The organism is Staphylococcus sp. LKG4-2 (assembly GCF_050955665.1).
GTDB lineage: Bacteria > Bacillota > Bacilli > Staphylococcales > Staphylococcaceae > Staphylococcus > Staphylococcus saprophyticus.
Genome location: NZ_CP194532.1, coordinates 2,422,199 through 2,479,869, shown reverse-complemented (window position 1 = coordinate 2,479,869; position 57,671 = coordinate 2,422,199). Strand labels below are relative to the sequence as shown.

The window sequence follows — 57,671 nt, the reverse complement described above, 5'->3', positions numbered from 1 at the left end:
AAAGAATTCTTTGGTAGTTCACAATTATCACAATTCATGGACCAAGCGAATCCGTTAGCTGAGTTAACGCATAAACGTCGTTTATCAGCTCTAGGACCTGGTGGTTTAACGCGTGAACGTGCTCAAATGGAAGTACGTGACGTTCACTATTCTCACTATGGCCGTATGTGTCCAATTGAAACGCCAGAGGGTCCAAACATCGGACTTATTAACTCGTTATCTAGTTATGCGCGTGTAAATGAATTCGGCTTTATTGAAACACCTTACCGTAAAGTGGATCTTGAAACGAATTCAATCACGGATCAAATTGACTATTTAACAGCTGATGAAGAAGATAGCTATGTTGTAGCACAAGCAAACTCAACATTAGACGAGAATGGCCGTTTCACAGCAGACGAAGTTGTTTGTCGTTTCCGTGGTAATAATACAGTTATGGCCAAAGAAAAAATGGATTATATGGATGTCTCACCTAAACAAGTTGTTTCTGCAGCGACAGCATGTATTCCTTTCTTAGAAAACGATGACTCTAACCGTGCATTGATGGGTGCGAACATGCAACGTCAAGCAGTGCCATTGATGAATCCAGAATCACCATTTGTAGGTACAGGTATGGAGCACGTGGCAGCACGTGACTCTGGTGCAGCAATTGTTGCAAAACGTAAAGGTCGCGTTGAGCACGTTGAATCTAATGAAATTCTTGTTCGTCAACTTATCGAAGAAGACGGTCAAGAATACGAAGGCGAATTAGATCGCTATCCATTAGCTAAATTCAAACGTTCAAATACGGGTACTTGTTATAACCAAAGACCTATCGTTGCTTCTGGTGACGTAGTAACTAAAGGTGAAATTTTAGCCGATGGTCCTTCAATGGAACTTGGTGAAATGGCATTAGGTAGAAACGTAGTTGTTGGTTTCATGACTTGGGACGGTTACAACTATGAGGATGCTGTTATTATGAGTGAACGCCTAGTTAAAGATGACGTATATACGTCTATTCATATTGAAGAGTATGAATCAGAAGCGCGTGATACGAAACTAGGACCTGAAGAAATCACTCGCGATATTCCTAACGTTTCTGACAGTGCACTTAAAAACTTAGATGACCGTGGTATTGTATACGTCGGCGCTGAAGTTAATGATGGTGACATTTTAGTAGGTAAAGTAACGCCTAAAGGTGTAACAGAATTAACTGCAGAAGAACGTTTACTACACGCTATCTTTGGTGAAAAAGCACGTGAAGTTCGCGATACATCATTACGCGTACCTCATGGTGCAGGTGGTATTGTTCTAGATGTTAAAGTCTTTAACCGTGAAGAAGGAGACGATACATTATCTCCAGGTGTTAACCAATTAGTGCGTGTTTATATCGTTCAAAAACGTAAAATTCACGTAGGAGATAAAATGTGTGGTCGTCATGGTAACAAAGGTGTTATTTCTAAACTTGTTCCTGAAGAAGATATGCCATATCTTCCAGACGGCACACCAATCGATATCATGTTGAACCCACTTGGTGTTCCTTCACGTATGAATATCGGACAAGTATTAGAGCTACACTTAGGTATGGCTGCTAAAAACTTAGGTATTCACGTTGCATCACCAGTATTTGATGGTGCAAGTGATGAAGACGTTTGGTCAACAATTGAAGAAGCTGGTATGGCTCGTGATGGTAAGACAGTATTATACGATGGACGTACGGGTGAACCATTCGATAACAGAATTTCAGTCGGCGTTATGTACATGCTGAAACTTGCACACATGGTTGATGACAAACTACACGCACGTTCAACTGGACCATATTCACTTGTAACGCAACAACCACTTGGTGGTAAAGCACAATTTGGTGGGCAACGTTTCGGTGAAATGGAGGTATGGGCACTTGAAGCTTACGGTGCTGCATATACACTTCAAGAAATTTTAACTTACAAATCCGATGATACAGTAGGTCGTGTGAAAACATATGAATCTATTGTTAAAGGTGAAAATATTACTAAACCAGGTGTTCCTGAATCATTCCGAGTATTGATGAAAGAATTACAAAGTTTAGGACTAGATGTTAAAATCATGGACGAGCATGACAATGAAATTGACATGCAAGATAATGAAGAAGAAGATGTCGTTGAACGTAAAGTGGATCTTCAACAAAAAGATGCTCCACAATCACAAAAAGAAGTTACAGACTAATTGCATTTAAGTTTATAAATGAATATGCCGTGAAGAGCTGTGTGCTTAATTAGTGCACACTCTAAGCGGGCATTTCATTATTGATATAGAGCAATCAATCAATTTGCACAGCTAATCTAAATTGAAGGAGGTAGGCTCCTTGATTGATGTAAATAATTTCCATTATATGAAAATAGGACTTGCTTCACCTGAAAAAATCCGTTCATGGTCTTTTGGTGAGGTTAAAAAGCCAGAAACAATAAACTATCGTACTTTAAAACCAGAAAAAGATGGTCTATTCTGTGAAAGAATATTTGGACCTACAAAAGACTGGGAATGTAGTTGTGGTAAATACAAACGCGTACGTTACAAAGGTATGGTTTGTGATAGATGTGGCGTAGAAGTAACTAAATCTAAAGTGCGCCGTGAAAGAATGGGGCACATTGAATTAGCTGCACCTGTATCACACATTTGGTATTTCAAAGGTATTCCAAGCCGTATGGGTCTATTATTAGACATGTCACCAAGAGCGTTAGAAGAAGTTATTTACTTTGCTTCATACGTTGTTGTTAATCCAGGACCAACTGGATTAGAGAAAAAGACATTATTATCTGAAGCTGAATTCAGAGAATACTATGATAAATTCCCTGGTAAATTCACAGCTAAAATGGGTGCTGAAGGTATCAAAGAATTACTTGAAGAAATTGATTTAGATGCTGAACTCAAGCACTTACGTGATGAGTTGGAATCAGCTACTGGTCAAAGACTTACTCGTGCAATTAAACGTTTAGAAGTTGTTGAATCATTCAGACATTCTGGTAACAACCCAGCATGGATGATCTTAGACGTACTTCCAATTATCCCACCAGAAATCAGACCAATGGTTCAATTAGATGGTGGACGTTTTGCGACAAGTGATTTAAATGATTTATACCGCCGTGTTATCAACCGTAACAACCGTTTGAAACGTTTATTAGACTTAGGTGCTCCTGGCATCATCGTACAAAATGAAAAACGTATGTTACAAGAGGCTGTTGACGCACTTATTGATAATGGTCGTCGTGGCCGTCCAGTAACTGGTCCAGGTAACCGTCCATTAAAATCACTTTCACACATGTTAAAAGGTAAACAAGGTCGTTTCCGTCAAAACTTATTAGGTAAACGTGTTGACTATTCAGGTCGTTCAGTTATTGCAGTTGGACCTAGCTTGAAAATGTATCAATGTGGACTACCTAAAGAAATGGCACTTGAATTGTTCAAACCTTTCATTATGAAAGAATTAGTTCAACGTGAAATTGCGACAAACATCAAAAACGCGAAAAGTAAAATTGAGCGCATGGATGATGAAGTATGGGACGTATTAGAAGATGTTATTAAAGAACACCCAGTTCTTTTAAACCGTGCACCTACACTTCACAGATTAGGTATCCAAGCATTTGAACCTACACTTGTTGAAGGTCGTGCGATCCGTCTACATCCACTTGCTACAACAGCTTATAATGCCGACTTTGATGGTGACCAAATGGCTGTTCACGTACCATTATCTAAAGAAGCTCAAGCTGAAGCGCGTATGTTAATGTTAGCAGCGCAAAACATCTTGAACCCTAAAGATGGTAAACCAGTTGTTACACCATCACAAGATATGGTATTAGGTAACTATTACCTTACATTAGAGCGTAAAGAAGCAGTGAATACAGGTACGATTTATAATGATACGAACGAAGTACTAAAAGCTTATGCAAATGGCTACGTTCACTTGCATACAAGAATTGGTGTACACGCAGCATCATTCAATAATCCTACTTTCACTGAAGAACAAAACAAAAAAATCTTACTAACGTCTGTTGGTAAAGTAATATTTAATGAAATCATTCCTGATTCATTTGCATATATCAATGAACCAACACAAACGAACTTGGAAAATAAAACACCTGAGAAATATTTCATTGCACCAACTGAAATTGGTGAAGAAGGCTTGAAAGCTTACTTTGATGAACAACCGTTAATCAAACCTTTCAATAAGAATTTCCTAGGAAATGTTATTGCAGAAGTGTTCAACCGTTTCAGTATCACTGATACGTCAATGATGTTAGATAGAATGAAAGACTTAGGATTCAAGTTCTCATCTAAAGCAGGTATCACTGTTGGTGTATCTGATATTGTGGTACTACCAGACAAACAAGATATCTTAGATGAACATGAAAAACTCGTTGAAAAAGTAACGAAACAATTTAATCGTGGTTTAATCACTGATTTTGAACGTTACAACGCAGTAATCGAAATTTGGACAGATGCCAAAGATCAAATTCAAAACGAATTGATGGGCTCACTAGAAGAAACAAACCCTATCTTTATGATGAGTGACTCTGGTGCCCGTGGTAACGCGTCTAACTTTACACAGTTAGCAGGTATGCGTGGACTTATGGCTGCGCCTTCTGGTGAAATTATCGAATTACCAATCACGTCTTCATTCCGTGAAGGTTTAACAGTGTTAGAATACTTCATCTCTACTCACGGTGCGCGTAAAGGTCTTGCCGATACAGCACTTAAAACAGCCGATTCTGGTTATCTTACTCGTCGACTTGTTGACGTTGCTCAAGATGTTATTGTACGTGAGGAAGATTGTGGTACTGACCGTGGTTTACTTGTTTCAGATATCAAAGAAGGTACTGAAATGATTGAACCATTCATCGAACGTATTGAAGGTCGTTATTCTAAAGAAACAATTCGTCATCCAGAAACAAATGAAGTAATTGTTAATCCTGACGAATTAGTAACTGCAGAAATCGCTAAGAAAATTACTGATGCTGGTATTGAGGAAATGTATATCCGTTCAGCATTTACATGTAACACACGTCATGGTGTATGTGAAAAATGTTACGGTAAAAACCTTGCAACTGGTGAAAAAGTTGAAGTTGGTGAAGCAGTTGGTACAATTGCTGCCCAATCAATTGGTGAACCAGGTACACAGCTTACAATGCGTACATTCCATACAGGTGGTGTAGCAGGTAGCGATATCACACAAGGTCTTCCTCGTATCCAAGAGATCTTCGAAGCACGTAATCCTAAAGGTCAAGCCGTGATTACTGAAATCGAAGGTGTTGTTGATGACATCAAATTAGCGAAAGATCGCCAACAAGAAATTGTAATTAAAGGCGCTAATGAAACGAAATCTTATCTAGCTTCTGGTACTTCAAGATTGAAAGTAGAAGTTGGACAAAGTGTTGAACGTGGTGAAGTTCTAACAGAAGGTTCAATTGAGCCTAAGAACTATTTATCTGTATCAGGTTTAAATGCAACAGAAAGTTATTTACTAAAAGAAGTTCAAAAAGTTTACCGTATGCAAGGTGTTGAAATCGATGATAAACACGTTGAGGTTATGGTAAGACAAATGTTACGTAAAGTACGTATCATTGAAGCTGGAGATACTAAGTTACTTCCAGGTTCATTAGTAGATATTCATAACTTTACTGATGCCAACCGTGAAGCATTTAAAGAACGTAAACGTCCTGCAACAGCTAAACCAGTATTACTAGGTATTACGAAAGCGTCTCTTGAAACTGAAAGCTTCTTATCAGCGGCTTCATTCCAAGAAACAACACGTGTACTTACTGATGCTGCAATTAAAGGTAAACGTGATAACTTACTCGGTCTTAAAGAGAATGTTATTATCGGTAAATTAATTCCAGCTGGTACAGGTATGAGACGTTATAGAGATGTTGAATACGATAAAGCTTCACCTGAAACTGAAATTGTAGAAGAAGTACAAACTACTGAAATATAATTTTGAGTTAAATGAACAAGGTGGTCGGAATGCGATTTTCGATCACTTTGTTTTTTAATTATTTTTGCAAAATTATTGGATTTAAAGTTGACTCAGCAGTAATGAAAATGTTATTATTATTAAGGTTGATGCAAGCAGAACTTTGGAGGATATTTATATGTCTAATGAAAAAGTTGCACGCTTTAACAAACAACATTTTGTTATTGGTCTTAAACAAACGCTAAAAGCTTTGAATAAAGATCAAGTTACATCATTGATTATCGCTGAAGACGTAGAAGTTCATCTTATGACTCGCGTGTTGAGCCAAATCAATCACAAACACATACCTGTTTCATTTTTCGAAAGCAAACAAGCTTTAGGGAAATATGTAGGTATAAACGTTAATGCAGCTATTGTTGCATTATTAAAATGAGATTAGTAAGAATGATTCTTACTAAATTTTATTTACCCTTAAAATGAACCACCTGGATGTGTGGGATTATAAATGAGGAAAGGAGGAACTAATCATGCCAACTATTAATCAATTGGTACGCAAACCAAGACAAAGTAAATCAAAAAAATCTGATTCACCAGCATTAAACAGAAATTTTAACAGTAAAAAGAAAAAATTTACTGATTTAAATTCACCACAAAAACGTGGGGTTTGTACTCGTGTCGGTACTATGACACCTAAAAAACCTAACTCAGCGTTACGTAAATATGCGCGTGTTCGTTTGTCTAACAACATTGAAATCAATGCGTATATCCCTGGTATCGGACATAACTTACAAGAACACAGTGTTGTACTTGTACGTGGTGGACGTGTAAAAGACTTACCTGGTGTACGTTACCATATCGTACGTGGTGCACTTGATACTTCAGGTGTTGATGGACGTAGACAAGGCCGTTCATTATACGGAACTAAAAAACCTAAAAAATAAGTTTAAGATTGCGTAAATTTTCGCTATAAAATTTAAAATTATACTATAGTAGGAAGGGAGGATTTACATTATGCCTCGTAAAGGATCAGTACCAAAAAGAGACGTATTACCAGATCCAATTCACAACTCTAAATTAGTTACAAAATTGATCAACAAAATTATGTTAGATGGTAAACGTGGAACAGCACAAAGAATTCTTTATTCTGCATTCGACTTAGTTAAAGAACGTAGTGGTCGTGAAGCAGTTGAAGTTTTCGAAGAAGCTATCGATAACATCATGCCAGTATTAGAAGTTAAAGCTCGCCGTGTAGGTGGTTCTAACTATCAAGTACCAGTAGAAGTTCGTCCAGAGCGTCGTACTACATTAGGTCTTCGTTGGTTAGTTAACTATTCGCGTCTTCGTGGTGAAAAAACTATGGAAGAACGTTTAGCTAACGAAATCTTAGATGCTGCTAACAACACTGGTGGAGCAGTTAAGAAACGTGAAGACACACATAAAATGGCTGAAGCTAACAAAGCATTCGCTCACTATCGTTGGTAGGATAGTAGCTTTTTCCCTGAGCATGTTCCACAAAGATAGTTTACTATCACCGGTGCGTGTTTAGGGCATCGCCATATTTAAAGTATTTATTCGCAGTTATACTGGAAGGAGAAAAATACATGGCTAGAGATTTTAGTTTAGATAGAACTCGTAATATCGGTATCATGGCTCACATCGATGCTGGTAAAACAACTACGACTGAACGTATTCTTTACTATACTGGACGTATCCATAAAATTGGTGAAACACACGAAGGTGCTTCACAAATGGACTGGATGGAACAGGAACAAGACCGCGGTATCACTATCACATCAGCTGCAACGACAGCAGAATGGGATAACCACCGTGTAAACATCATCGATACACCTGGACACGTAGACTTCACTGTTGAAGTTGAACGTTCATTACGTGTACTTGATGGCGCAGTAACAGTATTAGATGCACAATCAGGTGTTGAACCTCAAACTGAAACAGTTTGGCGTCAGGCAACAACTTATGGTGTACCTCGTATTGTTTTCGTTAACAAAATGGACAAATTAGGTGCTAACTTTGAATACTCAGTAAGCACAATTCATGACCGTTTACAAGCTAACGCGCAACCAATTCAGTTACCTATCGGTGCTGAAGATGAATTTGAAGCAATCATCGACTTAGTTGAAATGACATGTTTCAAATACACAAATGACTTAGGAACTGAAATTGAAGAAATTGAAATTCCTGAAGATCATAAAGAAAGAGCTGAAGAAGCTCGTGCGGCATTAGTTGAAGCAGTTGCTGAAACTGACGACGAATTAATGGAAAAATATCTTGGTGATGAAGAAATTTCAATCTCTGAATTGAAAGCTGCTATCCGTAAAGCAACTACTGATGTAGAATTCTACCCAGTTCTTGTTGGTACAGCATTCAAAAACAAAGGTGTTCAATTGATGCTTAATGCAGTAATTGATTATTTACCTTCACCATTAGATGTTAAACCAATTATTGGTCACCGTGCTGATAATCCAGATGAAGAAGTTATCGCAAAAGCTGATGACAATGCTGAGTTCGCTGCTTTAGCGTTCAAAGTAATGACTGACCCTTATGTTGGTAAATTAACATTCTTCCGTGTTTATTCAGGTACATTATCATCAGGTTCATATGTTAAAAACTCTACGAAGAACAAACGTGAACGTGTAGGGCGTTTACTACAAATGCACGCTAACTCTCGTCAAGAGTTAAACACAGTATATTCAGGAGATATCGCTGCTGCGGTAGGTCTTAAAGATACTGGTACTGGTGATACTTTATGTGGTGAGAAAAATGACATCATCTTGGAATCTATGGATTTCCCAGAGCCTGTTATTCACTTATCAGTTGAACCAAAATCTAAAGCGGACCAAGACAAAATGACTACTGCTTTAGTTAAGTTACAAGAAGAAGATCCTACATTCCATGCACACACAGACGATGAAACTGGACAAGTTATCATTGGTGGTATGGGTGAGCTTCACTTAGATATCTTAGTAGACCGTATGAAGAAAGAATTTAACGTTGAATGTAACGTTGGTGCGCCAATGGTTTCATACCGTGAAACATTTAAATCATCAGCTGAAGTTCAAGGTAAATTCGCTCGTCAATCAGGTGGTCGTGGTCAATATGGTGACGTTAAAATTGAATTCTCACCTAATGAAACAGGTGGCGGTTTCGAATTCGAAAACGCTATCGTTGGTGGTGTAATTCCACGTGAATACATTCCATCAGTTGAAGCAGGTCTTAAAGATTCAATGGAAAACGGTGTATTAGCTGGATATCCTTTAATTGATGTTAAAGCTAGATTATTTGATGGTTCATACCATGATGTCGATTCATCAGAAATGGCCTTCAAAGTCGCTGCATCATTAGCACTTAAAGAAGCTGCTAAAAAATGTGATCCAGTTATCTTAGAACCAATGATGAAAGTAACAATCGAAATGCCTGAAGAGTACATGGGTGACATCATGGGTGACGTAACATCTCGTCGTGGACGTGTTGATGGTATGGAACCTCGTGGTAATGCACAAGTTGTAAATGCTTATGTACCACTTTCAGAAATGTTCGGTTATGCAACATCATTACGTTCAAACACTCAAGGTCGTGGTACTTACACTATGTACTTTGATCACTATGCTGAAGTTCCAAAATCAATTGCTGAAGACATTATCAAGAAAAACAGTGGTAATAAAGCTGAATAATTAAACTTGTTTTGTGGGACAACTGTCTGTACAATACATGTAAAGCTTAATTATGTGGCTTGTAGTTTTATTAATTGATTTTTTGGGAAAAATGCATTATAAAGGTACTGTATGGTCCTTTATACCAAAAAATAAAACAATCTTCTCATGATGGTGAGAAACTGTCATGAGAGATAATTTTAAAAATTTATTTTCTAACGAATAGGAGAGATTTTATAATGGCTAAAGAAAAATTTGACCGCTCAAAAGAACATGCCAATATTGGTACTATTGGTCACGTTGACCATGGTAAAACTACTTTAACAGCTGCTATCGCAACTGTATTAGCAAAAAATGGTGACTCTGTAGCACAATCATATGACATGATTGACAACGCTCCAGAAGAAAAAGAACGTGGTATTACAATCAATACTTCACACATCGAGTATACTACTGACAAACGTCACTATGCTCACGTTGACTGCCCAGGTCACGCTGACTATGTTAAAAACATGATCACTGGTGCTGCACAAATGGACGGAGCTATCTTAGTAGTATCTGCTGCTGATGGCCCAATGCCACAAACTCGTGAACACATTCTTTTATCACGTAACGTTGGTGTTCCAGCATTAGTTGTATTCTTAAACAAAGTTGACATGGTTGACGATGAAGAATTATTAGAATTAGTAGAAATGGAAGTTCGTGACTTATTAAGCGAATATGACTTCCCAGGTGACGATGTACCTGTAATCTCTGGTTCTGCATTAAAAGCTTTAGAAGGCGACGCTGACTATGAGCAAAAAATCTTAGACTTAATGCAAGCTGTTGATGACTTCATTCCAACACCAGAACGTGATTCTGACAAACCATTCATGATGCCAGTTGAGGACGTATTCTCAATCACTGGTCGTGGTACTGTTGCTACAGGCCGTGTTGAACGTGGTCAAATCAAAGTCGGTGAAGAAATCGAAATCATCGGTATGCAAGAAGAATCAAGCAAAACAACTGTTACTGGTGTAGAAATGTTCCGTAAATTATTAGACTACGCTGAAGCTGGTGACAACATTGGTGCATTATTACGTGGTGTTTCACGTGATGACGTACAACGTGGTCAAGTTTTAGCTGCTCCTGGTACTATTACACCACATACAAAATTCAAAGCGGATGTTTACGTTTTATCTAAAGATGAAGGTGGTCGTCATACACCATTCTTCACTAACTACCGCCCACAATTCTATTTCCGTACTACTGACGTAACTGGTGTTGTTAACTTACCAGAAGGTACTGAAATGGTTATGCCTGGCGATAACGTTGAAATGGATGTTGAATTAATTTCTCCAATCGCTATTGAAGACGGTACTCGTTTCTCTATCCGTGAAGGTGGACGTACTGTTGGATCAGGCGTTGTTACAGTAATCAACGAATAATATAAATTTCTATCTATGATAGATTTTTAAGAGACTCTTTAGGGAGTCTCTTTTTTCATAGAACCCCTATTCACTATGTGAATTAGGGGTTCTTAGTGCATTAGCTGCTAGCTAATGTAAACCAAATCAATTCAGTTTCTGAATTAAGGGGCTTAATGCATTAGATAATAGCTAATGTTAAACAAGGAAAGGCGATGTCATTATTAAGTGACATCGCCTGTTTTGATTTGCTTTTATATAAAGGATTACATTCGCTTATGCGAATGCATAAGTCTTACTAATTCAGCTCAGCTGGAAAGTAAGACTATAAAGTCATGTAATGACTAAGGCTAGTAAGGTTTACTTGAGCTAAAGCTCATGCATAAAAGCACCTAAGTCATGCAATGACTAAGGCTAGTAAGGTTTACTTGAGCTAAAGCTCATGCATAAAAGCCACTAACGTAACTAAGTTACGAAGTGGCTTTAACAATTACGTTTTCGAGTTCAAGGATTTTTAGGAATTCGCATGCTGCATATTTCATTGCCTTTTCATCAATATTGAAGTTCGGGCTATGATGTGGGTGTGTAGTCTCTTTTTCTGGATTACCACAACCAGTTAAAAAGAATGCACCAGGGCGAACTTTTAAATAGTGTGAGAAATCTTCACCAATCATCATTAACTCAGATTCATAGAAACGTAAATTCATCTCATTTGCAGCTTGTTTAACAATTTCATAATTATTTGGATGATTGTGTACAGGTAGGTAGCCTTTAACATAATCTAATGTATAAGTAATGTCATTTGCTAGAGCAAGCCCCTGCAATAATTTGTCCATTTTAGTGATAATATGACTTTGGACTTCTGTATCAAAGGTACGAACGGTGCCTTTACAGAAAGCAGAGTCAGGAATAATATTGTCGGCTGAACCTGCTTGAACCATACCAAAGCTTATCACAGCTTGTTTAACTGGATCAATTGTTCGTGAGACAATCTTCTGAGCACTCATAATGAATTCTGCCATAATTACTACTGGATCAATCGTTTCATGGGGTTTAGCACCATGGCCGCCTTTACCTTGAATGGTGATATTAAATTCATCGGGAGATGCCATCATAGCACCAGGACGTGAATAAATCATACCTGTTGGATAACCTGTCCATAAATGATTACCATAAATTTTGTCTACGTTGCTGAGACAACCATCATCAATCATTTCTTGTGAGCCGCCTGGCATAATTTCTTCACCATATTGAAAGATTAATACAACATCGCCATTTAGTGAGGATAAATGATTCTCAATAATTTCTGCCACACCAAGTAAGATTGCTGTATGACCGTCATGGCCACATGCATGCATGGCACCTGGATTTTTAGATTTATATGATACGTCTGTTAATTCATCTATTGGTAAGGCATCGAAGTCGGCACGTAAGGCAACTGTAGGGCCATCACCCTGTCCTTTGAATGTTGCAACAATACCATTTCTACCAACTGGTGTACGTATCTCGCAAGATAATTGACTTAATTGATTCATGATAAAGTCATGTGTGTGATGTTCTTCAAATGATAATTCAGGATATTGGTGTAGATAACGACGTACTTGCACCATCCTACTTTCTTTTTGTTGTGCTAGTTGAAACCAATCAAACAACTTCAACCCTTCTTCCTTCAGCATTTTCATCCATTATATCATTTTACGTGTAGCAACTGTAGGTACAAATAATTAACAAAGCTATTAAATTGTAGAAAACGCTTTCTAATATATCATTATTCTACTTTCCACAATTTAAAAAATAGGTTATGATTAACTTGAAAACTAAGATAACTCAAAGGGGGACTTGCAGTGGTTCAATCACTACATGGCTTTTTAGATGAAAATATTCAATATTTAAAAGATAATGGTTTATATAATGAGATAGATACAATTGAAGGCGCCAATGGACCTGAAATTACTATCAATGGGAAAAATTATGTTAACTTATCTTCAAACAATTATTTAGGACTAGCAACAAACGAAGATTTGAAACAAGCAGCAAAAGATGCAATTGATACACATGGTGTAGGTGCCGGTGCTGTGCGTTCAATCAATGGGACATTAGATGTACATGATGAATTAGAGAAAACACTTGCTGAATTTAAAGGTACTGAAGCAGCAATTGCATATCAATCTGGATTCAACTGTAATATGGCTGCCATTTCAGCAGTTATGAATAAAAATGATGCAATTCTTTCTGATGAATTAAATCATGCATCTATTATTGATGGTTGTCGTTTATCTAAAGCGAAGATTATTCGTGTAAACCATTCAGATATGGAAGATTTACGCGCTAAAGCAAAAGAAGCCGTTGAATCAGGACAATACAATAAAGTAATGTACATTACTGATGGTGTTTTCAGTATGGATGGTGATGTTGCTAAACTACCAGAAATCGTAGAAATTGCTGAAGAATTTGGCTTAATCACATATGTTGATGATGCACATGGTTCTGGTGTTATGGGTAAAGGTGCTGGTACGGTTAAACATTTTGGCTTACAAGACAAGATTGATTTCCAAATTGGTACATTATCAAAAGCGATTGGTGTCGTTGGCGGTTATGTAGCAGGTACGCAATCATTAATCGACTGGTTAAAAGCACAATCAAGACCTTTCTTATTCTCAACTTCTTTAGCACCTGGAGATACGAAAGCCATCACAGAAGCAGTTAAAAAACTAATGGCTTCTACAGAATTACATGATAAACTTTGGGAAAATGGCAATTATCTTAAAGATGGTTTGAAAAAATTAGGCTTTGATATAGGTAATTCGGAATCTCCAATCACACCTGTTATTATTGGTGATGAAAAAGAAACACAAGCCTTTAGCCGTCGTTTGAAAGAAGAAGGCGTATATGTAAAATCCATCGTATTCCCAACTGTTCCTAAAGGTACAGGTCGAGTGCGTAATATGCCAACAGCTGCACATACAAAAGAAATGTTAGATCAAGCATTAGCAGCATTTGAAAAAGTTGGTAAAGAACTAGGTACAATTAAATAAATATAACCGTTCATGTATAGCAGCGTGAATATAGTACAAAATTAAGTTTAAAACGTTTGGAGATGGTATGTCTTCAAGCGTTTTTACTATATAATGGCAACACATTATTGTATGGAGTGTGATAAATATGACAAAGTTAATCATCATTAGAGGTAACTCTGGCAGTGGAAAGACAACGATCGCACAGAAATTACAACATACATTAGGCACAGGTGTGATGTTAGTAGGGCAAGATGACATACGTCGCAATATGTTGAATGTATCTGACCAACCTAATAATTTAGCCATTCAACTTATAGAAGACATTGTGAATTATGGCATCGCACATTGCGATTATGTTATTTTAGAAGGTATTTTAAATAGTGCTAAATACGGTTCAATGATTGAGCGCTTAATGAATCAAATTAACGTAGACGCATACGCTTATTATTTCAAACTACCATTTCATGAAACAGTAAGAAGACACCATTTGAAAGATGAAACAGATTTTGGTGAAGAAGCAATGATGCGTTGGTTTGTTGAAAATGACATATTAAAGGTAAACCAAGAAACGTATCTATACCAAGAAATGTCTGAAAATGAAATAATAAGGAAGATTCTAGAAGATATCATTTAATATAAAAATTTGAACATAATTAAACTAGCCTGTGATACGGTATCAATACATAATCACAGACTAGTAGTTATTATTATTATTTGAAAGGATTTTTAGACTTTTGCGCAGCTTCACGATTTTCTTTATTTTGCATAAATGGTATAGCAAACCATAAGATGTGTAACATACTTGCTAAAATAATAAGTACAATAGGTATAAAGATTTCAATAATACTTATATCTACGACAAATGATGCAAGCACAAAAGCAGTAATTGACGGTATGGCACAAACGATTACGACAGTTAACAATACAAATTGTATGACTTGTGTCGTTAAGGGACTATAAATATCCATAATCAAGATGGCGATATAAAATAGTGTAATAAATGCGAGTAACACCACAACCCAACCGGTCGACATACCACCTTGTGTTTTAATATAGTCTTGATAAGGTGATAGCGTCGGTAAAATAAATAGAATGACGGTGGATAACCATGATAAGATTCCGAAAAAGATAAAGAAAATTTTTGAAGTATTATTGTTATTCATAAAAAACACCTCCTAAGATACAAAATCTTTGTTGGCTTATATTTGATTTATTTAATAGTTGGTATTGTATAATATACTCGTATTTTATTGGTGACGCTTACATTTATATGTATACCCGTTAAATAAAGTTTTAAAGCATCATAAAAAAGGTATTAAATAGGTATAAGCATGTTATTGCATACATCAGTGATGTTGTGATAACAATAAAACACAAAGCTATTCATTATATAATAGATAAAGTGTGCGAGTGAACATGATAAGGGGATTTTAAATGCATAAAAATTTGGGGTTGCATTTCACTACACAACGTCTTATCATTAGACCGTTGGAAGAAAATGATTACGAATCATGGTTAAATGGGTTTGTAAATAGAAAGCCATCACAATATAGGCATGACAAAGGTCAAGTAGATATGTCAGATGCTACAGAACCTTGGTTCGCGGCAATGGTGACTAGACAGCAACAAGCGATTGAAGCGGATGATTTATATATATTTGGTATTTTTGATAAAGCGCATCAACATATAGGTATGCTCAATATTAAGAACTTAAGTAGAGATCAATTCCAATGGGCTGAAATTGGCTACTTTATTCATAATCAATATTGGCATCAAGGATTTGCTTACGAAGCTTTGACTGAATTAGTAAAACAAACACGAGACACATTACATTTTCATAGAATTGAAGCGCATATTAATTTGGATAATAATCCATCTATCCAATTGATTGAAAAGTTAGGCTTTCAATTCGAATGTGTGCGCAAAGGTTTTATTTTTGAAAATGAACAATGGACAGATCATTATGTGTATTATATCAACACACATGATAATCATTTATAAACGTAGGTCGAGAAAGGAAGGAGTGTCAACATGGTTGAATTTAGAGAGTTAACAATGGGTGACGAATTAATGTATTGTGATTATATGAGAGAGTGGATTGATCATGATGAAAAAATTGTCCCTACAATTACAAATATTACAAAATATAGTGATTTTGAAGAGTTAGTACATGAATTAGCTGATAATAAGTCACATGATGAATCAGTGGATAATACCACATTATTCTTAATAGAGGATGATGAAATTATCGGTGCGGCGAACATTCGTCACAATTTAAATGAGCAACTTAAAAAAATAGGCGGCCATGTTGGCTACGGTATCCGTAAGAAACATCGTGGCAAAGGGTTTGGTAATAAAATCCTGAAAAAATCATTGGATTACCTATCAAGAATCGGTGTTCAAGAAGCATTAGTAACATGTACGGAAGATAATGAAGCGTCAGCAGCAGTCATTAAGCATAACGGTGGCGAAGAAATTGAATCATCGACACTAGAAGATGGCACAGTTGTCCGCCGTTTCCAAATTGAAATAGCGTAATTAAACGAGAGGTTGATAATCTTTAAAGATTATCGCCTCTTTTTTTATTTAAATGTTTCAAAATTTATAAATTATGAGTCTACTATGAAACCGCAAACGTAAATAAAGGACTTCATTAAAATTTTCAAGTATAATTAGTACTAGGTATTAAAAACAAATGTTAGAAATGAGGTTTATTGATGTCGAAAGTAATAAAAGATATACATACAGCTTTTGAAGGATTGGAAGATGGAATGACAGTACTTGCTGGGGGCTTTGGGTTATGTGGTATTCCTGAGCATAGTATTGAAGCAATTCGTACAAAAGGTACAAAAGGCTTAACTGTTGTGAGTAACAACTGCGGCGTAGATGACTTCGGCTTAGGCCGTTTATTAGAATATAAGCAAATAGATAAAATGATTAGTTCCTATGTAGGGGAAAATAAAATATTTGAACAACAACTGATTAATGGTGAATTGGATGTTGAATTGACACCGCAAGGCACACTAGCTGAAAAGTTACGTTCTGGAGGCGCGGGCATACCGGCTTTTTATACAAAAACAGGTGTCGGTACACCCATTGCGGAAGGTAAAGAAACGCGTGAATTTGATGGAGAAACGTATTTAATGGAACGCACACTAACAGGTGACTTTGGTATTGTTAAAGCACAAAAATCAGATACATTCGGGAATTTAGTGTTTGAAAAAACAGCACGGAACTTCAATCCATTATGTGCGATGGCAGCTAAAACAACGGTCGTTGAAGTAGAAGAACTTGTAGAGGTAGGAGAAATTGACCCGGATGCCGTTCATATGTCAGGTGTGTATGTAGATTTCATCTATGTCGGCGAACATTTTGAGAAGCGTATTGAAAAGCGTACAGTGAAGGAGGCCAATAATGGATAAAATAGTACAACGACAGAAAATTATCCAACGTGCTGCTAAAGAAATTAAAAGTGATATGGTAATTAATCTAGGTATTGGTATGCCTACATTGGTTGCGAATGAAATGAATGACCATGTTGAAAATGTTTACTTTCAATCTGAAAATGGCTTACTTGGTATCGGACCATATCCGACTGAAAATGAAGTGGATCCAGACTTAATCAATGCGGGTAAAGAAACTGTAACAGCTGCTAAAGGGGCGTCTTACTTTGACAATGCAGAATCATTTGCGATGATTCGAGGCGGACATATCGATTTAGCCATACTTGGTGGCATGGAAGTCTCAGAAACAGGGGACTTAGCGAATTATATGATTCCAGGCAAACTTGTTAAAGGTATGGGCGGCGCGATGGATTTAGTAGTCGGAGCACAAAAAGTAGTTGTCATTATGGATCATATGAATAAACATGGTGAGTCCAAAATAAAATCACAATGTGAATTACCGTTAACAGGTGCTGGTGTAGTCAATACGTTGATTACAGATTTAGCTGTTTTCCAATTTGAAGCGGGTGTCATGAAACTCGTTGAATTACAACCTGACACAACTTTAGAAGATGTTGAAGCACATACGGATGCACATTTTGAAAATCATTTAAAGTAGGTGGCGTAATTGGTAAAAGATAAAGTAACAATTATTACAGGCGCAGCGAGTGGTATTGGGCTAGCGATAGCAAAAGTATTTTTAGAAAATGGTGCCAAAGTGGTGCTTGCTGATTTGAATGAAGATAAATTAATTCAAGAAACAGATGCATTGAAATCCCAGGGATATGACTGTATGCCAATAAAAGTGAATGTCACAGATGAACAAGCTGTCAAAGCTATGATCAATCAAACAGTTGAACAATATGGACGCTTAGATATTTTATTTAATAATGCAGGGTTACAGCATGTTGAAAGTATCGAATCATTCCCAACAGAAAAGTTCAGACAGATGATTGATATTATGTTGACGGGTAGTTTTATAGGTACAAAATATGCGTTACCTATTATGAAACAACAACAATCAGGACGTATTTTAAATATGGCATCAATTAATGGTGTGATTGGCTTTGCCGGTAAGGCGGCTTATAATAGCGCGAAACACGGGATTATTGGTTTAACAAAAGTAACCGCATTAGAGACCGCTACAGAAGGTATTACAGTGAATGCTATCTGTCCAGGTTATATTGATACACCGTTAGTGCGTAATCAAATGGATGATTTAGCTAAAGAACGTGGTGTGGCAGTAGAACAAGTACTTGAAGACGTTTTATATCCTTTAATTCCTCAAAAACGCTTGTTAGATATTAAAGATATTGCTGACTATGCTTTATTCTTGTGTAGCGATAGTGCGAAAAGTGTCACGGGACAAGCGATTTTGATAGATGGTGGTTACACGGTTCAATAGTTTAAATATATTGTGCAATTAAATTTTTATTTTTAATTCATTTTCAATGAAAATATGTTACGTTGAAATTAACGGAATATAGACAAATTGAAGGTGATTGCTGATGAAAAACACTAACGCCAAAAATGAAGATTGGTTGCCTATCGTAACTAGTTTAGGGCTAACGATACTTTCAGATTTTTTGGATGACCCGTTATATACAAAAATAATGACAGCGATTATGATTTTAGTATTGATATATGCGATTATTAGAGGCGTCATCACCACGAGGTACAGCATTAAAACGGAAGACCCAAATGTAAAAACGTGGTTTAGTATTAAAGTAGATTACTGGTTGCTATTTGTTCGTAATATGATATTTTATGGATTTTTAGCAACACTATTTTTTGTTTCTATATATTTGGATGGTCAAACCATGTGGAAATATTTGTTAGTCATAGTAATCATTTTTGTTTTATTTTTAGTAATGATATCTAAGTTGGAAAAGAAAACAGAAATTATAAATCATGAAGACGATTAAGGTGAATAGGGGTGGCTTATGCGTTATATAGATGCACAAGAACAAGCACAATTATTAAATATGGAAGAAATCGTAGAAGCGGTGGCAGACTCACTTAAAGCATATTCTGAAGGTGAAACAGACACACCATTGCGATATTCTTTACCATTCAATGAAGCCAATCGGTATCTGGTCATGCCTGCACTTTCTGATACGCTGAAAGTAGCTGGTGTTAAGACGGTCACCGTAGCTCCAAATAATTCAGAAATTGGTAAGCCTACCATTGTTGGTTCCGTAACACTTTCAGATTATGAAACTGGTGAAACATTAGCAGTGTTAGAAGGTTCATACTTAACGAAAATACGTACAGGCGCAATCTCGGGTGTTGCTACAAAATATTTAGCACGTGAACAAGCTAAGACGCTATGCGTAATTGGAACGGGTGATCAAGCAGAAGGACTGATTGAAGCGGTACTTGCTGTTAGAGATATTGAACGTATTCAATTTTATAATCGTACTTATGACAAAGCACTTAAATTTTCAAAAGATGTCGAGCATCAACATCGTGATTTAGAGTTATATGTATATGAAGATGTTGAATCAGCAATGACTGATGCAGATATAATTGTGACTGCAACGAATGCGACAACACCAGTATTTCAGAAACATTTATCACCAGGGGTACATGTTAATGCAGTTGGTTCTTTTAAACCTGATATGCAAGAACTGCCATCTCAAGCTATTGCAGAGTCAGATAAAGTCGTGGTGGAGGCTCATGAAGCAGCTATGGCTGAAACTGGTGATTTAATCAATCCAGTTAATGAAGGTGTGTTTGCTAAAGATGGATTACATGGTGAATTAGGGCATATCGTTGCCGGGAAATTAGCAGGACGGTTGTCAGATGAGGAAATAACCATTTTCAAATCTGTTGGTGTCGCAATTGTAGATATCGTTGTGGCGAATTACTTTTATCAAAAAGCAGTAAAACAATAAATACAGCTATATTAGAGAAAGACAGTCTTAAAAATTCAATTAAGCTCAATAACTATGACAAGATATTTGTATTTTACAGGTGTCTTGTCTTTTTTTGTACTTTCAATATATTGTTTTTAAATCTTTAATGTTGTAACCTATTAAAAGTTGCTTCTATCTTTATTTATAGCATTTACTTTATAAATATCATTGGCATATCTCTTGAAAGAGTGGTTGGATGTATATGAAATCAACGTATTTTGTAATGAAAGAACAATTGACTAATTTATATTTAATAAGAAGATTAGCTGAATTTCAGTTAAGAATTTCTAATAAGAACAATTATTTAGGCATGGCATGGGAATTAATTAATCCGATTATGCAAATTGCGGTTTTTTGGTTTATCTTTGGTTTGGCGCTTAGAAGTAATAAGATGATGGAAGGTGTTCCATTTATTTACTGGCTAATTGTTGGTATTAGTATGTGGTTTTTTATAAACGAAGGTGTCTTAGAAGGTAGTAAATCTATCATATCAAAGTTTAATCAAGTAGCTAAAATGAATTTTCCACTTTCGATAATTCCAAGTTATGTCGTTTTCAGTAAATTTTATGGGCATCTATTTTTATTAATCATTGTTATGATTATTTGTTTTATTGGAGGATATCATCCCTCTATATATACGTTACAATTACTTCTATACTTAGTTTATGCACTTATTTTAACAAATGCTATTGCATTAGTAGCATCCACATTAAGTATATTAGTTCGAGACATCCATTTAATTTTACAAGCTTTAATGAGAATGGTTTTCTTTGTTTCTTCGATATTATATTTACCTAATAACGACATAGTGATGTTCGTTATGAAATTAAATCCCATTTATTTTCTAGCAGAAGGATATAGAGCAGCAATATTACATCATGAATGGTATTTTATTACCCATTGGCATTTAACAATATATAATATTGTGCTTGTTATTTTGCTTTATATATTGGGTTCAATCATACATATGCATTTTAGAGATAGATTTGCTGATTTTATGTAATTAATAATGAAATGGATTATAAAATTTTAAATAAACACCCCTAAAGTTGAAATTAACATTCGACTTTAGGGGGGATTCATCATTAAAACTTAATTGTTACTATCTTTATTTAATTGGATCCATGCCTTGTTTCCAAGAAGGATAGATTAGTTTACCGCCTTGAGCGCGGAATTTAGCGTTCGAAGCACCTCTTTCATGAGTTTCAGCTGGTTGGATATTGAGTTGTGGATTAACGTTTAATAAGTCAGCGTACCATGCTGCCCAAACGTCACCTTTAACTGGTTCATCATCCGCTACATTATAGATACCTGATTCAAAGTTAAGTGCCTGAATCGTAACTTCAACAGCATCATCAATATGGATAAATGATTGAACGCCATCTGTCATTGTGACAGTATCTTCTTTAAATGAGTTATAAATCATACCATCTTTGCCATACCATGTGCCTGGTCCATAAAGTAAGCCATAACGAAGCACAACACTATTTTCGATACGTGCAGTTTCAGTTTCTAAAACTTCTACGCCATCCACTGTAATCTTACGGTCGCCAGTTGATTGAGTATCCAGTGGTGTCTCCTCTGTAGCTAGAGTATCGCCACCTTCATAAGTAAAGGCAATACTTTGGGATTGCATTTGTTTTACATTGTTTTTTAACGCTACTTCAACAAGGTTTTTCGTACCTTCAATTCTTACTCTTGTATTTGCGGACATGTCTACATTTTTTAAATCTGTAATTTCATTCATGATAATGTCTGGTTTATAATCTGAAATTGCAGCTTCGACAGTATCATATTTTAAAATATCTCCAATGTAAGCTTCGACGCCTGCATCTACAAGTTTCTTTTTACCTTGTTGCGAAGTTGTAAAGCCAGCGACCTCATAGCCTTCTTGTAATAATCTTTGTGTTAATTTAGTACCAATTAATCCAGTGGCACCTGTTACGAATACTTTTGTGATAGTAAAGTCCTCCAATTTTTTGCTTTCTATAAATAAATTACCGTTTTTAAAGATATTAAACTTATCAAAAGTTACTTATAATAGTGAATATAAAAATTATATTCTTTTAGAAATTATTTTTTAAAAATAAGAGTGGAAAATAATTTGCAAGTTTATTATTATAAATAATGTAAATATTACACAAATTAAATTTTTCTAAACTATAAAAATAATTAAATAGTTAAATTATTTTGGGAGATTTGAGGTAATTAAAGATTGAAATTTATTGATGATGGAAAAATATTTTTCATCTGTAAAAACAATGTTCTTGGGAGAGAAAAAGATGAAGGTTAGAAAAGCGATTATACCTGCAGCAGGTCTGGGAACAAGATTTTTACCTGCTACAAAAGCAATGCCTAAAGAAATGTTACCTATATTAGATAAGCCAACAATTCAGTATATTGTCGAAGAAGCAGTAGCAGCTGGAATAGAAGATATTATTATTGTGACTGGAAAGCATAAACGTGCTATTGAAGATCACTTTGATATTCAAAAAGAACTAGAGATGACTTTAGAAGATACAGGTAAAAATCATTTATTAGAAAAAATTCAACATTCAAGTAATTTAGCAAATATGTTCTATGTGAGACAAAAAGAACAAAAAGGCCTTGGTCATGCAATATGGACAGCAAAGCAATTTATTGGGAATGAGCCATTTGCAGTACTACTAGGTGACGATATTGTTGAAGCAACAACACCTGCGATTAAGCAATTGATGAATCAGTATGATTGTAAGCAGAAATCTGTTATTGGTGTTCAAACAGTGAATGAAAGTGAAACACAACGTTACGGTATTGTAGATCCTTTGGAAAGAGAAGGTAAATTAATAAGGGTGAATAGATTTGTTGAAAAACCTAAAATAGGTCAGGCTCCATCTAAGTTGGCAATTATGGGCCGTTATGTTTTATCACCTGAGATATTTGATTATTTAGAAAATCAAGATAAAGGCGCAGTTGGAGAAATTCAATTGACAGATGCTATAGAAAGATTGAATCAAGATGATACGGTTTATGCTTTTGATTTTGAAGGAGAACGTTATGATGTTGGGGAAAAAATTGGATTTGTTAAGACGACGATTCAATTTGCTATAAATAATGATGAAATGTCAGAAGAAATAATTGATTTTCTACAGACATTAAAAAAAAATGAATTGGAGTAAAAATTTCAAGATAGGAGTAACAAATACTATGACTAATTATACACCGATTGTTTTTTTACATAATTTAAAAAAACAGAATGGAGGGTTACATAAAGCTATATATCATAGAGTTAACCTTCTTTCAGAAAAGTATGAAAGAGTAATAATTTTTACTTTCGGGTTTGACATAGAATTTAAAGAACTTTGTGAATATCATAAGAGAATTGGGAATATTAACCCAAATATCGAAATAATAAATATTTATGAACAGAGAAAAGAAAACAATAAAATGAAATTATTTAAAAAAAATAATAATCATACATATATAAAGGATGAAAAAAATCACAATTCATATAGAGTTTTCAATAATAAAGGAGAATATGAGTTTTATGTAAGACTTAGAGATAATGGAGCTCCTCAATTCAAGGATTTTTTCAAAACTCCGTGGAATAGATATATGAAAGAAATTTATGATAAATATGGCAATTTAAGAAAGAGAATATTCATGGATAGCGATAATAAGCCAAGTTATTCAGTGATTTTTTCAACAGAAGAAAATCCTATGGTTTCTTCTGTATTAAATAAAGTAGATTATAGCACAAATAATTTTTTTAATTTTTCTCTTGAAAGGCAGTTTGATAATGATATTCAAATGGCAGTAGAATGCTTAAAAGAATTACTAAAAGGTATTGATTTCCCACTTTTATTTATTGATAAGAGAGAATATGTTAAATATTTTAATAATATTAGTGGAGATAATATAACTAAAGTATTTACATTACATAGTAACCATTTAGATTATCCTTATAATGATATTGAAATTTTCTCACCAAGCGTTAGTGATTTGTTTAGTGCACTAAGAGAAAATATGATTGATAATTTAATTGTACTAACAAATAACCAAAAAAAAGATATACAAATGATTGAAAAAATTGATGAAAGAATTACTGTTATACCGCATTACCAACCTAAAATATTAAGTGAAGTACTCGATAAAAAAGATAATTTAATTGTTACTTTAGCAAGGTACCATAACGCTAAAAATTTAAATGCGGCTATTAAAGTTATAGAAAAGGTGAAAAAAACAATACCTGATATAAAGTTTTGTATATATGGATATGGACCTCAAGAACAGATGCTAAAGAATTTAATCGAAGAGTTAAACCTTACAGAAAATATTTTTTTAATGGGTCACACGAATAATCCTTTAGAAAAAGTTAAAGAAGCAAAATTAAGCTTAATGACCTCTAATTACGAAGGTTTTAATTTAGCAATAGCTGAAGCAATGGCATGTTCTACGCCTGTTGTTTCATATAATACTAAATATGGTCCGGGTGATCTTATTAGAAATGGAATTGATGGATTTTTAGTTGAAGATATTAATCAAGCTGCCGAAAAAGTAATAGAAATTTTGAAATTATCTGAGAGTGAATACAAAAAATTGCAAGAAAAGGCATTAGAAGTTACAGATAGGTTTTCAGAACATAAAATTAATAAATTATGGTTAGATTTTATTGAAAGTTTAACAAAATAATTTTTAGTCTTCTAAGGAATCTATCATAGGAGGAGAAAAAATGGATAGATCTATATATTTAAATAATGAAAAAAATGTAAAATATAATTATTATAATAAAAGATATGAAGAAATATTAAAAAACAATAATAACCAAAGAATAATAGAAAAATATAATGCATTTTGTAATGAAGAAATAAAAGAAAAAACTATTTTATATGAAACATTTCATGGAAAGAGCATGACAGATAATCCGTATGCAATATTCAAAGCAATACAAAAAAAAATAGAATTTGAAGATTATATGCATGTTTGGGTCATAAATACTCATTCTATAGAAACGGATAGATTTAAAAATTGCAGTAATATACGCTTTGTTAAAGTCAATTCAGATGAATATTTATATTACTTAGCAAGAGCTAAGTATTTAATAAATAACACTTCTTTCCCACAATATTTTTGTAAAAGAAATGAGCAAATTTACGTTAATACATGGCATGGAACTCCACTAAAAACACTTGGTATTGATATGAACGGACCAATTGAGCAATTAAAAAATTTGCAAAGAAATTTTTTACAGTCTGATTATATTTTATCACCTAATTCTTATACTACAGAGAAATTGGTAAAATCACATAATTTAGATGGCATCTATTCTGGGGAAGTATTAGAAGTCGGTTATCCACGAATTGATTTAATAAATAACACAAATAAAATAGATATAACAAAAAAACTAAAAAGCTATGTCCATATACAAGAAAACAAAAAGATAGCTCTATATGCACCAACATGGAGAGGTAATGTAGGTAAAGAAACTGATATAAAAAAGAAAGTTAAAACAATAATTTCAAATATACAAGAAAATTTAGATTCTGAATATCAACTTTTATTAAAAGTACATCCATTATTATACAAATATTTTAAAGATGATAAAGAACTATCAAATTTATTTATACCAGATTCAATAGATGTTAATGAAACATTATCCATAGTCGATTTATTAATTACTGATTATTCAAGTATATTTTTTGATTTTTATATAAAAAACAAACCTATAATTTTATATATATACGATAAAGAAGAGTATTTATCAGATAGAGGAACTTATCTTGAATTCAGCGATTTAAATTGCTATGTTGCTGAAAATAAGGATGAATTAAACAAATTGATAAAAAGACCTTCGAAGTTAAAGGGATGTAAAATCGACTCTTATGTAAGCTTACAAAATGGTTTTGTAAGTGATACGGTAGTTGACTTGATTTTTAATAACGAAAAATCAAAATATTCAATTTCATATAAAAATACAAAAAGAAACATATTATTCTTTGTTGACGATTTACTAGATTATAGTTTTGATAAAAAGATTAAATATATTAACGAAAATTTTGATAGGGCGAAGTTCAATATAATAATACTAGTGAAAAGCAATTTGACTTTTGAAGAAGAAATGCAAATTAATAAGTTAAAAGATATAAAAATATTCTTTAGATTTGGAAATCTAAATGCAAGCAAAAAAAATTGGATAGAATATATGATTGCTATGGATATAGGTTCTATTAAAAACAATGAAATATTGTTAAATGAGCTGTCGAAAAAAGAGATTGGTAGACTGCTAGGAAACCTGAACATACATCAAATATATAATTTTAGTAGTAATACGTTTTGGCAAGTTATTTTAGGATTTTATCCAAATACTAAAAAAACACAATTTTTAGATATGAAGTTACTGAAAAAATTTAATGAAGATCCCAATTATTATTATAAATCGTTTATTAGAAAATTTGATGAACATATTTCGTTTAATATTGAGTCATTAAAAATACAAAAAGAAAATCCAGAACTGAACATAGAGTATTTAAATATAAATTTATTAGATTTAAATTTTACTGAAAAAATTCAATTAGTGGAAAAAGACTCATTTTTAGTGCAATTAGAAGATGTTAATCAAAAAGAGAGATTTGCTTTTATAAAAACAATGAAATTGAGTGATAAATTTATTTTTATAGATGCAATGAATATTACATTAGAGGAAGTTTTGAATTTTTATAACTTGATTAGAGGAAAAAAATATTTTGATACTTTCAATATATATATTTACGGATTAGATATACAAAACTTAAAAATATTTGAAGAAAATTATCTGTTGGAAAAAGATCAATTAATTCCAGTTTTTTATAATAGTGCTGATAGAATATATATTTCAAAATTTGCGGAGTATATATTCGTATTAGAAGATTTTAAATATTCAATGGATAAAATATATCAATTATACCATCATAATATAAATGTATTAGTTACTGATAAAAGTAATTTACTTAATTTAATTTTTAAAGATCATCTTAGTATTTACGAATGGAGAACGTTCTTACCTTTGATAGAAAAATATAATATTAAATCTATCATTGATGGAGATGAAAGGATTGATAGAACGAAATGAGCAAAATAAAAAAACTTAAAAATATATTAGATAAACAAAAAATTGAGTTTGATAAGCCTAATCAATTATATAATAAAAATAAAAATTTTAGAAAGGTAGTAGATTACACAGACTATTATGAGAAAATGAAAATTAATAAAAATTCTATTCTCATAATTACTACCAGACTAATTACAAATAATACATTATGTTTAATAAATATGTTTAAAAGTGATTTTAAAAATTATAATTTAATAATAGCGATTGACGAGAATATAAATACAAATATAGAAAATGTTACCTATGTAAAAAAAGAATCGTATGAGTTTCTAAAATGTTTATCTTCATCTGAAATTATTATTAATTGTGATATTTTACCCTCCTATTTTATTAGAAAAAAAGAACAAAAAGTTATTCAACTAACAGATATATTTTCTGGACAACTAGATGAAAAAGACCAATATGAAAAGTTTAAAATAGATATTCAACGAACATTATTTCAATCTTCTCACATATTGTTTAAGAATAAAAAAGAGACTGAACTTTATACTAAATTATTTAATTTGAAAAATATATTTAATGGAAAAATTTATGAAGACTTAAATATTTATTGTCCTGTAACTGAAAATGAAGAAAAAAGTGGAGTGATGATTTTCACAAAAAAATATACAAGAAAACAAGTAATTGAACTTTTAAAAGTGGGTAATAGTATTTTTGATGACTTATTTATATATGTACATCCTACTTTGCATAAATACTATAGTCATTTTAAAGAGCTGCAGTTTATTTTAATTAAATCGAATATTTCTAAAGAGTTTCTGAATTTACAATCAAGTATAGTGATTAGTGATAATTATGCAGATTTAATAGGAATAGCTAATTATCATATAGATTTCAACCTGGATGATTTAAAAGTAACATTAGTTGAAAAACAAAATTATATATCAAATTTCAATACAATAAAAAATATTATTAAAGGTAATGAAGATGATTTTATTTCGTTGAATAATAATAACAAAATGAATATCCTTATGTACTGTGGTGGTTTTCTAAACAATGGTATAACTTCCTCTGCTATAAATTTATCTAATCAAATAGATTATAATAAATATAATTTGATTATTATTGATAAAAGTAATTTGGGAGAGGTAGAGAAGTACAATATGAATAGATTAAATGATAACGTCAATTTAATTTATCGTATGGGGCAAAGTAATACTACTTTTTCTGAATTTAGAAAAAATCAATTTGTGACTCAGAGACGTGGTTATAGAAAATATCTAGGTGAAAAAGAATTAAAAACATTTAGTAGAAGAGAATTGAAAAGGTTACTTGGAGATATAAAAATTGATATAGCAATTGATTTTAGTGGCTATGTACCTTTTTGGACTTCTATATTCGCATTCTCAGATGCCCGTACAAAAATTGTATATCAGCACAATGATTTAAAGTCTGAAACAGAAAAACAAATTAATGGGGAATTTAAACATAAATATATTTTACCTAGAGTTTTTTCGCTATATCGTTTTTATAATAAAATAATTTCAGTATCATTACAGACCAAAGAATTGAATGCAAGAAATCTTAAAAATTATGCATCATATCGAAAATTTGATTTCGTAAATAATTCGATAGATTATGAAGACATTTTAGAGAAAATTAGAGGGAAGAACAGTAATAACCAACTTTTAATTAATAATAAAGAATATTATTAAATTGAAAGTTACAAAAACATGAATATTATCGAGCCAAAATCTATAAATAAAACTGGTATACAATTAATAACAATTGGTAGACTTTCACCAGAAAAAGATCATCATAAACTACTGTTATCATTGAAAAAAGTTATTGATGAATATCCTGAAATAGATATAAATTTAATTATATTAGGTTCAGGTGTGATGGAAGATGAGTTGAAAAAATTAGTGAACCAGTTAGGTATTTCTGAATATGTCAGTATGAAAGGGCAAGTTGATAACCCATATCAATATTTAAATGAGGCGGATTGTTTCATTTTATCTTCGAATCACGAAGGTCAACCAATGGTGTTATTAGAAGCTCTTGCATTGCATAAACCAATTATAGCTACTGATATTACTGGAAACAGGAGTGTATTAGAAGGAACTAATGGTCAATTAGTTGAAAATTCAATAGAAGGATTGAAAAATGGCATAATTGACTTAATAAATGGAAATATTAAAAAAAACACGCAATTTGATATTAATAAATATAATGAAAGTGCAATATCAAGGTTTTATACAAAGGTGTGCAAATAACTATATTAAATAAATATCGATATAAGGAAGTTATATATGAAATCAATTCTACTGGTAGGTCAATCAAATATGGCGGGACGTGGATTTATAGATGAAGTACCGCCCATCATTGATGAACGGATGATGATGTTAAGAAATGGTAAGTGGCAAATGATGGAGGAGCCGATTCACAGTGATCGCTCAGTCGCTGGCATTGGTCCGGCTGCTTCTTTTGCAAAATTGTGGTTGGATAAACACCCAAATGAAACGATTGGTTTAATTCCGTGCGCTGACGGTGGTACAACGATTGATGATTGGGCACCGGATCAAATACTGACACGACACGCACTTGCAGAGGCGACATTTGCTCAAGAAACGAGTGAAATCATTGGGATATTGTGGCATCAAGGTGAGAGTGATAGCTTAAATCAACGCTACCAAGACTATGACAAGAAATTGAAAACGTTGATCAATTATTTTAGAGAACAGTTAAATATTCCTGAAGTACCATTTATTGTCGGATTATTACCTGACTTTTTAGGCAAAGCAGCATTTGGTCAAAGTGCAGTAGAATATGCACAAATCAATGAGGCACTCAAACGTGTTACGCAATTAACAACAAATTCTTATTACGTCACGGCACAAGATATTACGGCTAATCCAGATGCTATTCATATCAATGCAAACTCACAACGCTTATTGGGCATGCGTTATTTTGCCGCTTTCTCGAGACAAACACACATCAATCAGCCATTACCGGAAGAAAAAGAGGCAGAGACTATACTCTATAAAACGCAATATACGAAAAATGAAAAAATGTATATGCTTGTTTCGAAGTTTTCAAAGAATGAAATCACATATGAAGCATTTATTGAGGGCATGGGTAAACTTTAATCATAATGCATTTCCTGGGAAATGATCTAATTCTAAGGCTTCACAGATTAAAATCACTAACTTATTTCCGTTTAGGGTAAATAGAGTAGTGGATAATAATCTAGTGAGGTGAAGAAAATGTCTAATATTTCAATCAAACGTGTAGCAATCACTGGTGTTATTGGTGGACTGTTAGCTGGTGCTGTGAAAATGGGCTGGGAAGGCTTGCTACCGCCACGTACACCTGAACCAGATGAAGAACCACCGCCTGTCACAATGATGAAGATATTCAATGTACCAGATAAAATACGGCATGCATCATATGTATATAATGATAATGAAGTGCCATTAGCAGTGATGGGCATCCATTATGGTTTTTCTGTTACAAATGCGACACTGTATGCGTTATTAAGCGAGCAATCTGAATCTGTTACGGCTTGGAAAGGTGGCTTGTTTGGCATAGGTGTGCATGTGTTATTCCATGAATTTGTCTTACCGAAACTTAAACTCACGCCAGAACGTGATGAACTGCCACCCGAAGAACATTTCTCCGAATTGCTAGGTCATATGGTATGGATGTATACAATTGACTTGGTGAGAACATCAGTAAAATAATTTAAAATATAAAACAACGTCCCCCTTAATGAGACACGATTACGTGCATGTTTAAGGGGGATATTATTTGTGAAATCAATCGATGCGTCCGTTCGTAATTGTTGTAAGGCCTTCGTTAATATCAAAGTATTTAGCATTAACTTTTGAAACACCCGTTGAGTTTAAACGAGTACGATGCATGTTTAAATATTGTTGTGCATTGTCGTAAGTATCAAAAGCGTAAATACCACCAGCTTCTTGTTCAGATTCATTTTCTGTCCAAATTTTCCACAAAAATCCTGGTTCATCATTAATCGACTTCGCTAAATCTTCAAATTGTTGTGCCATGGCTTCTCCAAAAGGACCTTTTAATGGAAAATCAACTTGTAAAATAGTGACCATACTTCAACATCCTTCCAATATTTATATTTATAGATCTATCATACGCGCAATTTTAAAAGGAAGGTACCGACAAACATTGAAAAGTGTTGGATAAATCTTATCCATGTTCATTGGGATAACAAGCATTGTGAAATAGTGGCTTTGGATTTAATTCACGAATAAAAGGGAACATAAAGTGTAGTAAGCAAATGTGAGGAGGAAAATAATGGATTATACACAATTAGGTAATTCAGGATTATCAGTATCTAAATATGCACTAGGCAGTATTCCATTTACAGGTACAAATGGATTTGAAAATGCAGGCGGTATGTCTCAAGACATGACCAATCATATGATTGATTATGCTTTGGATCAAGGTATTAATCAGTTTGATACTGCGAATTTGTATTCTAAAGGTGATTCCGAGATTGCATTAGGCAAAGCGATTAGAGATAAACGACATCAGATGGTGATTAGTAGTAAGACTGGATTTCAATTAACGGATAATCCTAACGATGGTGGTGCAGGGCGTGTAAATATTGAGCGTTCTATAGATGAATCCTTACAGCGCTTGAACACGGACTACATTGATTTGTATTATACACATTTATGGGATGGTCAGACACCTGTAGAAGAGACGATTCAAGTGATGAATGATTTAATTCAAAAAGGTAAGATTCGTTATTGGGGTGTATCTAATTATAGCGGATGGGCTTTAGCGAAGACGCACACCTTGGCAGTTGCAAATCATATGGCACCACCTATTGCGCAACAAATATATTACACACCTGAATCTAGAGAAGCGGAATACGAGTTACTACCAGCCGGTAAGGAATTAGGTGTCGGTAACAGTATTTGGTCTCCGTTAGGTGAAGGGCTTTTAACTGGAAAGATTAACCGACAACAGGCTGGTGAACCGGGTACTAGACAAGGTGACGGTTGGGCAGAACCATACGTCAAAGATACAGCGTTGTTTTATGATTTGATAGATACGTTACAAGAAATTGCAACGCAACATCAAGTGTCAGTTGCTCAAGTCACTTTGGCATGGTTAAGAGATCGACCTAATGTTGATTCGCTTGTATTAGCTGCGAGAACGAAAGCGCAGTTGCAAGATAATATTGCTTCTTATCATTTACAGCTGACAAGCAATGAAATTAAGACAATTACGGAATTAACTACACCAGAACCGATTTATCCATTATGGCATCGCGCGATGAACGCTTATGACAAAGCTTCTGATGCTGAAAAGACTTATTTAGAAGGATATAATCGTTTGATGGAAAGAAAAGATACGTTGCTATAATTTGAAGTATTTGTCATTTTTAAAGCGATTGAAGGTAAAGTATGAAAAAACTGTCAACAAAGTCTGAGACTTTATCGACAGTCTTAAGCGTCTGGGACAAAAATAAATGTCTCGGACGCCTTTTCATTTAGGCAGTACATGACTGAACTGAAGATGTAAAGTCTTACTGCTTTTTCTATTTATGAAAATGAGTAGTTCTTATGCATAAAAATGCTAGTGAGACTTATGCATGAGCTTCAGCTCAGGAAAACTTTCAATCCTAGTCATCCTTGCCTTGATTGTATAGATGGGACTTCGAAATCTCAATTAAAAAATTTGATTTCTGTCCCATTTCCTTTTAGCGTTAAAACAAATCAATAATAGCATTCAAGAGTAGTACCATAATCAGACCACAAATACCGACAATGGATTGTACAATCGTAATCGTTTTAAATGTTTCTCCCATAGACATACCAAAGGATTCTTTGACTAACCAGAAGCCACCATGATTTACGTAGTTAAAGAATAAAGAGCCAGAACCAATAGCAATCGTTAATAATTCTTTGTTAATACTTGGATTTGCTTGAATCAATGGGTAAAGTAAATTGGTTGCGCCAACAATGCCAACGGTTGCGGAACCTGTTGATATAGATAATAATGCAGCCACTACCCATCCCATTAATAACGCAGATAATGAGAAATTGTCGGCAAGGTGAACGATTGCCGTACCTACGCCAGAATCTTCAAGGACTTGACCGAATGCGCCACCACCCGCAATGATTAGCATGATACCGGCGATAGGTTTCAAACTGCTACCTAAAGCATCTCGAATTTTTTGTGTGTCGCGATGTTTTAAATAGCCGAGAACGATAATGGCATAAAGCACACCCACAAACATGGCGATGATTGGGCTTCCGAAGAATTCGAAAATCTTGTATTGTAATGTTTTTTCTCCAAAAAAGATACCAGCAATGGCATGTAATAACATCATAATCACTGGAACTAATATAGTAGAAAAGGCTATGAATGTTGATGGTGCTTGGGTGTTTTCGTTGTTGTCGTTCGTATATTGATTTAACAAATCTTGATTTGGCTTCACAGATAATCGCGGTGTGATAAATTTACCGTAAAGTGGACCAGCGATGATAATGGTTGGAATCGCACATATGACACCAAGTACCATAGTTATCCCGATATTCGCACCAAACTGATTCACTGAAATCAGTGGGCCAGGATGTGGTGGCACCATACCATGCATCGTTGCTAATGCAGCAATAACAGGCACACCGATAGCTACATAGGCAGATCCTTTCATTTTATGTTCATCTTCTAATTTTTTAGCAATTGTAAAAATCAGTGGCAGTAGCATAATCAATCCAACTTCGAAAAACATTGGAATCCCAATAATAAACGCAGCTAACGCCATCATCCATGGCAATTTTTTGTAAGACGCATTCTGTAATATCGAAGATGCAATTTTGTCGCTAGCACCTGAATCAGAAAGTATCTTACCTAGCATGGCACCTAGCGCGATGGTTACGCCCGTTTCACCGAGTGTTGAACCAGCCCCAGTTTCTATAGATTCAACAATTTTATCAATGTCTAATCCAGAAGTGAAACCGACAAAGATTGCGGTTAGTAGTAATGCAAGTAGTGGATGGAATTTTAATTTTGAAGTGATTAAAAAGATGAGAAATAAAATACTTATCACTGTAATAATCAATAGTTGATAGTCTTGTGTTGTCACTTGAAACTCCCCTTTATGTATAGTATCGATATAGAACGATTTGTGTTTATCGATAAAATATATATAAATATGATTTATTAAAAAAATTAATTCAGACTATGAGATTCATTTTAAAACAAATTAATCATAATGACAATAAACCGCTTTCATTATAATAATAGGAAAGGTGAATGAGTTGATTAAATATCTTATATATTCTTGCAATTATATATATTTGGTGTATGATTAAAGTGAATTATTACACTTTTGTCAATAGGGAAATACAAACTAAGGGGTGATTTAGAAATAATTCATTTATTTTCTTATAGAAATCGCATCCATTGTATGTGTCTATATCATATGTAAATGTAACTTTGCTTAGGGGTTCTTTCTCGTAATATGAAAGTTAACTTGCTAATAGGGATGAATTGATGTACTAGTGTTTGAATGCATTATGTATTGCTCATGTTTCGCCAAAAGGGATTCAAAAAATGAGGAGTGATTTATTATGCGTAAAGTAGGAAAATTACTTTCAGCAACCGTCGTTGTATCAACACTTGTCGTCGGATCTTCAGCAGCTTATATTTCAACGAATAGTACGGATACACAAGCAGCAGAGCAAGTACAAAAATGGGGCCATGGTGAAGGTGGCGCAAGCGGTGCAAGTGCCCAAGGTACTGCAGATTTAAAAGCACAAACACCTTGGTATAACTATGAAGGTTATACGACTTATGATCCGTCCTTCACACAAGATTATAACTTCGTGCGTGCATTAAAATATGACAACGTTTCAATTGATGGTTATAAAGTAGATACAGATGCTAAGAAAGAGTTTGACCATAATAAGAAAGTTTATGATACGACAGTAGAATTTAATAGTGATAACGAAGTCGTACAAATCACTTTCTTCACGAAACCAGATTCAGTATCTAAAGCGACATTCAAAAAAGCGCATGCATCTAATGAAATTACCGAGGAAGGTAAATTAGGTAATAAAGATGGTTCATATGTCAAATATGCGACGAATGATGGTTTCTATATAGCATTCTTTGATCAAAATGACAGATTAATGGAAGTGACAATCGGACAATAAAAGGTATCTAAACAATGGTTATAATGATTGGAAGTGAGATTAAATGAACAAAGTAGGGAAATTACTTTCAACAACCGTCGTTGTATCGACGCTTGTTGTCGGATCTTCAGCAGCTTATATTTCAACGAATAACACGGATACGCAAGCAGCAGAGCAAGTACAAAAATGGGGGCATGGTGAGGGTGGCGCTAGTGGTGCAAGTACACAAGGTACAACAGATTTGAAAGCACAAACACCTTGGTATAGCTACGAAGGTTATACGACTTATGATCCGTCCTTCACGCAAGATTATAATTTTGTGCGTGCATTAAAATATGACAATGTGACAATTAATGGCTACAAGGTTAATCCGCATACAGATAGAGAACCTGTTCGCAGTGAACAAGTTTATGATACAACTGTTGATTTCAATAGTAGCGATGAAGTAGTCGGTATTACATTTTTAACAAAACCTAATACAATATCTAAGGATACATTTAAAGAAGCACATGTCTCTAATCAAATTGTTAATCGTGGTGAAACAGATGAAGGCACATTCCTAGAATATCAAACCAATGTGGGTATATATACAGCATATTTTGATGAAAATGATAAATTAATGAAGATAAAGATTAATTTTGAAGATTAATGATTGTATCGGAAAGCCCGAGTCATATACGAGTCATTTAAGTATTTGTTTATGAGCGAGATTGAGAAATCAAATGTGAATATTTGGTTTCTTTCTCGCTTTTTATGATTTTCTTAATAAAGATATTAAAGTTATAATTATAAATAGATAAAAATTTTTAAATTTAAAAAGGGGAATTTTCAATGATAAATCAATATATAAAGAAATGGTTTATTGCGTTTGTTTTGAGTGGTGTATGTTTAATAGGCTTATCATCGATGCATAATACAACTTTTGCTAAAGACATAGATCAAATAGAAAATGAATACAATACTAAAGTAGGGATTTATGGGATTAATACGGAAAATGGCAAAGCATATCAACATAATGCGGATGAGCGATTTGCTTTTGCGTCAACATATAAAGCTATAGCCAGTGGTATATTATTGAATAAAGTAGCTCCATCAGAATTGAATAAAAAAGTTGAAATCAATGAATCAGAGATTGTGGCAAATTCACCAGTGACTGAACAATACATAGGTAAAACAATGTCATTAAAGACTTTAATTAAAGCATCTATGTTGCAGAGTGATAACACGGCAAATAATAAAATTATGCAAGAATTGGGTGGCGTCAACGGTTTAAAACATGAGTTGGTGCAATTAGGTGATGATGTTTCGGAACCACAAAGATTGGAGCCAGAATTAAATTATTTTGATCCAAATAGCAAGGCAGACACAACGACACCACGAGCTGCTGCACAAACGCTAAATAGTATTTTAACTAGTAATGAAATGAATGAATCTAACTTATCATTGTTAAAACAAACAATGATAGAAAATAAGAAAGGTGATACTTTGATTAAAGCGGGCATGCCTAACAGTTATACAGTTGGTGACAAAAGCGGACAAGCTTTAACATATGCAACACGTAACGATCTCGCTTTTATTTATCCTAAAGGACAGGATAAGCCAATTATTTTAGCAATTTATTCCAAACAAGATCAAAAAGATGCGAAACCTAATGATAAAGTAATTTCAGATTCTGCCAGAGAAGTGATTAAGTATTTAAAGTAGCGCAATAAAAGCGTATAATTATAAGTTAAACAAAGGGTAATTCAGAGGAGATTAAAATGGAAATTAAGCAAATGAAATATTTTGTTGAAGTTGTAAAAAATGGTGGCATGACTCGGGCTTCAAAACATTTATATATTGCACAGTCTACAATTAGTAAAAATATTAAAAGTATTGAAGACGAATTTAATGTCACGTTGTTTGATAGAAGAAAGAAACATATTATTTTAACCGATATCGGTCAAATATTTTACGATAAGTGCGTAGAAGCATTAGCGATATTAGATGATTTATCACTTGAAATGGATGATGTCACAAACATAGAGCGTGGTCATATCAGGCTAGGTGTCTCAGCAATTATGGATGTACGTTTGTTCACAGAAAGTTTGAATCAATTTCACAGTATGTATCCGAATGTGACGTATGAAGTAGTTGAAGGCGGCGGTAAAGCGGTTGAATTTTATTTAAATAATGATGAAATTGACGTTGGTATTACAACATTGCCAGTCGACGATGACATTTATCACGCAGTTCCTTTATATAAGGAGAAATTAATGCTCGTAGTTGATAAAAATTCTAAGTATGCAAAGCAATCCGCCGTATATTTAGGAGATTTGAAGAATGAACGTTTTATCATGTTTCATGATGATTATTATATTAAAGATCAAATTATTGAGAGCTGTCGAAAAGTAGGCTTCCATCCAAAAGTGGTAGCGAAAATGGCACAAATCACGTTTATTGAAAATATGATTTTAGATGGTATCGGAGTGAGTATCTTACCTGAGAGTATTGTGAGTATTTTAAATAAGGATATCACTGGTATCGAAATAACGGGTGCAGATGTGAATTGGAACTTAGGTATCATTTGGAAAAAGGAAAGTTATATCAATTATGTCACGCGCGAATGGATTAACTTTTTAAAAAGTTATAGATAATGCCATATAATTAACGTGATATGAAATCATCCAAAATTACGTATGCTGATAGGGAATTTTCATTATTCCAACTATGTATTTTGCGCATAGGTCGTGGCGTATTATAATAGGGTTTGTAGAGGGTTATGTGCACTGATTACCTAAGCAGACAAATACTTTAACGTAAGTCTTCACGAAGTGTTTATGACGTCAAACAGCATAGATACACAGTATATAAAACAAACGTGATACATGTCAGACTCCATAACTTAAAAAAGATACTAAGTAAGCTTGTAAGCATATGATGAAACGGATGAATGTTGCATGACACAGAGACGGTGTGATGGCATTAAATTTGATATTGCTTTGTAACCCCTTATGCGAAGAAATTATCGAGGTCTGGATAATGTTTGTTAATATCATGTTCACGAAATATAAGTTGAAACCAAATAACCTAAGTTTTCTCCCAAAATTAAAACTTAAACCCCCTCAACCAAAACGATCATTGGTGGCTATGTTTCGATACAATCTTTAGTCTTTAACATGATAGGATCTACAAATGTTATCTTTCATATGTATACAGACAGCTTTTATTTTAATATTTATATGTAAAAAAACAATATTTGGGTATGTGACGGTTACCTATCGAGTTATCGCTACACACATCGATTGATGTCTCATACGTACTTTAACCAAAATGAAGTTAGGCATGTAAATATTTTAAAAACTTATATTTTTGTTGCGATAAAAAAGAAATAACCCTCTAGATATGATAAATATTTCTCAAATAAATGAGCCCATCACTACACTGTCCATGTAGTATTGGGCTCATTTATTTATGAGGGATGTTAGCAATGGTAAACTCAATTATTGATTATGACTTAATGATGGGTGTAGGTGATAGGTATTTTCTATTGGTTCACCTTTAATTACTTTATCTAAGATAGCAACAACTTGTTGTGCAATTTCGGCAGTAGGTACACCAATTGCCTGTACAGGATAATCAATTTTTTTAATTTGTGGAATATTATCGTAAGAGTATATGATTGGCTGTTCATCAGCTCCCATAGCGTTGATAGTTCCTACTGTGATATCGTAGCTCCCACATATAACGCCAGGTGCCAACGATGATTCTTGAAGAAAGTGTTTAACTGAGGTCTCGGCTTCAATCGCATTTAATCCGCTCGAATCAATCATGCGATATTGGATGCGATGCTGTTCACAATAATTTGCAATGGCATCTTTTTTAGCAATTTGGCGCGCGTCATTGGTGCGAATATCACCGATATAATCTATACGATCAATACCTTTTGCGAGTAATTCCTTAATGGCGATAATCATTGCTTCTGCGTGATTTACATTAACAATTGGATAAGGAATATCACGATCAACGCCATATGCTACGACGGGTACATTGTTGTAAATTTCTGGAGGTAAGTTCGTTGTTTCATCCTCATCAAAAATGACAATGCCATCACAGCCAAATTCGACAAATTTTTTCGAAGCGGCAGCAACATCATCAATCGACACAAACATGACATAACCTAAGGATTTAATGGCTAAATTAATTTCAGTGATGAGGTGAGTTACGGCAACACGGTCGACAGATGGCCATATCAATCCAATCGTACCACTTTTCTTAGAAACGAGTGCTCTTGCGGAGTGATTGGGAATATAATTCATTTCAAGCGCTTTTTGTTGAATCATTTGTTTTGTATTTGGTTTAACAAGTTGGGAATTTTTTAATGCTTTACTAACTGTGGAATAGCTTACGCCACAGGCTTCGGCAACATCTTTTAACGTTACTGCCATAAAATTTCTCCTTGAAATAGATTGATTTAAGTTAGAATTAATTATACCATAGAGGTAAGCGTTACAATATTTTTTTGAACATTAATAACAACGTTGTTATTAATGTTCAAAAAATTAAAATTCTATCAAGGCGATGACAAGATGAAATCCACAGAGACAATGAAAGCAATTCAACAAGGGCAACATATCGCAGTCATGCGTACAGATGATGCAGCATCATTTTTAGATATTGCCAATACGATTATTGATAAAGGGCTAAATATTATTGAAGTGACGTTAACAACGCTGAATGCGATAGATATCATTGCCGAATTATCAAAACGAGATGATGCATTGATTGGAGCGGGAACAGTACTCGATAGTGTTTCTGCACGAACAGCAATTTTAAACGGTGCTCAGTTTATTGTGAGTCCATCTTTTGATAAAGAAACTGCTAAAATTGCTAATCTCTATGCCGTACCATATATTCCAGGATGTATGACAGTAAAAGAAATGGTTGAGTCATTACGCTATGGTTGTGAAGTATTAAAATTATTCCCAGCAACACAATTTTGACCTAAATCTATTAAAGACTTAAAGGGCCACTACCACAAATTGAAATTGTACCTACAGGTGGGGTTGGTAAAGATAACCAAAAAGAATGGTTAGATGCAGGTAGCTTTGCAGTAGGTATAGGTAGTGAAATCACGAAAATCTATCAACAACAAGGTAAAGCCGCATTAGAGCAATACGTAGCAGAATTAAAAATCGAGGGATAATTTATGACGGTATATGGATTTGGCGAAGTATTACTGCGCTATACCCCGCCTAATTATGAACAGCTTAAAGATGCCAATACATTGGGGGTAAACGTGGGCGGTGCAGAATTAAATGCACTTGTAACACTAGCTCAATTTGGACACGCAACTGAGATGTTAACGGCCCTACCAAATCATGCTTTAGGGCAATTAGCTTTACAAAAAATGTATCAATCACGCGTTGGAACACAGTTAATACAACATGTAGACGGGCGTATGGAAACATATTATATGGAAGAAAGCTTTGGTTTTCGAAGTGGAAAGGTGATTTATGATCGAGAGCATTCAACATTTGCTGAACAAGGCCATGTGGTAATGGATGATGTATCTATTAAAGCAGGTGACTATGTGATATTGACTGGCATTACACTGGCTATTAATGAAACCATTCGTGAACAAATCGTAGATATACTTAAAAAGCTTAAAGCGCAAGGTGCACATATTGTGTTTGATATCAATTTCAGAAGTAATTTATGGTCAAAAGACGTTGCGGTTCCAGTAATTAAATCCATTTTACCTTTAGTTGATGTACTTTTCTTTGGTAAAAAAGATGCAACGCATTTACTTGAGACAAACGTAGAAAGTGACGACATGAAGGCTTGTGCTGAAACGATACAACGACAATATGGTATACCACTCATGGCATCAAGTAATAGAGACATTGAACAGAGTACCTTACAAGGTGTTGTCCTATCTGAAAAAGGTTATTTAGAAGGCGAGTCATACCAGTATACTGTTTTAAACCGTATTGGCGCGGGAGACGCATTTATGGCAGGCGTGTTGCATGGTTTAATCAACCAATTGGGATTTAAATGAAACCATTGATTTTGCGACGAAATGTGCTGTCTTACAACATACAACAAATGAAGATGCGCTAGCGGTGGATGAAAGTGATGTCTTTAAATTGGCATCGCATTTTGGAGAATTAAAGCGTTAAACACATTACATTTTATGAATGACTAAACTAACACAAAACGCTTTTATGTAAGCGCATTCAACTAAAATATGTGAAACTTGAATGAGTGTAAGTTAATTTGTTTTCGACGAGTGCGCTAGATATTGAAACAGAAAATAAAATTCAAAAAGCGTTTAAAAAACTTTCAGAACACAGAACGTCTTTAATTATTGCACATCGATTATCGACGATTAAAGATGTCGACCGTATTATCTTTATTAAAGATGGTCAAATTTTAGAAGAAGGAAGTCATGATGTATTAATGCAGCATGATGGTCAATATAAACAACTATACTTATCTCAATTCTCAGATGTTGAAACGTTTTAAATATAAAGAGAGGACCCATCCATTATTTGTAATGGATGGGTCCTCTCAGACTTTGTTGGCAGTTTTTTATGCACGCTCTCCGCGAGTCCAGCCTTAGCCTGTAGTCTGCGGCTAGTGCTATTTCCGCAGTAGTCAGCATAAATCAATTGATAAAAGAGATTAATATGAAATGCTTTCTATGATGAACCTAGATATTTATACCTTATGCGTTCAATTTTTATAAAATACTTTATTAATTATGCTTCAGCAAAATTACTCAGGATGTGCTTCTGCATGAACCGTAATTAAATGTTTGAAGTGGTTATCGTAAGCTTGCCAATCTATGTTCTTGTTGGTTTGATCAGTGATTAGGACATCAATTGTATCGCTAGAACAAACATTGTAAAGTGATACTTTATCAAATTTAGAGCTATCAGTGAGCACATAAACGGCTTTAGCTTGTTTCACCATTTGTATTTTTGTAGAAGCAAGTCTGTCATTAAAATGTGTAATCCCTTTTTCTAAATCAATTGCAGGCGTCGCTAAAAATAATTTAGAAGGGTTAAATAATTTTAATGTTTCGTTTGTAATCATGCCATTAAGTAAATAATTATCTTGATATAAAATGCCTCCAGTGACGATAATCTGATTGGCAGTTGATTTTAAAATCGAAGCGATGTGAATGTCGTTCGTGATGATTGTTAAATTACTTTTTTGTGTAAGCGCACGCGCAAAGTGAATAGTCGTCGATCCCGAATCAATGAAGAGGGTGTCGCCATTTTCAACGAATTCCGCTGCTTTAAGACCAATTGCTACTTTTTCATCATAATAACTTGTTTCACGATCATCAAAATTCAATTCATCCCATACTTCTGAATCGTTCAACACGACGCCACCATGCGTGCGCTTGATCTGGTTGTATTGCTCTAACTTATTTAAATCACGACGAATGGTCGCTTCATGTACATTGAATTCAAGCGCTAGATCATGAATGGTCGCTTTTTTATTGGTTTTTAAAAAAGTAATGATAAATTGTTCGCGTTCAGCTGGTAACATCGATGACGCCTCCTAAATGATGATTAAATTTTCAAATAGCTATGCTGTTTCATGTTCGCCACTTTGCATATGCTTTGGCATTTTAATAAAGTAAGTCAGAATCGTACTAATAAAGTATAGAATTGCGAGTACCCAAATCACACCAATTGCTTGTATACTGCCAATGAATAAATAGACAATCATCGGTCCGACAAATACAGGTAATCCTGCACCTAAATTAAGTACAGACAAAGCCGCACCCTTGTCTTGTTTAACAAGTGATGGGATCAATGCGGATAATGGTACATAAGCAGCGATAAATGCACCCCAACAGAATCCGACTACAGTTAATAGGACAATGTTACCATCTGTCCAAATAGGGACATAACCCATTAATAAAACAGAAATACCACTGCCAATACCACCGAAATACATCACGGTATTACGCCAACCAATTTTATCTCCGACGATACCAAAGATTAAGTTAAAGATAATGTTACCAACGAAGATCGTTGACCATACCGCAAGCCATTTCGAAGTGGGTATGCCAAATGATGAAAGATAGATTGGTAAAAAGACTGGAAAGGCAAACTGTGCCGTCGTATTAATCACACGAACGATACCACCTAATAATACTTTCGGTTCATCTTTCATAATCGTTATGCCTTTAAGTATTTCTTTTAATTTTTCTTTTGAACTTCCTTGATTAGATGGTAATTTGTCTTTGTTCAAAACTAAAGTGAAGAATCCACCGAGTACCACCCAGAATAATGAGCTCCATAATGTATTGATATGACCGAGATACTCAATTGCCCAAATAGAATAAAGCGCACCTAATACATTTAAGCCACCGGTAAATACAAACCAGAACCAACCAACGGCTGCACCGAGTGTCTTTTGTTCTGAACGGTAAGAAATCCATACCAAGAAGGAATAAGCAAACAACGGATAACCTAAACCTCTAAGTGCGTATGCAGGTAACATGAGCGCAAGATTTTGTGATGGAATCGCAAATCCGACAAAGAATATTGTACCAATAATATAGAAGGTTAAACCTAGCATCATTGTTCGTTTACCGCCGAGTGCTTCGGCAAATACACCACTAAGCCAACTTGCTAATGCAACTGTTACGCCATATGCAGAAAAGAGTAAACTTGTTTCTTGAACCGAAAAGCCGTGACCGTGTAGCCATGGACTTAGCCATCCAATTTCTAAACCATCACCCATCATGAAGATGATAATACCAATATAGCCCCACACAATTTGTCGAGGCATGCCTAAAATCGAATTCGAATGATTCATTTATATACCACCTTTTCAGTCATTGTTTACCAATGATATTGTAAATAAGTTTTTTTCCATCCTTTGTGTGCTGCAGTATCATCCATGGCTTCTTTTAAATCTGAAGTATCATGAATATGATAGTAAGCCTCTGGAATCAATTGTCTCAATGCTTGTTGGTACTGTTTATTACTAAAGGCATGAATGAGTTGCTCGAATTCACGTTTTGTACTACGTGAACTACCTGAAAATGTCAGACCTTTTTCAAGAACATCTCTGGTGTTAATACCAACGCGTTCTTCCGTGACACCCATTAATACAATATGCCCCTGTCTATCGATCAAATCGATGGCTTGGTTAATTGCAGATTCTGAAAATTTACCACCCGTACATTCAAAAACAGTATGTACGCCACGATACTGATTGAAATCGAAGTCAAATACGAGATGTGTTGTGGCAAAGTCTTCAAAGGCAGCTAGTTTTTCTTGAACTGCACCAAATACAATTAAATTTGCTTTATCAATACCATAAATATAATGTAAGGCAGTTGCTGCTAAATAACCGACTGGACCATCTCCAAAGATTGCAACTTGTGGGGACGTTTCAGTTGTTATCTCGTCAAGTTGATTGATTGGAAACAGTGATACTGAACATAACTCAGCAAGTAATGAGACATCTTCATCTAAATCTGTTGGAACTTTTACGACATTATCGCCAGGCACCACCATGCGATCTTGGCATATACCATCAAATCCACTGCCCATAAATACGGCGTTTTCATCATAATTATCTTGGAATGAAGTCGTTGGATATGTACCTTTACGTAAGTGAGAAGGGATATTTGGTACAATGACAACTTTATCTCCTTGTTGAAAATCAGGATGTTTAGAATCTTCTACGATACCGATACCTTCGTGAAAGAGTGCCATAGGTAATTTCTTTGCGAGTGCTTCTTGGCGACGATTGCCAGTATAATAACGTAAATCTGCATGACAGACACTTGCTTTTGTAGGTTTAACGATAATATCTTTCTCTTCGAAATCATGCGTAAGGGTATCTTTTTTGAATACGCCAGGTTCGATTAAGCGAAAAGCGTTCGATTCGATTTTCATATTTGCGCAACTCCTTTATATTTATGTTCATTTATGTTTGTACGGCTAATAGTAAACGCTTACACAATTCTTTGTCAATGATTATAATGCTTTTTTGTGTTTCTTTATGTATTTTTATGAATGTTTGTGTTGATTTTTATAACTATCTTCATTATGATTTAGGAAAGCGTTTTCTTATAGCGAACTGGAGGATAAATTATGACTTACAGTATAGGGATAGATTTTGGAACTGGCTCAGGAAGAGTGTTCTTGGTGAACACTGAGAATGGAGAAATCATAGGTCAATATGTACAAACATATGCCCATGGCACAATTGAAGGTGAACTCAATGGACACAAGCTGCCACAAAGTTATGCATTACAAAATGCGAATGATTATATGGAAGTCATTGAAACAGGGATACCAGAAATTTTGGCAAAAACAAATATAGATGCAAAGGACATTGTTGGTATAGGTATAGACTTCACTTCTTCCACAGTCATATTTGTAGATGACCAAATGGAACCAATGCATAACAATCCTAAATTTTATAACAATCCTCATGCTTATGTGAAATTATGGAAGCATCATGGCGCTCAGGCAGAAGCAGATCTATTGTTTAATACTGCGATAGAAGAGAAGAATCGCTGGTTAGGATACTATGGATTTAATGTGAGTAGCGAATGGATGATTCCTAAGATCATGGAAGTGAATGATAAAGCGCCAGAAGTCATGACAGAAACGGCTGATATTATGGAAGCTGGGGATTGGATTGTGAATCGACTTACTGGTGAAAATGTTCGATCTAACTGTGGTTTGGGCTTTAAGTCTTTTTGGGAATCATCTACAGGCTTTCATTATGATTTATTTGATAAAGTGGATGACAATTTATCAGATATTGTACGCACGAAAGTAGATGCGCCCATCGTCAGTATAGGTGAAAGTGTCGGTACAGTGAGTGCAGAGATGGCACATAAATTGGGGCTTTCACCTGAAACGGTAGTAAGTCCATTCATTATAGATGCGCACTCAAGTTTACTAGGTATTGGTGCTGAAAAAGATAAAGAAATGACAATGGTTATGGGAACAAGCACGTGTCATTTAATGCTGAATAAAGAGCAACATAAAGTACCTGGTATCTCGGGGTCAGTTAAAGGTGCCATTATACCAGATTTATATGCATACGAAGCAGGACAAACAGCAGTTGGTGATTTGTTTGAATATGTAGCTAATCAATCCCCATATGAATATGTAAAAACGGCAGAAGATAGAGGAATTTCAATTTTTGAATTACTTAATGAAAAAGCAAGTCAGCGTTATCCTGGAGAAAGTGGTCTGATCGCTTTGGACTGGCATAATGGGAATCGGAGTGTGTTAAGTGATAGTAATTTGAAAGGGAGTCTATTTGGCTTAAGTTTACAAACGAAACATGAAGATATATATCGTGCATATATGGAAGCAACAGCATTTGGAACAAAAATGATTATGCAACAATATCAAGGTTGGCAAATGGAAGTGGAACGCGTTTTTGCTTGTGGTGGTATACCTAAAAAGAATCATTTATTAATGGAAATTTACGCAAATGTATTGAACAAGAAGATTACAGTTATTGATAGTGAGTATGCACCAGCTATCGGAGCAGCCATTTTAGGTGCGATTTGTGGTGGTGCGCATCCTAATTTTTCTTCAGCTATCCAAGCAATGAAAGAACCTGTTTTATATCAAGTAGAACCAGATCATGCACAGGTCTTAATTTATAAAAAATTATTCAATGCCTATAAAGAATTACATGATTTACTGGGGTATAAAAAAGCACGCATTATGCGTAATGTGAGCGCATTAATGTAAGTTTTTATAAGATTTATATGACTAAAATCAACGACCGCAATCATGAATGGAAAATCATTTTGGTTTGTGCACTGAAAAAGAGGTGATTAAATAATAACGTATTACACTTTAAGGAGATGTTGATAATGGAATGGGAAATTGTAAATTTAGACATGACGTTTAAAGTAGATGCACCAGTAGAAGAAGTGTTTCGTGCCTGGACTAAGCCGAGTCTTTTTAAACAGTGGTTTATGACAACAGAAGAAACGAATAAAGTTGCCAAGAATCAATTTGAAATCAATGGAGACTGGGAAATTATCGATGTCAGAGAGGGCGTTGAATATAGAGCAATTGGCACGTATATAGATATTGTCAGTCCTTATAAATTGACGTTTTCATTTAAAATGCCTCAATTTAGTGAGTTAGAAGATATCATCACTGTTGAATTTGTTGATTTAACAGGAGCAACAGAAATTAAATTTAACCAAGGCATCAAAGTTCCTTTTGAAGGCGACACAAACGATTTTGAAGCGGATAAGACAGAAGTCAAAAAAGAAATGGAAACAGGCTATAACTTGATGTTTGAGCGATTAAAAAAGCTATGTGAAGGTTAATATTTACAATGAAGTCACTTTTAGAAAGTACTTATAAGTAGTGACAAAGTTGAAGGTAATAGGTTTTGCCTAATTTGAGATTTAAAAGCCCAAGTTAAGTTTTCAATAACTCAACTTGGGCTTTTTGAATATTTAAGACATAAAACTCGAAATCGCATCTATTAAGCTATAAAGGCCTAAGAATGTAACGACAAGTACCACAATACCCCCGATTATATTGAGCCATAGCGTATTTACGTAATGACCCATCAAGTTTTTCTTATTAATTATGATGAAAATAAGAATGGCCACAATAGGTAAGATAATACCATTTAATGCTTGGGCCACAAGTAGCACTTGAAGCGGTTCAAAGCCTAAAGCTGAAGTAATAATACCGATAATGATGATGATCGTAAAAACAGTCTTATATTTCTTACTTTGCATCCCGCCTTGCCAACCTAATAAACTACTGATCGTTGCAGCGGCGCCTGCAGGTGATGCAATAGCTGAAGAGAGTCCAGCTGCAAATAATCCGATACTGATGGCGAATGGTGCTGCATTTCCAAGTACAGGTTCAAGCGGACCAGCGAGTTGAATCACACTTGTCACTTCTTTACCTTGTATTAAAGTAGCAGCAGCAATTAATATAGCTGCTGAAATAATACCACCAATAGAAATTGAAATGACGGTGTCCCAACGTGCATATTTTAATTCTTTAATATTGCCAAAACGTTCATGTACTGCAGTTGAATGTATAAAGAAATTGTATGGAACCACGGTAGTTCCTATCAGTGCGATGATTGTGATAATAGATCCGTTTGGAATTGTAGGCACAAACACACCTTTTAAAATACCAACAATATCTGGTTGAATTACTATCATCGTAGTAATAAAGATAATGCCCATAATAACCATAAGTACAAGCATAATTTTTTCTAAAAAACGATAGTTGACAAATAACCCAATGAGTAAAATGATGATACCGATGACAGGTGCTACCCAATGCTCTGGTAAATTTAATAAATAAGAAGCACCTAACGAAGTCCCGATTAAGTCACCACTGATATAGGCAGCACAACCAATTGTAACTGCTATTAATGTAAACCATACAATGATAAGTTTACCGACTCTATGTTTAAATAAATCTTGTATTGCTTCACCTAAACCTTCACGTGTGACGAGAGATAAGCGAATGATCATTTCCTGCAGCACAATTGTGGCTACAATAGAAAATACAACGGCCCACAATAAACTATAACCGAAACCGGCACCACCTTGTGTCATTGTGGTCACTGTACCTGGACCGATAAATGAGGCAGTGATAATCATTCCGGGACCGAGTGATCTTAAAATCTTCCCAGCTTCTTTAAACAATAGCACCACTCCTCAAATTATTTTGTTTGATTTAAATAAGCGACGTGGCCAGCAAGTACATATAACACTGCTGTAGAGACAAAATGAGCTGAGTTTTGATTGGCATCCATCATAGGATATACTTCCACGTAGTCCATGCCACAAAGGCCTAGTTTTCCGAATTCATGAATCATCGTAAGGAGTTCATAAGAAGATAACCCATTACCATCGACAGGACCACCAGGATTAAAGGCGAAGTCAAGTACATCACTACAGATAGTTAGGTAGACAACATCTACATCCTTGCTCGCTTGCGCGTAGATTTCGTGAGCATATGTTTTCAAGTCTTTAGCCGCTCGAATATCATTAATAGTTAAAGTTACTGTACCAGCTTCTTGTGCGAAGCGACCAGTTTCAGGCTTATTTCTAGGACCGTGTATACCAGTGTGAATAATACTTTCGTTGCGTATACCATCCGTTTCATAAAGTCTCATAAAAGGGGTGTTACGCGCATAAGGTTCACCTTCGTAATCAGGCATGTTGTCATAGTGCGCATCTAAATGAATGATGCCTACTTTTTTGCCTGTTTCCGTTAGTGCTTTCAGTATTGGATATGTCACACCATGCTCTCCACCAAAGCCAACTAAGAATTTACCACTATCCCAAAGCTTTTTAGCGAAATCACTAATATTGTCGTAACTTTGCTTATTATCGTGTGCTACAAAGGGCACATCACCAACGTCTCCCATCGTTAGGTGTTCACTGATATCAATGTGATTGAGCTCAGGTAAATATTGACTATAGCGAGCTGAACAAACACGAATTTGTTTCGGGCCCAATTCTACACCCGTATAATCGCCCCAAGTACTTTCACCTTCAAATGGTGCGCCATAAACGATGACGTCTGTATCTAATGTATTTGTCTGATTGAGATTCTTACTATTTAAAAAACACGGTACATTACCATAAATATTGTTCTTCATAATTGTACATCCTCCCTTTTGTTGTAAATAAGTATATAGATTATTAATTTGTATTTCAAATAAATCAGAAAATTCTAATTTTTGAAAAGTGAAGATATACTTAAATATTAAGAGGATAGCAATGAAGGTGTGATGGAGCAGCTTAAAATAAAAAAGTGAACCTCAGATATAACAATGAAGCGCAATAAATACAGCGAATATGGAAAACACTTAGATGCTATAACAAAAAAGCTATGAAGTCATCTCGCGTCATAGATGACTTCATAGCTAAGTTAAGTATATTATGAAAATTTGATTGATAACAATACATCATTTGATTATTCGTCGGATATAGTCCCTAAATATATAGGAATTATGCCCAACCACGGAAACGAGATGCTTCGGCAGTTCGTTTAATACCTAAGACATAGGCAGCTAAACGCATATCCATTTTTCTATCTTCTGCTAAATCATATATCGTATTAAACGCTTCAACCATTTTATCGCGTAATTTTGTGTTTACTTCTTCTTCTGACCAATAATAACCTTGATTATTTTGTACCCATTCGAAATAAGATACTGTTACACCACCAGCACTCGCAAGCACATCTGGAATAATTAAGACGCCGCGCTCAGTTAAAATACGTGTTGCTTCTGGTGTCGTTGGGCCATTTGCGGCTTCTGCTATAATTTTTGCTTTAATATGATGTGCATTCACTTCGTTAATTTGATTTGAAAGTGCGGCAGGAACTAAAATATCGCAATCGACTTCAAATAATTGTTCATTAGGAATAACGTTGTCATACAAATGTGTAACGCGGCCGTGTTGTTCCTTTAATTCAACGAGTCGGTCTACATCTAACCCATTAGAATCATGTAATGCACCAAAACTTTCAGAAATAGCTACAATTTTAGCGCCCATATCGTGTAAAATTTTTGCGATAAAGCTACCCGCATTACCGAAACCTTGAATTGCTACACGAGAGCCTTTAATGTCAATGTTTTTACGCTTGGTCGCTTCTTCAATTGTGATTACTGCACCTAATGCAGTTGCACGATTTCGTCCTTGTGAACCGCCTAATGAAAGTGGTTTACCTGTAATAAATGCAAACGCATTTGAGCGATTAATCTTACTATATTCATCCATCATCCAAGACATAATTTGGGGGTTTGTATAAACGTCTGGTGCTGGAATGTCACTTTCGGGACCAACAAATTGAGAAATTGCACGAACATAGCCACGAGATAAACGCTCTAGTTCTTGGTTACTCATTTGTCGTGGATCGCAAATAATACCCCCTTTACCGCCACCAAATGGAAGGTTAGTGATACCACATTTCATAGTCATCCACATAGATAGTGCTTTGACTTCTTCTTTATTAACATCAGGATGGAAACGAATACCACCTTTAGTAGGACCTACAGCATGATTGTGTTGGGCACGGTAGCCCGTAAACGTTTTTACAGTACCGTCATCCATGCGAATAGGGATGCGGACTTCTAAAAATCTTAAAGGTTCTTTTATAAGTTCGTACATACCTTCATCAAAACCTAATTTATGTAAAGCTTCTTTGGTAATTTCTTGAGTAGAAGTTACTAAGTCATTATATTCTGTCATTATAAAACTCCTCTATTTATTACTTAGATATTTAAAGTGATACATAGTTTATGTTAATAGCGTTGAGAATGAAAAGCAATACAAAGATCTGAATTTTTATAAAAGTTTGAAAATTCAGTTAATGTAATAGCGCTTTCTTTTAAGCTGGATGAATAAACTCAATTAATAATTTAGCAGTGGGATATCAAAGATACTATAACTTACTATTGACTAAATTTTCAGAAATCAATAAAATGTTTAATTATATCAAAAATCTATATTGAGTACTTAAAGATAAGGAGCACATTCAATGGAACAAACATCATTTAAACGTGCCATGAAACAGCGCCATCTCATGTTATTAAGCTTTGGTGGCGTTATTGGTACAGTATTATTTTTAAGTTCTGGGTATACTTTACAACAAGCTGGACCTCTAGGGACTGTCTTATCTTATATAGTAGGTTCAATACTTGTTTATCTCGTCATGCTTTGTTTAGGACAATTGGCTATTAAACACCCTGTGACAGGTGGTTTTCATACATATGCGAGTAAATATATACATCCATCTATTGGCTACATTGTTGCGTGGTTTTATTGGTTGACCTGGACAGTAGCATTAGGTTCTGAATTTACAGCAGTGGGTATTTTGATGCAAAGGTGGTTTCCAGAAATACCTGAATATATCTTTGCTGCAAGTGCAATTATATTAGTATTAATTTTTAATATCATATCGACACGCTTTTATGCAGAAGTTGAATTTTATTTTTCTTTAGTTAAAGTGGTTACTATTATTGTATTTATTATCTTAGGCATATGTGTCATTTTAGGTTTGATACATTACAATGGTTATGAAGGTATACATACAGTGACTAACAGATATACGAATCCTACTTTTCCTAATGGTATAGGTGCGGTGTTCTTAACGATGTTAGCAGTGAATTACGCATTTAGTGGCACGGAATTGATCGGTATTGCTGCGGGAGAAACTGAAAATCCTAAACAAGTCATTCCTAAAGCGATACGTGCAACTTTATGGCGCTTAATTATCTTTTTTATCGGTACAATGGTTATTATTTCTATTTTAATTCCAAGTTATCAAGGGAAATCTTTGGAAAGTCCATTTGTAGTCATCTTTCAAAAAATGGGGATACCTTACGCTGGAGATATCATGAATCTAGTCATTATCACAGCCTTATTATCTGCCGCTAATTCTGGATTATATGCAGCAAGTAGAATGATATGGAGTTTAGCCAATGAAGGGGTATTTCCAAAATGGTTCGGACAGTTGAATAAATATCGCATGCCTATCAACGCAACATTATTTAGTATGGTAGGTGGTCTGTTGGCTTTATTATCAAGCATCTATGCAGCGGATTCACTCTATGTTGTGCTGGTGTCCATTGCAGGACTCGCTGTAGTCATCGTGTGGATGAGTATATGTGTTGCTTATTTCAATGCTAAAAGGTATGATCCTAGCCTTAAAATTCATCAATCTATACCTATTATAGGATTTATTTTATGTTTAGTTTCATGTATAGGAATGGTTTTTGATTCTAATCAGGCACCTGCACTTTATTTCGGTGTACCATTCGCTGTCATAGCACTCATATATTATTTCATTAAGTATCATAAGAAAAGAGGTAATTAAATGCGGTTATTAGAAAAATTGAAAGCTCAATCGCCATTGGTACTAGATGGCGGTTTGGCAACAACATTAGAACAAGCAGGCTGTAGTTTGAAAACTTCATTATGGTCCAGTGAAGTTTTAAAAAATAACCCTACACAAATTAAACAAGCACATCAAGCATTTACGGATGTGGGGGCAGACATATTGCTTACAAGTACGTATCAAGCGAGTTACCAAACTTTTTCTGATATTGGGATGAAGGCAACTGAAATAGATCAGCTATATAATACTGCAGTAAATCAAATTATGGAAGCCACGACGGATACACAAGTTATCGTGGGTAGCTTAGGGCCATACGGTGCCTATTTAAGTGATGGTTCTGAGTACACAGGTGCATACGATTTAAGTAAGGAAGATTATTTTCAATTCCATAAAACGCGTATAGAAGCATTGGTTAAAAGAGGCATCAATGATTTTGTATTTGAGACCGTGCCTAATTTCGAGGAAATTAAAGCGATTGTTGAATATATTGTGCCACATTATACAAATCAGACATTTTGGTTATCTGTCACAGTTAATGAAGACGGTGATTTATCTGATGACACAGAATTTGAAAAGTTATGTGCTTATATTAAGCAATATGCTGAACGCATACCGGTGTTTGGTATTAATTGTTCATCCGTCGCGGGTATAAATAAAGCTATAAGCAAAGGACTGAAAAATGTACCTCAAACAATAGCGCTTTATCCTAATGGCGGTGCACAGTACAATGCAGTGGAGAAAGAATGGGAAAGTGTAGGTAATCAAGGTTTAATTGTTGAACAAATACCTGATTGGTTAGACCAAGGCGTCAAGATTGTTGGAGGGTGTTGTCAAACAACACCAGAGAACATTAAATCTATTAAAGAGGCTATAGAAACGCAATAAGTGCTTATAAAATATTTGTTCAAAGGTACGTTCATCGTATGTGAAATCAGAGCACACTTTTTATTTTAACGATGTCGTTAAGTAATAAAAGTGTGCTATTTTTTATTTCATCAAGGCACATGATATTTAATGGTTAAAAAAGAAATTCAAATATTAAAAATGAGATTATAGTTTATTGTTTTAATCAATTAAAGAGTTAAAAAATCAAAAATGTAAAAATACAAAATTATCAAAAATGATTTATAGCATTAGTTGTAATTTTCAGAAAAAAAGAATATTATACAACCAAGCATTATTGAGATATATGCATGTAATCATTACATTAGTTTATTAATTGATAACAAAGGGGCTAATAAGCTAAGGCGATATATTAATGATGCTTTAAAACAATTGGAATTGGGGCAAGATTTATGACAAATACTTTGAACAGAGAGTTGAGTAATAGACATATTCAACTTATTGCGATTGGTGGAGCTATTGGAACTGGCTTATTTTTAGGGGCTGGTCAGTCCATTAGTTTAACGGGGCCATCGATTTTACTCACGTATATTATTGTCGGTTTTGTATTGTTTATGTTTATGCGTGCAATGGGTGAGATGTTACTTTCTAATACAGAATATAAAACATTTGCAGATATTGCGCACGATCAGATTGGTCCGTTTGCAGGATTTGTAACCGGGTGGACGTATTGGTTAACTTGGATTACTTCAGGGATGGCAGAAATTACTGCAGTTGCAAAATATGTAGAATTTTGGATACCCGATTTACCAAATTGGATCACATCTTTGTCTTGTATATTGATTCTTATGGCTTTTAATTTAACAAGTACAAAAATGTTTGGTGAATTAGAATTTTGGTTTGCAATTATAAAAGTTGTAACAATCATTGCATTGATAGTTATTGGTATTGTCATGATTGTATTTGCAATTCAAACACCTTTTGGTAAGACGGGGGTCTCTAATGTTTATAATAATGGTGGTTGGTTCCCTCATGGTGCATCTGGCTTTTTCATGTCATTCCAAATGGTTGTCTTTTCATTTACAGGTATTGAAATATTAGGTATAACAGCTGGAGAAACAAAAAATCCTGAAAAAACGATACCGAAAGCAATTAACAGTGTACCAATCAGAATATTATTATTTTACGTTGGTGCATTAGCGGTGATGATGTCCATTATTCCATGGCAAGATATTGATCCAAATAATAGTCCATTTGTAAGTTTATTTGCACTTATTGGTGTGCCATTTGCAGCGGGGTTAATAAACTTTGTGGTATTAACTGCAGCATCATCGGCATGTAATAGTGGTATATTTGCAAATAGTAGAATCTTATTTGGGTTATCTGAGAAAAAACAAACACATCATTTATTAATGAAAACAAATAAAAAAGGTGTGCCTTATATAGCAATATTGGTAACATGCGCTTTGTTATCTATTACGGTGTTATTAAATTATTTAATACCGAACGCAACACAAGTGTTCTTTTATGTCACAGCAATTTCAACAATTTTATTAGTCGCTGTATGGATGTTTATTGTTCATGCCTATGCAAAATACGTTAAAACACATCCTGAATTACATAAAAAGAGTGACTTTAAATTGCCCGGTGGTATTCATATGGCAAGAATGGTACAGCTATTCTTTGTATTCGTATTGATTATCTTACTTGTTGTACCAGAAACAAGAATGGGTGTTGTATTATCACCACTGTGGTTTATCTTACTTGGCTTGATTTATTTAAGATATACAAGAAAAGCACGTAAATTAGAAGTGAATAACCGATCAGACCTAGGATTAAAATAAAATAAGATGGGAATAGCAGTATTATCAATTCATATGTGTTTCAAAATGAGGCGATTGTAAATCGAAAGGGGCATATTCATACGGAAGCTGTATATTCTAAAGATGAACAAGGTGCATATCAAACATTAAAAATAATCATTGAACAAGATGTAGCAACAGTGTTTAAACTTTTAAGCACAACGGAAGGTATTCAACAATGGTTTCCACAATTATCATTTGAAGACCGTCAAGTTGGTGGTAAGATGAAATTCCAAATGGATGGGCAAGACGACGAAGAAATGGAAATTACAGCCTTTGAAGAAAATGAAACAATTGGCTATACATGGGATATTGGTACAGTAAGGTTTGATTTACATGATACTGGTAAAGAAACGGTATTGATTTTCGATGAATGTTTACCGTTTGCATTTCCACATATTATACTTGATTTTGCAGGCTGGCAGTTCCAAATGGAAAACATTAAGCAGGTTGCTGAAACTGGATCATCTATAGATCAACAAGCATTAGATTTTGATAGTAAAAAGCAAGAAATTGCAGAGAAATTAAATTTAAAATAATTCTTAAATATACAAAAAAGCATCTGTCAGTACAATTAATGTACTGACAGATGCTTTTATTTAACAGTATTTAGATTCAAGATAATTTAGAAAGCTTAAAATTTATCTTTTAAGTCTTTTGCTTTATCTTGAGCTTGATCTTTAACTTCTTTTTGTTTATCTTTGTCGTTTTTCACTTCGTCTACTTTGTCTTTTGCTTGGTCTTTAAAATCATCAAATTTACTCATTATAAAAGCCTCCTTTATGATTTGTGACACAGGTACTTTTCCACTCATATCATTAAATAAACATTTTTCTGATTATTTTTTGGGAATTTAAAAAATAAAAATTGAATTTGAATTTATTTTTAGCATGAAATAAGCTTTGTAGCGGTTGTGGATGGCTGAAGAAAAAATAAAAAAACAGAACAAACTTTAATAAAAAAAGTGGAGAAAATAGAGTTTATATTTTATAATATGGTAGATTATCAGCTAAATAATAACTTATCGGAGGTTTAATTATGGAATATACTTTACCTAATTGCCCAAAATGTGAATCTAGTTACACATATGAAGATGGTAACCTACTTGTTTGCCCAATGTGTGGTCACGAATGGTCTGAAACTGAAAATAAAGAAAATATGGAAGCGCAAATTACAAGAGATGTGAATGGTCATGAACTAGTAGATGGTGATTCGGTCACTGTGATTAAAGATTTGAAAGTAAAAGGCACTTCATTTGTCATAAAACAAGGTACTAAAGTGAAAAGTATCCGTATCGTAGAACCTGAAGATGGTCACGATATTGATGCTAAAGTGGATAAGATTGGTCTAGTTGGATTGAAATCGTCACTTGTTAAAAAATTAAAAAACTAATATTGGATAAAAATAGGGAGTGCCGCAGAAATGTTATTTTGCGGCACTCC

Annotated in this window: 53 protein-coding genes (1 of these 53 cut by a window edge); 40 read left to right on the top strand and 13 right to left on the bottom strand. The window is 34.4% G+C overall.

Annotated features, from left to right (window positions below; all coding sequences use genetic code 11):
- From rpoB to tuf, 7 genes are all read left to right on the top strand, one after another.
- Positions 1 to 2,181, top strand: the 3' portion of a protein-coding gene (gene rpoB, locus ACM6UH_RS12215; RefSeq protein WP_047502362.1) for a DNA-directed RNA polymerase subunit beta. Its footprint begins 1,371 nt before the window's first position; only the last 2,181 of its 3,552 coding nucleotides appear in the window; its start codon lies off the left edge, out of view; the stop codon is at positions 2,179 to 2,181.
- Between the two features lie 166 nt (positions 2,182 to 2,347).
- Positions 2,348 to 5,944, top strand: coding sequence for a DNA-directed RNA polymerase subunit beta' (gene rpoC / locus ACM6UH_RS12210; protein WP_162489488.1), 3,597 nt, complete (start codon positions 2,348 to 2,350; stop codon positions 5,942 to 5,944).
- 157 nt (positions 5,945 to 6,101) lie between these two features.
- Positions 6,102 to 6,356: a ribosomal L7Ae/L30e/S12e/Gadd45 family protein gene (locus ACM6UH_RS12205; RefSeq protein WP_011303837.1), complete on the top strand. Its 255-nt coding sequence runs from the start codon at positions 6,102 to 6,104 to the stop codon at positions 6,354 to 6,356.
- 94 nt (positions 6,357 to 6,450) lie between these two features.
- Positions 6,451 to 6,864 carry a 30S ribosomal protein S12 gene (gene rpsL, locus ACM6UH_RS12200; RefSeq protein ID WP_002484156.1) on the top strand — a complete coding sequence of 138 codons (414 nt, stop codon included), beginning with the start codon at positions 6,451 to 6,453 and terminating at the stop codon, positions 6,862 to 6,864.
- Between the two features lie 70 nt (positions 6,865 to 6,934).
- Entirely contained in the window at positions 6,935 to 7,405 is a 471-nt protein-coding gene (gene rpsG / locus ACM6UH_RS12195) for a 30S ribosomal protein S7 (RefSeq protein ID WP_002484155.1), read from the top strand.
- A gap of 119 nt (positions 7,406 to 7,524) precedes the next feature.
- Positions 7,525 to 9,615: an elongation factor G gene (fusA, locus tag ACM6UH_RS12190; protein WP_048787674.1), complete on the top strand. Its 2,091-nt coding sequence runs from the start codon at positions 7,525 to 7,527 to the stop codon at positions 9,613 to 9,615.
- Between the two features lie 218 nt (positions 9,616 to 9,833).
- Positions 9,834 to 11,021 (top strand): elongation factor Tu, encoded by a 1,188-nt coding sequence (gene tuf / locus ACM6UH_RS12185; RefSeq protein ID WP_002484153.1) that lies wholly within the window; start codon positions 9,834 to 9,836, stop codon positions 11,019 to 11,021.
- A gap of 449 nt (positions 11,022 to 11,470) precedes the next feature.
- Here the strand turns inward: tuf and ACM6UH_RS12180 are convergent, their stop codons facing one another.
- The gene (locus tag ACM6UH_RS12180; protein ID WP_047502353.1) at positions 11,471 to 12,652 is read right to left on the bottom strand and encodes a M20 family metallopeptidase; all 1,182 of its coding nucleotides are present in this window, start codon (positions 12,650 to 12,652) and stop codon (positions 11,471 to 11,473) included.
- A gap of 192 nt (positions 12,653 to 12,844) precedes the next feature.
- Here ACM6UH_RS12180 and ACM6UH_RS12175 point away from each other — a divergent pair, with 192 nt between their 5' ends.
- Entirely contained in the window at positions 12,845 to 14,035 is a 1,191-nt protein-coding gene (locus ACM6UH_RS12175) for a glycine C-acetyltransferase (protein ID WP_002484151.1), read from the top strand.
- Between the two features lie 127 nt (positions 14,036 to 14,162).
- A complete protein-coding gene (locus ACM6UH_RS12170; protein WP_011303834.1) occupies positions 14,163 to 14,651 on the top strand; it encodes a kinase in 489 nt (162 codons plus the stop codon).
- Positions 14,652 to 14,727: 76 nt separating this feature from the next.
- Here the strand turns inward: ACM6UH_RS12170 and ACM6UH_RS12165 are convergent, their stop codons facing one another.
- The gene (locus tag ACM6UH_RS12165) at positions 14,728 to 15,180 is read right to left on the bottom strand and encodes a hypothetical protein (RefSeq protein ID WP_011303833.1); all 453 of its coding nucleotides are present in this window, start codon (positions 15,178 to 15,180) and stop codon (positions 14,728 to 14,730) included.
- A 271-nt stretch (positions 15,181 to 15,451) separates the two neighbouring features.
- Between ACM6UH_RS12165 and ACM6UH_RS12160 the strand changes: the two genes are divergently transcribed.
- From ACM6UH_RS12160 to ACM6UH_RS12125, 8 genes are all read left to right on the top strand, one after another.
- Entirely contained in the window at positions 15,452 to 16,018 is a 567-nt protein-coding gene (locus ACM6UH_RS12160; RefSeq protein WP_048787675.1) for a GNAT family N-acetyltransferase, read from the top strand.
- Between the two features lie 30 nt (positions 16,019 to 16,048).
- Entirely contained in the window at positions 16,049 to 16,555 is a 507-nt protein-coding gene (locus ACM6UH_RS12155) for a GNAT family N-acetyltransferase (protein ID WP_011303831.1), read from the top strand.
- 179 nt (positions 16,556 to 16,734) lie between these two features.
- Positions 16,735 to 17,439 (top strand): CoA transferase subunit A, encoded by a 705-nt coding sequence (locus ACM6UH_RS12150; protein ID WP_048787676.1) that lies wholly within the window; start codon positions 16,735 to 16,737, stop codon positions 17,437 to 17,439.
- Positions 17,432 to 18,079 carry a 3-oxoacid CoA-transferase subunit B gene (locus tag ACM6UH_RS12145; protein ID WP_048787677.1) on the top strand — a complete coding sequence of 216 codons (648 nt, stop codon included), beginning with the start codon at positions 17,432 to 17,434 and terminating at the stop codon, positions 18,077 to 18,079. Before ACM6UH_RS12150 ends, ACM6UH_RS12145 begins: the two co-directional genes overlap by 8 nt.
- Before the next feature lie 9 nt (positions 18,080 to 18,088).
- Positions 18,089 to 18,865 (top strand): 3-hydroxybutyrate dehydrogenase, encoded by a 777-nt coding sequence (locus ACM6UH_RS12140; RefSeq protein WP_048787678.1) that lies wholly within the window; start codon positions 18,089 to 18,091, stop codon positions 18,863 to 18,865.
- A gap of 103 nt (positions 18,866 to 18,968) precedes the next feature.
- Positions 18,969 to 19,385 carry a hypothetical protein gene (locus ACM6UH_RS12135; protein ID WP_011303827.1) on the top strand — a complete coding sequence of 139 codons (417 nt, stop codon included), beginning with the start codon at positions 18,969 to 18,971 and terminating at the stop codon, positions 19,383 to 19,385.
- 18 nt (positions 19,386 to 19,403) lie between these two features.
- Positions 19,404 to 20,357 (top strand): ornithine cyclodeaminase family protein, encoded by a 954-nt coding sequence (locus ACM6UH_RS12130; RefSeq protein ID WP_048787679.1) that lies wholly within the window; start codon positions 19,404 to 19,406, stop codon positions 20,355 to 20,357.
- 223 nt (positions 20,358 to 20,580) lie between these two features.
- On the top strand, positions 20,581 to 21,381 hold the full coding sequence (locus ACM6UH_RS12125) for an ABC transporter permease (RefSeq protein WP_011303825.1): 801 nt from the start codon (positions 20,581 to 20,583) through the stop codon (positions 21,379 to 21,381).
- Between the two features lie 105 nt (positions 21,382 to 21,486).
- Here the strand turns inward: ACM6UH_RS12125 and ACM6UH_RS12120 are convergent, their stop codons facing one another.
- Positions 21,487 to 22,338: an NAD-dependent epimerase/dehydratase family protein gene (locus ACM6UH_RS12120; protein WP_048787691.1), complete on the bottom strand. Its 852-nt coding sequence runs from the start codon at positions 22,336 to 22,338 to the stop codon at positions 21,487 to 21,489.
- Between the two features lie 322 nt (positions 22,339 to 22,660).
- Here ACM6UH_RS12120 and galU point away from each other — a divergent pair, with 322 nt between their 5' ends.
- The 7 genes from galU to ACM6UH_RS12085 all read left to right on the top strand — a co-directional run bounded on the left by galU (position 22,661) and on the right by ACM6UH_RS12085 (position 31,187).
- A complete protein-coding gene (galU, locus tag ACM6UH_RS12115; protein WP_048787680.1) occupies positions 22,661 to 23,536 on the top strand; it encodes a UTP--glucose-1-phosphate uridylyltransferase GalU in 876 nt (291 codons plus the stop codon).
- Between the two features lie 28 nt (positions 23,537 to 23,564).
- Entirely contained in the window at positions 23,565 to 25,049 is a 1,485-nt protein-coding gene (locus tag ACM6UH_RS12110; RefSeq protein ID WP_048787681.1) for a glycosyltransferase, read from the top strand.
- 40 nt (positions 25,050 to 25,089) lie between these two features.
- Positions 25,090 to 27,465, top strand: a complete 2,376-nt coding sequence (locus ACM6UH_RS12105) for a CDP-glycerol glycerophosphotransferase family protein (RefSeq protein WP_048787682.1) — start codon at positions 25,090 to 25,092, stop codon at positions 27,463 to 27,465.
- Positions 27,462 to 29,159, top strand: a complete 1,698-nt coding sequence (locus tag ACM6UH_RS12100) for a hypothetical protein (RefSeq protein ID WP_433911971.1) — start codon at positions 27,462 to 27,464, stop codon at positions 29,157 to 29,159. Before ACM6UH_RS12105 ends, ACM6UH_RS12100 begins: the two co-directional genes overlap by 4 nt.
- A gap of 18 nt (positions 29,160 to 29,177) precedes the next feature.
- Positions 29,178 to 29,720 (top strand): glycosyltransferase, encoded by a 543-nt coding sequence (locus ACM6UH_RS12095; RefSeq protein WP_433911970.1) that lies wholly within the window; start codon positions 29,178 to 29,180, stop codon positions 29,718 to 29,720.
- A 36-nt stretch (positions 29,721 to 29,756) separates the two neighbouring features.
- On the top strand, positions 29,757 to 30,593 hold the full coding sequence (locus tag ACM6UH_RS12090) for a sialate O-acetylesterase (protein ID WP_048787684.1): 837 nt from the start codon (positions 29,757 to 29,759) through the stop codon (positions 30,591 to 30,593).
- A gap of 117 nt (positions 30,594 to 30,710) precedes the next feature.
- Positions 30,711 to 31,187 carry a DUF1440 domain-containing protein gene (locus ACM6UH_RS12085; RefSeq protein WP_433911969.1) on the top strand — a complete coding sequence of 159 codons (477 nt, stop codon included), beginning with the start codon at positions 30,711 to 30,713 and terminating at the stop codon, positions 31,185 to 31,187.
- 75 nt (positions 31,188 to 31,262) lie between these two features.
- Here ACM6UH_RS12085 and ACM6UH_RS12080 read toward each other — a convergent pair whose 3' ends face one another.
- Positions 31,263 to 31,568 carry a monooxygenase gene (locus tag ACM6UH_RS12080; protein ID WP_048787686.1) on the bottom strand — a complete coding sequence of 102 codons (306 nt, stop codon included), beginning with the start codon at positions 31,566 to 31,568 and terminating at the stop codon, positions 31,263 to 31,265.
- 205 nt (positions 31,569 to 31,773) lie between these two features.
- Here ACM6UH_RS12080 and ACM6UH_RS12075 point away from each other — a divergent pair, with 205 nt between their 5' ends.
- On the top strand, positions 31,774 to 32,853 hold the full coding sequence (locus ACM6UH_RS12075) for an aldo/keto reductase (protein WP_048787687.1): 1,080 nt from the start codon (positions 31,774 to 31,776) through the stop codon (positions 32,851 to 32,853).
- Between the two features lie 343 nt (positions 32,854 to 33,196).
- On the opposite strand, the gene ACM6UH_RS12070 is transcribed toward ACM6UH_RS12075, so the two are convergent.
- On the bottom strand, positions 33,197 to 34,579 hold the full coding sequence (locus ACM6UH_RS12070) for a GntP family permease (RefSeq protein ID WP_048787688.1): 1,383 nt from the start codon (positions 34,577 to 34,579) through the stop codon (positions 33,197 to 33,199).
- Between the two features lie 487 nt (positions 34,580 to 35,066).
- On the opposite strand from ACM6UH_RS12070, the gene isaB (ACM6UH_RS12065) reads away from it, so the two are divergent.
- From isaB (ACM6UH_RS12065) to cidR, 4 genes are all read left to right on the top strand, one after another.
- Entirely contained in the window at positions 35,067 to 35,651 is a 585-nt protein-coding gene (gene isaB / locus ACM6UH_RS12065; protein ID WP_011303818.1) for an immunodominant staphylococcal antigen IsaB family protein, read from the top strand.
- A gap of 43 nt (positions 35,652 to 35,694) precedes the next feature.
- Positions 35,695 to 36,279 (top strand): immunodominant staphylococcal antigen IsaB family protein, encoded by a 585-nt coding sequence (isaB, locus tag ACM6UH_RS12060; protein WP_048787689.1) that lies wholly within the window; start codon positions 35,695 to 35,697, stop codon positions 36,277 to 36,279.
- 182 nt (positions 36,280 to 36,461) lie between these two features.
- Positions 36,462 to 37,334, top strand: coding sequence for a class A beta-lactamase (gene bla / locus ACM6UH_RS12055; protein ID WP_104010420.1), 873 nt, complete (start codon positions 36,462 to 36,464; stop codon positions 37,332 to 37,334).
- A gap of 56 nt (positions 37,335 to 37,390) precedes the next feature.
- The gene (gene cidR, locus ACM6UH_RS12050) at positions 37,391 to 38,266 is read left to right on the top strand and encodes a cidABC operon transcriptional activator CidR (RefSeq protein WP_002484126.1); all 876 of its coding nucleotides are present in this window, start codon (positions 37,391 to 37,393) and stop codon (positions 38,264 to 38,266) included.
- Positions 38,267 to 39,112: 846 nt separating this feature from the next.
- Here the strand turns inward: cidR and ACM6UH_RS12045 are convergent.
- Complete coding sequence (locus ACM6UH_RS12045; protein ID WP_048787690.1) at positions 39,113 to 40,057, bottom strand: LacI family DNA-binding transcriptional regulator; 945 nt, start codon at positions 40,055 to 40,057, stop codon at positions 39,113 to 39,115.
- A 141-nt stretch (positions 40,058 to 40,198) separates the two neighbouring features.
- Here ACM6UH_RS12045 and ACM6UH_RS12040 point away from each other — a divergent pair, with 141 nt between their 5' ends.
- The 4 genes from ACM6UH_RS12040 to ACM6UH_RS12025 all read left to right on the top strand — a co-directional run bounded on the left by ACM6UH_RS12040 (position 40,199) and on the right by ACM6UH_RS12025 (position 42,137).
- Positions 40,199 to 40,612 (top strand): 2-dehydro-3-deoxyphosphogluconate aldolase, encoded by a 414-nt coding sequence (locus tag ACM6UH_RS12040; protein WP_256121674.1) that lies wholly within the window; start codon positions 40,199 to 40,201, stop codon positions 40,610 to 40,612.
- Positions 40,613 to 40,650: 38 nt separating this feature from the next.
- Positions 40,651 to 40,815: a hypothetical protein gene (locus ACM6UH_RS12035; protein WP_369081318.1), complete on the top strand. Its 165-nt coding sequence runs from the start codon at positions 40,651 to 40,653 to the stop codon at positions 40,813 to 40,815.
- 3 nt (positions 40,816 to 40,818) lie between these two features.
- On the top strand, positions 40,819 to 41,670 hold the full coding sequence (locus tag ACM6UH_RS12030) for a sugar kinase (RefSeq protein WP_231097704.1): 852 nt from the start codon (positions 40,819 to 40,821) through the stop codon (positions 41,668 to 41,670).
- Between the two features lie 218 nt (positions 41,671 to 41,888).
- A complete protein-coding gene (locus ACM6UH_RS12025) occupies positions 41,889 to 42,137 on the top strand; it encodes a hypothetical protein (RefSeq protein ID WP_047502888.1) in 249 nt (82 codons plus the stop codon).
- A 252-nt stretch (positions 42,138 to 42,389) separates the two neighbouring features.
- Here the strand turns inward: ACM6UH_RS12025 and ACM6UH_RS12020 are convergent, their stop codons facing one another.
- The 3 genes from ACM6UH_RS12020 to ACM6UH_RS12010 are packed head-to-tail and all read right to left on the bottom strand — an operon-like array spanning position 42,390 to position 45,544.
- Entirely contained in the window at positions 42,390 to 43,172 is a 783-nt protein-coding gene (locus ACM6UH_RS12020; RefSeq protein WP_048787192.1) for a DeoR/GlpR family DNA-binding transcription regulator, read from the bottom strand.
- A 39-nt stretch (positions 43,173 to 43,211) separates the two neighbouring features.
- Positions 43,212 to 44,453, bottom strand: coding sequence for an MFS transporter (locus ACM6UH_RS12015; protein ID WP_011303811.1), 1,242 nt, complete (start codon positions 44,451 to 44,453; stop codon positions 43,212 to 43,214).
- Between the two features lie 26 nt (positions 44,454 to 44,479).
- Positions 44,480 to 45,544: an alcohol dehydrogenase catalytic domain-containing protein gene (locus ACM6UH_RS12010; RefSeq protein WP_048787193.1), complete on the bottom strand. Its 1,065-nt coding sequence runs from the start codon at positions 45,542 to 45,544 to the stop codon at positions 44,480 to 44,482.
- 198 nt (positions 45,545 to 45,742) lie between these two features.
- Here ACM6UH_RS12010 and ACM6UH_RS12005 point away from each other — a divergent pair, with 198 nt between their 5' ends.
- Together ACM6UH_RS12005 and ACM6UH_RS12000 are read left to right on the top strand one after the other, a co-directional pair.
- Positions 45,743 to 47,371: a ribulokinase gene (locus ACM6UH_RS12005; RefSeq protein ID WP_048787194.1), complete on the top strand. Its 1,629-nt coding sequence runs from the start codon at positions 45,743 to 45,745 to the stop codon at positions 47,369 to 47,371.
- Positions 47,372 to 47,496: 125 nt separating this feature from the next.
- Complete coding sequence (locus ACM6UH_RS12000; RefSeq protein WP_048787195.1) at positions 47,497 to 47,964, top strand: SRPBCC family protein; 468 nt, start codon at positions 47,497 to 47,499, stop codon at positions 47,962 to 47,964.
- Positions 47,965 to 48,096: 132 nt separating this feature from the next.
- On the opposite strand, the gene ACM6UH_RS11995 is transcribed toward ACM6UH_RS12000, so the two are convergent.
- From ACM6UH_RS11995 to ACM6UH_RS11985, 3 genes are all read right to left on the bottom strand, one after another.
- A complete protein-coding gene (locus ACM6UH_RS11995) occupies positions 48,097 to 49,317 on the bottom strand; it encodes an Nramp family divalent metal transporter (RefSeq protein WP_433911968.1) in 1,221 nt (406 codons plus the stop codon).
- A 17-nt stretch (positions 49,318 to 49,334) separates the two neighbouring features.
- A complete protein-coding gene (locus tag ACM6UH_RS11990) occupies positions 49,335 to 50,279 on the bottom strand; it encodes an agmatinase family protein (protein ID WP_048787197.1) in 945 nt (314 codons plus the stop codon).
- Between the two features lie 352 nt (positions 50,280 to 50,631).
- Positions 50,632 to 51,876 carry a Glu/Leu/Phe/Val family dehydrogenase gene (locus ACM6UH_RS11985; protein WP_011303805.1) on the bottom strand — a complete coding sequence of 415 codons (1,245 nt, stop codon included), beginning with the start codon at positions 51,874 to 51,876 and terminating at the stop codon, positions 50,632 to 50,634.
- A 289-nt stretch (positions 51,877 to 52,165) separates the two neighbouring features.
- Here ACM6UH_RS11985 and ACM6UH_RS11980 point away from each other — a divergent pair, with 289 nt between their 5' ends.
- The 4 genes from ACM6UH_RS11980 (at position 52,166) to ACM6UH_RS11965 (ending at position 56,768) form a co-directional block, all read left to right on the top strand.
- Entirely contained in the window at positions 52,166 to 53,503 is a 1,338-nt protein-coding gene (locus ACM6UH_RS11980) for an amino acid permease (protein ID WP_283995376.1), read from the top strand.
- Complete coding sequence (mmuM, locus tag ACM6UH_RS11975) at positions 53,504 to 54,409, top strand: homocysteine S-methyltransferase (RefSeq protein ID WP_047502878.1); 906 nt, start codon at positions 53,504 to 53,506, stop codon at positions 54,407 to 54,409.
- A 410-nt stretch (positions 54,410 to 54,819) separates the two neighbouring features.
- Entirely contained in the window at positions 54,820 to 56,211 is a 1,392-nt protein-coding gene (locus ACM6UH_RS11970) for an amino acid permease (RefSeq protein WP_047502877.1), read from the top strand.
- 35 nt (positions 56,212 to 56,246) lie between these two features.
- Positions 56,247 to 56,768: an SRPBCC domain-containing protein gene (locus tag ACM6UH_RS11965; protein ID WP_231097703.1), complete on the top strand. Its 522-nt coding sequence runs from the start codon at positions 56,247 to 56,249 to the stop codon at positions 56,766 to 56,768.
- A gap of 95 nt (positions 56,769 to 56,863) precedes the next feature.
- Here ACM6UH_RS11965 and ACM6UH_RS11960 read toward each other — a convergent pair whose 3' ends face one another.
- Positions 56,864 to 56,995 carry a hypothetical protein gene (locus ACM6UH_RS11960; RefSeq protein WP_002484110.1) on the bottom strand — a complete coding sequence of 44 codons (132 nt, stop codon included), beginning with the start codon at positions 56,993 to 56,995 and terminating at the stop codon, positions 56,864 to 56,866.
- 272 nt (positions 56,996 to 57,267) lie between these two features.
- On the opposite strand from ACM6UH_RS11960, the gene ACM6UH_RS11955 reads away from it, so the two are divergent.
- Entirely contained in the window at positions 57,268 to 57,621 is a 354-nt protein-coding gene (locus tag ACM6UH_RS11955; RefSeq protein ID WP_011303800.1) for a zinc ribbon domain-containing protein YjdM, read from the top strand.
- Positions 57,622 to 57,671: the final 50 nt, after the last annotated feature.

Excerpts from the sequence above, each read along its gene's own strand:
- rpoC (WP_162489488.1), top strand. The coding sequence starts at position 2,348 with ATGAAAATAGGACTTGCTTCACCTGAAAAAATCCGTTCATGGTCTTTT.
- ACM6UH_RS12205 (WP_011303837.1), top strand. The coding sequence starts at position 6,102 with ATGTCTAATGAAAAAGTTGCACGCTTTAACAAACAACATTTTGTTATT.
- rpsL (WP_002484156.1), top strand. The coding sequence starts at position 6,451 with ATGCCAACTATTAATCAATTGGTACGCAAACCAAGACAAAGTAAATCA.
- rpsG (WP_002484155.1), top strand. The coding sequence starts at position 6,935 with ATGCCTCGTAAAGGATCAGTACCAAAAAGAGACGTATTACCAGATCCA.
- fusA (WP_048787674.1), top strand. The coding sequence starts at position 7,525 with ATGGCTAGAGATTTTAGTTTAGATAGAACTCGTAATATCGGTATCATG.
- tuf (WP_002484153.1), top strand. The coding sequence starts at position 9,834 with ATGGCTAAAGAAAAATTTGACCGCTCAAAAGAACATGCCAATATTGGT.
- ACM6UH_RS12170 (WP_011303834.1), top strand. The coding sequence starts at position 14,163 with ATGACAAAGTTAATCATCATTAGAGGTAACTCTGGCAGTGGAAAGACA.
- ACM6UH_RS12165 (WP_011303833.1), bottom strand. The coding sequence starts at position 15,180 with ATGAATAACAATAATACTTCAAAAATTTTCTTTATCTTTTTCGGAATC.
- ACM6UH_RS12160 (WP_048787675.1), top strand. The coding sequence starts at position 15,452 with ATGCATAAAAATTTGGGGTTGCATTTCACTACACAACGTCTTATCATT.
- ACM6UH_RS12155 (WP_011303831.1), top strand. The coding sequence starts at position 16,049 with ATGGTTGAATTTAGAGAGTTAACAATGGGTGACGAATTAATGTATTGT.
- ACM6UH_RS12150 (WP_048787676.1), top strand. The coding sequence starts at position 16,735 with ATGTCGAAAGTAATAAAAGATATACATACAGCTTTTGAAGGATTGGAA.
- ACM6UH_RS12145 (WP_048787677.1), top strand. The coding sequence starts at position 17,432 with ATGGATAAAATAGTACAACGACAGAAAATTATCCAACGTGCTGCTAAA.
- ACM6UH_RS12135 (WP_011303827.1), top strand. The coding sequence starts at position 18,969 with ATGAAAAACACTAACGCCAAAAATGAAGATTGGTTGCCTATCGTAACT.
- ACM6UH_RS12130 (WP_048787679.1), top strand. The coding sequence starts at position 19,404 with ATGCGTTATATAGATGCACAAGAACAAGCACAATTATTAAATATGGAA.
- ACM6UH_RS12125 (WP_011303825.1), top strand. The coding sequence starts at position 20,581 with ATGAAATCAACGTATTTTGTAATGAAAGAACAATTGACTAATTTATAT.
- galU (WP_048787680.1), top strand. The coding sequence starts at position 22,661 with ATGAAGGTTAGAAAAGCGATTATACCTGCAGCAGGTCTGGGAACAAGA.
- ACM6UH_RS12110 (WP_048787681.1), top strand. The coding sequence starts at position 23,565 with ATGACTAATTATACACCGATTGTTTTTTTACATAATTTAAAAAAACAG.
- ACM6UH_RS12105 (WP_048787682.1), top strand. The coding sequence starts at position 25,090 with ATGGATAGATCTATATATTTAAATAATGAAAAAAATGTAAAATATAAT.
- ACM6UH_RS12100 (WP_433911971.1), top strand. The coding sequence starts at position 27,462 with ATGAGCAAAATAAAAAAACTTAAAAATATATTAGATAAACAAAAAATT.
- ACM6UH_RS12095 (WP_433911970.1), top strand. The coding sequence starts at position 29,178 with ATGAATATTATCGAGCCAAAATCTATAAATAAAACTGGTATACAATTA.
- ACM6UH_RS12090 (WP_048787684.1), top strand. The coding sequence starts at position 29,757 with ATGAAATCAATTCTACTGGTAGGTCAATCAAATATGGCGGGACGTGGA.
- ACM6UH_RS12085 (WP_433911969.1), top strand. The coding sequence starts at position 30,711 with ATGTCTAATATTTCAATCAAACGTGTAGCAATCACTGGTGTTATTGGT.
- ACM6UH_RS12080 (WP_048787686.1), bottom strand. The coding sequence starts at position 31,568 with ATGGTCACTATTTTACAAGTTGATTTTCCATTAAAAGGTCCTTTTGGA.
- ACM6UH_RS12075 (WP_048787687.1), top strand. The coding sequence starts at position 31,774 with ATGGATTATACACAATTAGGTAATTCAGGATTATCAGTATCTAAATAT.
- isaB (WP_011303818.1), top strand. The coding sequence starts at position 35,067 with ATGCGTAAAGTAGGAAAATTACTTTCAGCAACCGTCGTTGTATCAACA.
- isaB (WP_048787689.1), top strand. The coding sequence starts at position 35,695 with ATGAACAAAGTAGGGAAATTACTTTCAACAACCGTCGTTGTATCGACG.
- bla (WP_104010420.1), top strand. The coding sequence starts at position 36,462 with ATGATAAATCAATATATAAAGAAATGGTTTATTGCGTTTGTTTTGAGT.
- cidR (WP_002484126.1), top strand. The coding sequence starts at position 37,391 with ATGGAAATTAAGCAAATGAAATATTTTGTTGAAGTTGTAAAAAATGGT.
- ACM6UH_RS12045 (WP_048787690.1), bottom strand. The coding sequence starts at position 40,057 with ATGGCAGTAACGTTAAAAGATGTTGCCGAAGCCTGTGGCGTAAGCTAT.
- ACM6UH_RS12040 (WP_256121674.1), top strand. The coding sequence starts at position 40,199 with ATGAAATCCACAGAGACAATGAAAGCAATTCAACAAGGGCAACATATC.
- ACM6UH_RS12030 (WP_231097704.1), top strand. The coding sequence starts at position 40,819 with ATGACGGTATATGGATTTGGCGAAGTATTACTGCGCTATACCCCGCCT.
- ACM6UH_RS12020 (WP_048787192.1), bottom strand. The coding sequence starts at position 43,172 with ATGTTACCAGCTGAACGCGAACAATTTATCATTACTTTTTTAAAAACC.
- ACM6UH_RS12015 (WP_011303811.1), bottom strand. The coding sequence starts at position 44,453 with ATGAATCATTCGAATTCGATTTTAGGCATGCCTCGACAAATTGTGTGG.
- ACM6UH_RS12010 (WP_048787193.1), bottom strand. The coding sequence starts at position 45,544 with ATGAAAATCGAATCGAACGCTTTTCGCTTAATCGAACCTGGCGTATTC.
- ACM6UH_RS12005 (WP_048787194.1), top strand. The coding sequence starts at position 45,743 with ATGACTTACAGTATAGGGATAGATTTTGGAACTGGCTCAGGAAGAGTG.
- ACM6UH_RS12000 (WP_048787195.1), top strand. The coding sequence starts at position 47,497 with ATGGAATGGGAAATTGTAAATTTAGACATGACGTTTAAAGTAGATGCA.
- ACM6UH_RS11990 (WP_048787197.1), bottom strand. The coding sequence starts at position 50,279 with ATGAAGAACAATATTTATGGTAATGTACCGTGTTTTTTAAATAGTAAG.
- ACM6UH_RS11985 (WP_011303805.1), bottom strand. The coding sequence starts at position 51,876 with ATGACAGAATATAATGACTTAGTAACTTCTACTCAAGAAATTACCAAA.
- ACM6UH_RS11980 (WP_283995376.1), top strand. The coding sequence starts at position 52,166 with ATGGAACAAACATCATTTAAACGTGCCATGAAACAGCGCCATCTCATG.
- mmuM (WP_047502878.1), top strand. The coding sequence starts at position 53,504 with ATGCGGTTATTAGAAAAATTGAAAGCTCAATCGCCATTGGTACTAGAT.
- ACM6UH_RS11970 (WP_047502877.1), top strand. The coding sequence starts at position 54,820 with ATGACAAATACTTTGAACAGAGAGTTGAGTAATAGACATATTCAACTT.
- ACM6UH_RS11960 (WP_002484110.1), bottom strand. The coding sequence starts at position 56,995 with ATGAGTAAATTTGATGATTTTAAAGACCAAGCAAAAGACAAAGTAGAC.
- ACM6UH_RS11955 (WP_011303800.1), top strand. The coding sequence starts at position 57,268 with ATGGAATATACTTTACCTAATTGCCCAAAATGTGAATCTAGTTACACA.